This is a genomic window from Dictyobacter formicarum (genome assembly GCF_016587435.1).
Map to the genome: position 1 here is coordinate 288357 of NZ_BNJJ01000007.1, position 57671 is coordinate 346027.

Annotated in this window: 45 protein-coding genes (2 of these 45 cut by a window edge); 25 read left to right on the top strand and 20 right to left on the bottom strand. The window is 53.8% G+C overall.

Going from position 1 to position 57671, the window contains the following annotated elements; genetic code table 11:
• Positions 1-692, top strand: partial view of an MFS transporter gene (locus JMI88_RS14415; RefSeq protein WP_201362562.1) — the 3' portion only. It extends 529 nt beyond the left edge of the window; the window shows 692 of its 1221 coding nt (coding positions 530-1221); its start codon lies off the left edge, out of view; the stop codon is at positions 690-692.
• Between the two features lie 92 nt (positions 693-784).
• Positions 785-1312 (top strand): GNAT family N-acetyltransferase, encoded by a 528-nt coding sequence (locus tag JMI88_RS14420; RefSeq protein WP_201362563.1) that lies wholly within the window; start codon positions 785-787, stop codon positions 1310-1312.
• 111 nt (positions 1313-1423) lie between these two features.
• On the opposite strand, the gene JMI88_RS14425 is transcribed toward JMI88_RS14420, so the two are convergent.
• Together JMI88_RS14425 and ahr are read right to left on the bottom strand one after the other, a co-directional pair.
• Positions 1424-1975: a DUF4334 domain-containing protein gene (locus tag JMI88_RS14425; RefSeq protein WP_201362564.1), complete on the bottom strand. Its 552-nt coding sequence runs from the start codon at positions 1973-1975 to the stop codon at positions 1424-1426.
• A gap of 95 nt (positions 1976-2070) precedes the next feature.
• Complete coding sequence (gene ahr / locus JMI88_RS14430; protein WP_201362565.1) at positions 2071-3093, bottom strand: NADPH-dependent aldehyde reductase Ahr; 1023 nt, start codon at positions 3091-3093, stop codon at positions 2071-2073.
• A gap of 415 nt (positions 3094-3508) precedes the next feature.
• On the opposite strand from ahr, the gene JMI88_RS14435 reads away from it, so the two are divergent.
• Both JMI88_RS14435 and JMI88_RS14440 read left to right on the top strand, forming a co-directional pair.
• Positions 3509-4702 (top strand): PLL family lectin, encoded by a 1194-nt coding sequence (locus JMI88_RS14435; protein WP_201362566.1) that lies wholly within the window; start codon positions 3509-3511, stop codon positions 4700-4702.
• 194 nt (positions 4703-4896) lie between these two features.
• Positions 4897-6039: a DUF2264 domain-containing protein gene (locus JMI88_RS14440; protein ID WP_201362567.1), complete on the top strand. Its 1143-nt coding sequence runs from the start codon at positions 4897-4899 to the stop codon at positions 6037-6039.
• A 170-nt stretch (positions 6040-6209) separates the two neighbouring features.
• On the opposite strand, the gene JMI88_RS14445 is transcribed toward JMI88_RS14440, so the two are convergent.
• Positions 6210-7382, bottom strand: a complete 1173-nt coding sequence (locus JMI88_RS14445) for a glycoside hydrolase family 183 protein (protein ID WP_201362568.1) — start codon at positions 7380-7382, stop codon at positions 6210-6212.
• 424 nt (positions 7383-7806) lie between these two features.
• Between JMI88_RS14445 and JMI88_RS14450 the strand changes: the two genes are divergently transcribed.
• Positions 7807-9630: an N-acetylmuramoyl-L-alanine amidase gene (locus JMI88_RS14450; RefSeq protein ID WP_201362569.1), complete on the top strand. Its 1824-nt coding sequence runs from the start codon at positions 7807-7809 to the stop codon at positions 9628-9630.
• Positions 9631-9723: 93 nt separating this feature from the next.
• On the opposite strand, the gene JMI88_RS14455 is transcribed toward JMI88_RS14450, so the two are convergent.
• The 6 genes from JMI88_RS14455 to JMI88_RS14480 form a co-directional block, all read right to left on the bottom strand.
• A complete protein-coding gene (locus JMI88_RS14455; RefSeq protein WP_201362570.1) occupies positions 9724-10050 on the bottom strand; it encodes an EthD family reductase in 327 nt (108 codons plus the stop codon).
• Positions 10051-10389: 339 nt separating this feature from the next.
• A complete protein-coding gene (locus JMI88_RS14460) occupies positions 10390-13956 on the bottom strand; it encodes a protein kinase domain-containing protein (protein WP_201362571.1) in 3567 nt (1188 codons plus the stop codon).
• A gap of 346 nt (positions 13957-14302) precedes the next feature.
• Positions 14303-15118: an ABC transporter permease gene (locus JMI88_RS14465; protein WP_201362572.1), complete on the bottom strand. Its 816-nt coding sequence runs from the start codon at positions 15116-15118 to the stop codon at positions 14303-14305.
• A gap of 1 nt (position 15119) precedes the next feature.
• Positions 15120-15980, bottom strand: coding sequence for an ABC transporter permease (locus JMI88_RS14470; RefSeq protein WP_201362573.1), 861 nt, complete (start codon positions 15978-15980; stop codon positions 15120-15122).
• Positions 15981-15988: 8 nt separating this feature from the next.
• Positions 15989-17089 carry an ABC transporter ATP-binding protein gene (locus tag JMI88_RS14475; RefSeq protein WP_201362574.1) on the bottom strand — a complete coding sequence of 367 codons (1101 nt, stop codon included), beginning with the start codon at positions 17087-17089 and terminating at the stop codon, positions 15989-15991.
• 946 nt (positions 17090-18035) lie between these two features.
• A complete protein-coding gene (locus JMI88_RS14480; RefSeq protein WP_201362575.1) occupies positions 18036-20627 on the bottom strand; it encodes a tetratricopeptide repeat protein in 2592 nt (863 codons plus the stop codon).
• 268 nt (positions 20628-20895) lie between these two features.
• Between JMI88_RS14480 and JMI88_RS14485 the strand changes: the two genes are divergently transcribed.
• The 6 genes from JMI88_RS14485 to JMI88_RS14510 all read left to right on the top strand — a co-directional run bounded on the left by JMI88_RS14485 (position 20896) and on the right by JMI88_RS14510 (position 30042).
• On the top strand, positions 20896-21501 hold the full coding sequence (locus JMI88_RS14485) for a DinB family protein (protein WP_201362576.1): 606 nt from the start codon (positions 20896-20898) through the stop codon (positions 21499-21501).
• Positions 21502-21569: 68 nt separating this feature from the next.
• Entirely contained in the window at positions 21570-22868 is a 1299-nt protein-coding gene (locus JMI88_RS14490; RefSeq protein ID WP_201362577.1) for a WD40 domain-containing protein, read from the top strand.
• A 373-nt stretch (positions 22869-23241) separates the two neighbouring features.
• Positions 23242-23592 carry an NHLP leader peptide family RiPP precursor gene (locus JMI88_RS14495; protein ID WP_201362578.1) on the top strand — a complete coding sequence of 117 codons (351 nt, stop codon included), beginning with the start codon at positions 23242-23244 and terminating at the stop codon, positions 23590-23592.
• Between the two features lie 96 nt (positions 23593-23688).
• Positions 23689-24003: an NHLP leader peptide family RiPP precursor gene (locus JMI88_RS14500; RefSeq protein ID WP_201362579.1), complete on the top strand. Its 315-nt coding sequence runs from the start codon at positions 23689-23691 to the stop codon at positions 24001-24003.
• Between the two features lie 77 nt (positions 24004-24080).
• Positions 24081-27377 (top strand): type 2 lanthipeptide synthetase LanM family protein, encoded by a 3297-nt coding sequence (locus JMI88_RS14505; protein WP_201362580.1) that lies wholly within the window; start codon positions 24081-24083, stop codon positions 27375-27377.
• Positions 27378-28140: 763 nt separating this feature from the next.
• Positions 28141-30042 carry a hypothetical protein gene (locus tag JMI88_RS14510; RefSeq protein ID WP_201362581.1) on the top strand — a complete coding sequence of 634 codons (1902 nt, stop codon included), beginning with the start codon at positions 28141-28143 and terminating at the stop codon, positions 30040-30042.
• Positions 30043-30161: 119 nt separating this feature from the next.
• On the opposite strand, the gene JMI88_RS14515 is transcribed toward JMI88_RS14510, so the two are convergent.
• The 4 genes from JMI88_RS14515 to JMI88_RS14530 all read right to left on the bottom strand — a co-directional run bounded on the left by JMI88_RS14515 (position 30162) and on the right by JMI88_RS14530 (position 32955).
• A complete protein-coding gene (locus JMI88_RS14515; RefSeq protein WP_201362582.1) occupies positions 30162-31157 on the bottom strand; it encodes a GNAT family N-acetyltransferase in 996 nt (331 codons plus the stop codon).
• Positions 31158-31372: 215 nt separating this feature from the next.
• Positions 31373-32302, bottom strand: coding sequence for a helix-turn-helix transcriptional regulator (locus JMI88_RS14520; RefSeq protein WP_201362583.1), 930 nt, complete (start codon positions 32300-32302; stop codon positions 31373-31375).
• A 30-nt stretch (positions 32303-32332) separates the two neighbouring features.
• Positions 32333-32572 (bottom strand): hypothetical protein, encoded by a 240-nt coding sequence (locus JMI88_RS14525; RefSeq protein WP_201362584.1) that lies wholly within the window; start codon positions 32570-32572, stop codon positions 32333-32335.
• A 107-nt stretch (positions 32573-32679) separates the two neighbouring features.
• Entirely contained in the window at positions 32680-32955 is a 276-nt protein-coding gene (locus tag JMI88_RS14530; RefSeq protein WP_201362585.1) for a peptidase associated/transthyretin-like domain-containing protein, read from the bottom strand.
• A gap of 440 nt (positions 32956-33395) precedes the next feature.
• Here JMI88_RS14530 and JMI88_RS14535 point away from each other — a divergent pair, with 440 nt between their 5' ends.
• Positions 33396-34379 (top strand): peptidoglycan-binding protein, encoded by a 984-nt coding sequence (locus JMI88_RS14535; protein ID WP_201362586.1) that lies wholly within the window; start codon positions 33396-33398, stop codon positions 34377-34379.
• Between the two features lie 172 nt (positions 34380-34551).
• Here JMI88_RS14535 and JMI88_RS14540 read toward each other — a convergent pair whose 3' ends face one another.
• Both JMI88_RS14540 and JMI88_RS14545 read right to left on the bottom strand, forming a co-directional pair.
• A complete protein-coding gene (locus JMI88_RS14540; protein WP_201362587.1) occupies positions 34552-35586 on the bottom strand; it encodes a phosphotransferase family protein in 1035 nt (344 codons plus the stop codon).
• 823 nt (positions 35587-36409) lie between these two features.
• Positions 36410-37072 carry an IclR family transcriptional regulator gene (locus tag JMI88_RS14545; protein WP_201362588.1) on the bottom strand — a complete coding sequence of 221 codons (663 nt, stop codon included), beginning with the start codon at positions 37070-37072 and terminating at the stop codon, positions 36410-36412.
• A 414-nt stretch (positions 37073-37486) separates the two neighbouring features.
• On the opposite strand from JMI88_RS14545, the gene JMI88_RS14550 reads away from it, so the two are divergent.
• The 7 genes from JMI88_RS14550 (at position 37487) to JMI88_RS14580 (ending at position 46486) form a co-directional block, all read left to right on the top strand.
• Positions 37487-38782 (top strand): formimidoylglutamate deiminase, encoded by a 1296-nt coding sequence (locus tag JMI88_RS14550; RefSeq protein WP_201362589.1) that lies wholly within the window; start codon positions 37487-37489, stop codon positions 38780-38782.
• A gap of 47 nt (positions 38783-38829) precedes the next feature.
• The gene (gene hutU / locus JMI88_RS14555) at positions 38830-40482 is read left to right on the top strand and encodes a urocanate hydratase (protein ID WP_201362590.1); all 1653 of its coding nucleotides are present in this window, start codon (positions 38830-38832) and stop codon (positions 40480-40482) included.
• 115 nt (positions 40483-40597) lie between these two features.
• On the top strand, positions 40598-42124 hold the full coding sequence (gene hutH, locus JMI88_RS14560) for a histidine ammonia-lyase (protein WP_201362652.1): 1527 nt from the start codon (positions 40598-40600) through the stop codon (positions 42122-42124).
• Positions 42125-42201: 77 nt separating this feature from the next.
• Positions 42202-43461 (top strand): imidazolonepropionase, encoded by a 1260-nt coding sequence (hutI, locus tag JMI88_RS14565; protein WP_201362591.1) that lies wholly within the window; start codon positions 42202-42204, stop codon positions 43459-43461.
• Positions 43462-44013: 552 nt separating this feature from the next.
• The gene (locus JMI88_RS14570) at positions 44014-44472 is read left to right on the top strand and encodes a hypothetical protein (RefSeq protein ID WP_201362592.1); all 459 of its coding nucleotides are present in this window, start codon (positions 44014-44016) and stop codon (positions 44470-44472) included.
• Complete coding sequence (locus tag JMI88_RS14575) at positions 44408-44950, top strand: L,D-transpeptidase (RefSeq protein WP_201362593.1); 543 nt, start codon at positions 44408-44410, stop codon at positions 44948-44950. The genes JMI88_RS14570 and JMI88_RS14575 overlap by 65 nt, the downstream gene beginning before the upstream one ends.
• A gap of 180 nt (positions 44951-45130) precedes the next feature.
• On the top strand, positions 45131-46486 hold the full coding sequence (locus JMI88_RS14580) for an IS4 family transposase (protein ID WP_201362594.1): 1356 nt from the start codon (positions 45131-45133) through the stop codon (positions 46484-46486).
• Positions 46487-46518: 32 nt separating this feature from the next.
• Here JMI88_RS14580 and JMI88_RS14585 read toward each other — a convergent pair whose 3' ends face one another.
• The 3 genes from JMI88_RS14585 to JMI88_RS14595 form a co-directional block, all read right to left on the bottom strand.
• Positions 46519-47133 (bottom strand): Tm-1-like ATP-binding domain-containing protein, encoded by a 615-nt coding sequence (locus JMI88_RS14585; protein WP_201362595.1) that lies wholly within the window; start codon positions 47131-47133, stop codon positions 46519-46521.
• Between the two features lie 586 nt (positions 47134-47719).
• On the bottom strand, positions 47720-48340 hold the full coding sequence (locus JMI88_RS14590; RefSeq protein WP_201362596.1) for an HD domain-containing protein: 621 nt from the start codon (positions 48338-48340) through the stop codon (positions 47720-47722).
• A 72-nt stretch (positions 48341-48412) separates the two neighbouring features.
• A complete protein-coding gene (locus JMI88_RS14595) occupies positions 48413-48904 on the bottom strand; it encodes a phospholipase D-like domain-containing protein (protein WP_201362597.1) in 492 nt (163 codons plus the stop codon).
• Positions 48905-49501: 597 nt separating this feature from the next.
• Between JMI88_RS14595 and JMI88_RS14600 the strand changes: the two genes are divergently transcribed.
• The 6 genes from JMI88_RS14600 (at position 49502) to JMI88_RS14625 (ending at position 56138) form a co-directional block, all read left to right on the top strand.
• Entirely contained in the window at positions 49502-49729 is a 228-nt protein-coding gene (locus JMI88_RS14600; RefSeq protein WP_201362598.1) for a hypothetical protein, read from the top strand.
• A gap of 64 nt (positions 49730-49793) precedes the next feature.
• Complete coding sequence (locus JMI88_RS14605; RefSeq protein WP_201362599.1) at positions 49794-50021, top strand: hypothetical protein; 228 nt, start codon at positions 49794-49796, stop codon at positions 50019-50021.
• Positions 50022-50127: 106 nt separating this feature from the next.
• Positions 50128-50385 (top strand): hypothetical protein, encoded by a 258-nt coding sequence (locus JMI88_RS14610; RefSeq protein ID WP_201362600.1) that lies wholly within the window; start codon positions 50128-50130, stop codon positions 50383-50385.
• A gap of 273 nt (positions 50386-50658) precedes the next feature.
• A complete protein-coding gene (locus JMI88_RS14615) occupies positions 50659-51198 on the top strand; it encodes a hypothetical protein (RefSeq protein ID WP_201362601.1) in 540 nt (179 codons plus the stop codon).
• A gap of 54 nt (positions 51199-51252) precedes the next feature.
• Positions 51253-53673, top strand: coding sequence for a peptidase domain-containing ABC transporter (locus JMI88_RS14620; protein WP_201362602.1), 2421 nt, complete (start codon positions 51253-51255; stop codon positions 53671-53673).
• 377 nt (positions 53674-54050) lie between these two features.
• The gene (locus JMI88_RS14625; RefSeq protein WP_201362603.1) at positions 54051-56138 is read left to right on the top strand and encodes a serine/threonine-protein kinase; all 2088 of its coding nucleotides are present in this window, start codon (positions 54051-54053) and stop codon (positions 56136-56138) included.
• Between the two features lie 290 nt (positions 56139-56428).
• Here the strand turns inward: JMI88_RS14625 and JMI88_RS14630 are convergent, their stop codons facing one another.
• Together JMI88_RS14630 and JMI88_RS14635 are read right to left on the bottom strand one after the other, a co-directional pair.
• Complete coding sequence (locus JMI88_RS14630; RefSeq protein ID WP_201362604.1) at positions 56429-56881, bottom strand: cupredoxin domain-containing protein; 453 nt, start codon at positions 56879-56881, stop codon at positions 56429-56431.
• 132 nt (positions 56882-57013) lie between these two features.
• A protein-coding gene (locus tag JMI88_RS14635) for a hypothetical protein (protein ID WP_201362605.1) crosses the window boundary here: on the bottom strand, positions 57014-57671 show its 3' portion. Its footprint extends 1208 nt past the window's final position; only the last 658 of its 1866 coding nucleotides appear in the window; its start codon lies off the right edge, out of view; it ends in the stop codon at positions 57014-57016.

Consider the following 57671-nt stretch of genomic DNA (forward strand, 5'->3'; position numbering starts at 1 on the left):
CATTCGCCTTGAATGCGATCTCATTTGCTTTTGCGGTATTTGTGACATGGCTCATGACACCACTGGATCGCGTGGAAAAGAGCAGTTCATCATCAGTCTTTCAGGATGCCCTGCAGGGCTTTATCTACCTTGGCAGCACGCCATGGCTGGTCTCACTCCTGCTCATTGATGCCTGTGCAGCCATCGCGGCCATTGGACCAATAGCTATTGGCCTGCCGCTTCTCGCGAAAGACGTCCTGCATGTCGGGGCAACCGGATATAGCTTCCTGATCTGGAGCTTTGCTTGTGGTTCGATCATAGGAATGCTCGTGCCGCTATTTGGTGGCCCGCGCCATCGTCGAGGACGCTTCTTCTGTTTGCTACAGCTCGTAGAAGGGCCGCTCCTGGCTGGAGTGGCCTTTTCCCCTTTGCTTATCGCCATGTTCTGCCTGATGGGAGTTGCTTTTCTGAATGGCATTCTTGTCGTGCTCTTTCTTTCACTCATCCAGGAGCATGTGAGCAGAGGCCTTCTAGGCAGGGTGATGAGCTTTTTCATGTTAGCAAGCATCGGCTTCGTGCCGTTTTCGCAGTCTATCTCAGGTTACATTGCCGCTAGAGCTGGAGTTCAGAACCTGTTTATCACGGCAGGCCTTTTGACAACGCTCAGCGCGTTCTTTGGATTGCTCATCCCATCTCTACGCACTCTGGATTAAAAGCGGAAGAGGGCATTGGTTGGAGGAGCATTGCGTATGCTTCATGCATAAAGAGGAAATTACTATTTTTTGGTGGAAAGGAAATCCGGATCATGTTACACGGAGCAAAAATTTACCTGCGACCACTTCGCCAGGACGATCTGCGCACCATTGCAGGCTGGATAAATAATAGTGCGTTTCTGTCCGAATTTAACTTCTTTGGCCTGCGCCAGGAGGCGCAGATGGAGAAGCGTTTCCTGGAGGATGGGCTCATAGGGGCACAGAATGGGAGACTGCTTGTCGTGGCCAGCGATAGTGACCAGGTCGTGGGTGATATCAATTATCACCAAAGGCGTTATGGTCCCAATGATGGAAGTACCACCTATAATATAGGCATTTCTCTCTCTCCGGAGCATCGCAACAAGGGCTATGGTGTCGAGGCACAGCGACTGCTGGCTGAATATCTCTTTGCGGTCTATCCCATCATGCGTGTTGAAGCCATGACGGATATCACGAATATTCCCGAGCAACGAGCACTGGAGAAGGCCGGTTTTACGCGCGAAGGCGTGCTGCGCAAGGCGCAGTGGCGCAACGGCGACTGGCACGATATCGTCGTTTATAGCAAGCTTCGCGGCGAATAAAGTTATCTTCCAGGAAACTGAAGAAGATATCTCCACAGATACAGCCAATATTGAGGGCCGCCACCAAAAGGATATTTTACCAGCTTTTTTGTTGCCAGGCAGGTAGCAGGTCTACCTGTCACGGTGTAGCTTAAAGAAGAAGGGCTGCTCCATCCCTTTGTAGTCCATTATGCCCAGGAGCGTATCGTGGTCGATGAGGCGAAACGTGTCGCAGATTGGTAGATTGTCGTAGATCATAGTGGCGCTGACTTTCCCACGATACTCTACCATGCGTACGCGCGCTTTCGCCTGGCTGGTCTGCAAGAGGAAACGTGCCATCAACAAGACCTGGCGGCCCAACTTGTTGCGTAGAAAGCGCCATTTGAGCCCGATAGATAGGGGGAGCCGTTGAGGATCAAGCGCAAAGAGCCGCCCCTGGCGATCAGTAAATAGGAGAGGATGCACATGGTCGCTATCGATAAACTCTTTACCATACCAGCCACATGCCTCCAGCAGCCCATCCATCGGATGATGGGTAGAGATCTCGCTTCCATGCCACCTGCCCATCATGGTATTGATGTCAACACACGGAAGCTCATCGCACAGCACCAGAGCCTCTTGCAGGCTCATATGATCCTGGGAAGCGCTCGCTCGCAGTAAATCTGTTTGCCTGGCATCCGACATCGGCGCTCCCCTTTCGCACGATAAGAAAAATCGAGAGCACGGATATCTGGTGCAAAATGTGCGCACTACGCACATTTTGCACCAGATAAAAATCATTACGCAAAATCTGCATCAAGTACAATACGATATCTCGCCTCACCAGCTCTCAGACGATCGAGTGCTTTGTTCACATCCTTCATCTTAAAATGTTCAACCTGGGGTGAAATATTGTGTAAGGCTGAGAAATCTAACATTTCCGCGATAGCAACCGGTGAGCCTGCTGGTGATCCTGAAACACTCTTCTGAGCACCAATCAGATCAAAAACAGTGATCGGCACTGGCTCGGGTACTACCCCTACAAAGTGCAAGCGCCCCTGAGGAGCCAATGCAGCTATCCATATCGGCCAATCAAGCGACACATTTGCAGTTACAATTAGGAGATCAAACGAATTAGCAAGGGCGCGCACTGCTTCTGGATCGCGACTGGAGACAACATGATGTGCTCCAAAAGATTTTGCTTCGTCATATTTTGCCAGGCTCGAAGAAAACGCAGTTACCTCGCACCCCCACGCCGAAGCAAATTTGAGTGCCATATGCCCCAGACCACCAATTCCAACCACGCCCACATGTTGAGTCGGTCGGATACCAAAGATATAGAGTGGAAAGAAAACGGTAATACCACCACATAAGAGTGGACCAGCTGAGCTTGCATCAACACCTTCGGGTATTGGAATTACCCAATCCCACTGTCCGCGTACGCGCTCGGCAAATCCTCCATAATGCCCCACAATCGTTGGTAAAGCTTCAGGACACAAATGCTGGTTGCCCGAAAGACATTGACGACAATGCATACAGCTCGCCGCTGTCCACCCCAACCCAACACGTTGTCCCATACTCAGACCTTTACCTTTAGCATGCTCTCCAAGTGCGACCACTCTGCCAATCACTTCATGCCCCGGCACAAGTGGATAAGATGAAATTCCCCAATCGTTATCCAGAATTGACAGATCGGAATGGCATAGTCCACAATTCTCAACCTGAATCTCAACCTCATCTGGACCGAGTTCACCGGCATCATATTCATAAGGAACGAGTGCTTGCTTTGGCTCTTGAGCGGCCCACGCACGTATCTTTGACATCTCTTTCTCCTCTCACACATCGACATGTAGTGGAAACATCAAAAATCTTCGTCCATTTCTATCCGCAACAGGCCAGGTCCATTGCCTTTCAACTCCGAGGAGAATCTATTCATCTTCATGAAGAATGTAGCACCGCTATAAACCGCCCCTTCAAATCTCCCTCCAAAGTTATCCGGACTACTTCCGTTGAATAACGTTGCCACTCCATTCTGTCATCGTAAAAAGATCCTTGTCAAAAATTGTAGCCTTGCCCAATGCCAGCCAATCCAGCTTCTGTGGGGATTGGCTGGCATTGGATCGCAAAATAGCGCTTCTATATCAACACTATTTTCCTTCACAGGTACACTAAAAATAGTGAATTAACGCTCTATAAAGATAAAAATCTCCGCTGGAGAGGTTAGAAGGGAAGGCATATATGGCTTTATTGGAGGATACTCCTTTGGAGAGACAAGAAGAGGGACGAAGCACGAGCAAGATGGTGCTTTCATCTCGTTCCATTGCTCGCCGGGCTTTTTTCACGAAAAGTTTGACAATCGGGGCGAGCGTGATAGGACTGCACCTGTTAGATGGACACTTACATGACGCTGCGGCTGCTACAGCTACCCGGCAACCATCACGGACTACTAATAAGGATAAAGCTCTGAGAACGACGCGGTTGCAGGCCTGTGGCAGGGCTACCGATGGCAGGCTTTACCACACCATTCGCTTCCCCAGTGGTTCCTGGCAATCTTCCTTTGGCATTATTAATGACCAGGAAAGTAATGGCCGCTTCCTGCGCTTCATCGATGTGGATTGCGCAGGAATTGTTGATAGTCTACATGTCACTGCTCTGGAGAGAAGTGGCATCATCTGGCATACTATCCGTTTCCCCAATGGGACCTGGGAGGGCGCCTTCGGCAATGTCAATGACCAGGAGAGCAATGGGAGTGCCTTGCGTTTTACTAACGTGAGTTGTGCAGGCACGGCAAGCAATACATTGCATGTCACGGCCCTGACCAGATTCGGAGCCATCTGGCACACCATTCGCTTCTCCAATGGCTCCTGGCAATCTTCCTTTGGCAATGTCAATGACCAGGAGAGTAATGGCAACGCACTCTCCTTCACGGATGTCGATTGCGCGACCATTGGTGAAAATCTACATGTGTGCGCTATTGATAGAAATGGCATCCTCTGGCATACCATCCGCTTCGCCAACGGCACCTGGCAATCCTTCTTTGGCAATGTCAATGATCAGGAAAGCAACGGCAAAACTCTGCGCTTCACATCTGTAGGATGTGCTTCTATTGGCGGTGACCTGCATGTGACGGCAACCGATCGGAACGGGGTCCTCTGGCATACCATCCGCTTCTCTAATGGCACCTGGCAATCTTCCTTTGGCAATGTCAATGATCAGGAGAGAAACGGCAGAACCTTACGCTTCACAGATGTTGATTGCGCCAATGTTGCGGACACGCTCCACGTGACGGCTATTGATAAGGGAAATGTTCTCTGGCACACCATCCGCTTCTCCAATGGCACCTGGACACCCTACTTTGGCAACGTTAACGACCAGGAGAACAATGGTAAAACTCTGCGCTTCACGGATGTCGGTGCAGCTGGAGCTGTATAAGCGCCAGATATACGTTCCAAGGGAGATAATTCAATTTAGACCGCAATACCTCTAAATACAGAAAAGGCAGATAAGCACTGAGCCTTTGCTTTTCTGCCTTTTTTTGGTTAGAAGGCACATGATTGGCCTGGAAGCATGCTATGATTAGATAAAGTTGCATTCAAAAATTATAGGTGCCGAAAGGAAAATCGCACATGAATCCGGAATATAGCGATCGCTTCTATTGGATACGTTCTCTCAGCCGGATCGCTGAACCAGTTCTCACGAACATGGCCGCTCGTACATTAAAAGAGCGTATGCCTGTAGAGGCCAGGGATGCGAAACGCGCCAGGTTCAGTCATCTTGAAGCCATCGGCAGGCTACTGGCTGGCATTGCGCCCTGGTTGGAAAAAGTTCATGATAACGAACAGGAAGAACAGTTGCGCCAGCGTTACGCTCACCTGGCTCGGCAGGCACTTGATGCTGCAACCGATCCTTCTTCACCCGATTATTGCAATTTTGACTACTCGATGCAACCCATCGTCGATGCGGCCTTCCTGGCCCAGGCCTTGCTACGTGCTCCCACTGAACTATGGATAAAACTTGAGTCTCCAGTCAAACGCAATATCGTGCAAGCACTAAAATTGACGCGCAGCCGCAAACCATATCCCAATAATTGGTTGTTATTTAGCGCGATAATCGAAACCGCCCTCTATCACGCGGGCGAGAGCGGCTATGATCCCATGCGCATTGATTACGCATTAAAGCAACACGAACAATGGTATCTCGGCGATGGCACCTATGGCGATGGTCCTCCGTTTCATGCCGATTACTATAATAGCTTTGTCATCCATCCTATGCTTATAGATATAATTGAGTATGTTGGATCGCTGCACTCCGATTGGGAAGCTCTACGCAAGCCAATTCTACAACGTGCTCGCCGCTACGCCGTCATTCAAGAGCGCATGATCTCGCCCGAGGGCACCTATCCGGTGATCGGTCGCTCTATCACGTATCGCTTTGGTGCTTTCCACTTGCTGGCACAGATTGCCCTGCGGCAAGAGCTCGACCCAACGCTGCAACCAGCCCAGGTACGCTGCGCGTTGACGGCCGTTATCAAACGCGTTCTGGAGATGCCTGGCACGTTCGATGAGCAAGGCTGGCTCACCATCGGTCTCAGTGGTCATCAGCCAGAACTGGGTGAACCCTATATTTCGACGGGCAGTCTTTATCTATGCGCAACGGTTTTCTTGCCGCTGGGCCTGCCTGCGGATAACACTTTCTGGCAGGGCCAGGCCCTCTGGACAGCCCAAAAAGCCTGGGGCGGCACCAGCACGCCGATTGATCACGCATTATAGCTGCTTACCTATAAAATTCTAACAGCAGTTAGGAAGGCTTTCTCTTCAGGTTGTCAAGCGACGTGGATGCGCACCACAGAACATAGAAGGAGGTCCCTGCAACAAATGTGCCATGAGGACCTCCAGGATAAATGGATTGCTACCCCACCAGCGATGAGTAGCTCTTACTTTCATAGACCTTTTACGGTTGTATGCATCAAATAGACGCTATAGGGACCAAACATCGACATGGTGAAAAAGACATCGGGCCCATTGTTCCAGAGAGGAGTAATGTAAGGAGCATAGAGCTGTGGATATTGCTGGCCAGTAACGACTACCTGCTCCGGGCTCCAGGGTCCAGTCAGACTATCAGCGGTGCGCAAGACGACCCTGTACTGGGGATCGTTTAAATACATCATTATCCACTTTTTGTAGTAGGAATTCCAGCGCACGGAGAGTTCTCCGACAGGAGCAGGAACAATCGTTACCGCCGCCGCAGGATTATTAGCCAGCCAGGAGCTGCCATTCCAATATTGATAAGCCGTCTTATCGAGTATCGCCTGCGGACGCACACGAGCAAGTTGGATACCTCCATATCTCCCACCTGGAATTCCAAAGAAATAGAGATACTCCTCGTGTTCTACAATCGCTACCTGTCCGAAATTACTGTCTCCGGGCCAGGTGACATTCATATCTTTGGTCCAATTCTGGCCCTCATCATCCGAGTAAGCCAGGCCCGAATAGTTCAAAGTCCAATGACCCGGTGCTCCCCACTCACGAACGGACATATAATGTAAAAACATACGATCGACCACCGATACACCGTATGTCGGGATGACCGTATTTTCATCTCCCGGTATTTTTTTTGAAGAAAGCAATTCTTTGGCATGTCCAGGCCTATCAGTGATCATTCCGCTGAAGGACAGCCCGTTCCATGGTGACATCGGCCGGTCTATCCAGGCCATGGTATTACTTCGCCAGTCGCCATGGGGTTGGGAGAAAAAGGGATCTGCGGCAGGCCCGCCGAAGCCATCTCCAAATACCATGTACATCTTATCGTGATGCATAAACATATGGCCTAAGTCCGCACCATAGAGCCCCCATAGAGTATCTGTATGATTGATTGATCCTGGACCGTTCTCTCTCGCAATCTGATAGGTAGCGTCACTACTTTTAGCGAGTGGCTGAGTCGTTGAAGTGACGTTGGCCTGGAATTGGGTGCTTGCTAAGGCAGGCTTTGTAAGCATCATCAGTCCCGATCCTGCCACAACCGCAGCCGTTCCTTTCACCAATAGCTGCCGTCTCGTTACTTCATTCTTTCCGTTTGGAGCAACCTGCTGACCAGCATTCTTCTTTTCTGCCATTTAAGTAGATTCCTTTCCACAGATACGGTTTGTTTGAAAATGTTTTTTTAATACAAAGCTGTAGGCGTTTTTTTACGCTGCGAATCCGTGTAAACGTTTTCACAAACTGGCGATGGAGACTAAAAATAAGTATAGACGGATATTGATGCATATGTCAAGGAAAGTGAGATGTATTGGTCACAAAAGCCGATTTTTCTCTCGACAACGATAACGTTGCTAAGTGTAGTATAAACAGATTTGGCTCTTTTATTGACAGATCACTAATACGTTTTTATACTATGAAATAGGAACCGGGCATTTTGCTTGTTATTAGTATGATCATATTTTTATGTGAAAGATTCATGATCATAGTATTGTTATTGTTCTTTGTTCATCCATACATAAAAAAGTATGTTTGAACCTATATGTTGGAGGTTTTGCACGGATGCAAAAATGTCCACAATCTTCGTATTTCAAGTATTTCGTATTGCTTCCATTACTTCTTTGTTTGTTATTTACTACCGCTATGGGTGTGGCCAGTCCCAGCGCTCATGCGGCTACGGCAGCCACCACGGCAAGCAGCACCGTCAATGACGCTGTTGCGCAGGCATCTCAGGAGTTTGGTGTACCGGCTGAGTTGCTGAAAGCGCTCTGCTACATGGAGGGTCGTCTCAGCAACCACAATGGAAAGCCGAGCCTGGATAATGGCTTTGGCTGTATGCACCTGATCCAGAATAAGCGCGCCGATACGCTGACCTTAGCCGCTCAGAAGCTGGGTGTGTCGACCAATCAGTTGAAAAACGACATCGCCTTGAATATTCGCGGTGGCGCCGCGGTTCTGAAGGATGAGTCGATTCAGCTTTCCCCCACTCATACCGCTCCAACGAAGCTGGCTGATTGGTATGGAGAGGTCGCGCAGTATAGCCATTCTATGGTGCGCTCAACGGCCATTATGTATGCAGATGCTTTATACAAGTTGCTCAATAGTGGTTTTAGCGCGCAGACGGACACAGGAGAGACTGTGACGGTTGCTCCACAAAATGTGCAGCCCAATACTGCAACGGCGGGTCCGGTAAAGACTCCTTCACCTGCCGCTGGCTGCACAAATGATGGAAATGTAGACTATCCCGGAGCGATTGATTGTATTGTCGATCCAAATACCTTCGACTGCAATATCGTGGCTGCCGTTGATCCTTGCACCTATGAAAGTGCTGATCGACCGAATGACCTGACAGTGAATTACGTGGTCATCCATGACACCGAGGAATCACTGGAAGGTACCATGAATGTGTTCCAGAACCCCAATAGCGGCGTCAGCATTCATTATGTGGTGGATACCGATGGCACGGTCTATCAATTTTTGCACGATAAAGATGTTGGTTATCAGGTTGGCAACTATTGGTACAATCAGCATTCTATCGGCATTGAGCATATCGGCTGGGATGCAACCGGCTTCCAGTGGTACAATGCGGCTCAATACCTGGGTTCAGCGAAGCTCACGGCATACCTGTTGAATAAATTCAACATTCCCCTGGATCATGAACATGTGGTTTCGCATGGTACGGTTCCTTCGCCTTTTGTGGGCACCAACCACGTTGATCCAGGTCCCTACTGGCTCTGGACCTACTATCTGAATCTCATTCACAAGCAGGGCGTCCCCTTTGCTGATGGACCAACCGATAAGCATATCATCACACTGAACCCGAGTACGTCTGTTCACCCGCTTGGCAACAAAGGAACTGAGACCCCGGCCAATTTCAATTTCTTCTACCTGTACCAGGGTCCCAGTACTCAATCTGGCCTGATTCCACAACTAGGGAGTCCAAGCGATATAACCGATGAAACGAACAACGTCGAAACCAACATGAACTACTATTACCTTGCCAAAGTGAAAGATCCAGCCGGCACTGGCAATATGATGTACGAAATCTGGTATGGTGAGTCGGACCAGGCGCATAGCAAACCATCCAGCCTCGTGCAGCATGCTCACCTGGCCTGGCTGGCGGTCCCGCCCGACGCAGTGGTACCAGGACAGGGTACAGCAGTGACCCTGACGTCAACTAACGGTAAGGATATTCCGATCTATGGAAAGCCAGCTACTGGCGCAACCGCGATCGGATATGCACCGAACAATTCCATCTTTGTGTCTGTCATCACAACGAATGAGGACGGCACCAGCAACCTCTGGTATGAGATCAACTATAATCATCGCGAAGCCTGGGTACCTGCCAGCTCTGTAACGACTGTCCAGGGAACGGGCGGGCAATAAATAATGCTTTTCCGGTGTTTTACAATACATACGCAATAGCGTATGTATTGTAAAACACCGGAAATTCTTTAAATTACGGCCTCCTGAGAAGCGTTAGCTCATTGCTACTGGATCGTACACCTCTACCTCGCCTACTACAAGAACGGCACCGCCAGTGGCGAAATTTGATAAATCACTCGCCGCGGCCCGGCCTTCTGGTGATTGCAATGCAAATTGCAGCGCTTCCATATTTTCAAAATACAGGTTGGCAATCAGGTAATAGCGTGGTTGTTCCTGCGGAGAGAGCGCTGTCGACCTGGCACTCGTATAGCCTTTGAGCGCTGGAATCTTTTTTGCCAGCGAAACATGCGTCCCCTGATAATGGCGATCAAAGGCTTCTGGATTCTGCGGGTGGTCGTAAAGTACAGTCAATTGAATCACAGAGTTTCCTCCTTGAAGAAAGATCGTTTCCTCACCCGAATATGTTAATAGAGCAGGCATAAGAAAAAAAGAAGTGTGTCTTTTTTCTTATGCTCTACTAAAGTGGGCACGCAGTTTCCAAGTTTCCCCCCTGGATGTGCTCACAACACCAGTCTAGCTTATTATGGCTGTGATAACATCGTTAGAACTGAGTAATTATTATTCATGTGTGATGAGAAACCACCCAGGAGTAATAGTTATTTCTAACTATATGATGATGAGGAAGAGTGGGGATGCCGTAAACAATGAGTAGCAAGCAGGTTAAGTTGGCCATATATCTGAAGGCGATTCGGCCTCGCCTCACAGCAGTTGATGTTCTATGGCGTACCTGGTCGCTGCGCTACGCGTGGTGACCCCTAGCTTGCTGTAGATCGAGCGCACATGCGAATTGACTGTGACCAGGCTAATCACAAGCTGCTCGCCAATTTGAGCGCTGGTCAGGCCCTGAGCCAGCAGGCGCAGCACGTCCAGCTCGCGTGGGGTGAGCCTGTCGGAAGATGCAGGAGAAGACTTGACCGCCTTCACAGGAGGCTTGATTGCGGCGTGCGCAGGAGGGGGCGATAACACGGGTTCCTGATCGGCAAGAACTTGTTCCAGCGGCAGGGTTCGTCCTGTCGCCCAGAGGGCGGAGAACATCTGCTCAGAGAGCGCAGCGCGGACATTGGCAATCGAGCGCTCATAATCGGGACGCCAGGCAGCTGGTAGGGGCGTTCCTCTGGTTTCGCGGAGAGATTCCGCCACCCCCCAGAGTCGGACCGCCCATGCAGGATTGCCCTGGGACACCACAACCTCGGCGAGTCCTTCCAGACTGAAGGCGAGAATCTGTGGAGTTGCCATATGTCTCGCAGCCTCCAGGCTCTCCTCATGGAGCGCTCGTGCTCGAGCGATGTTTCCCTGGCGCGCGACTACTCTTCCACAAAGGGAGAGTGACTCGGCCAGATTATCCTGTGATGGCATCCAGTTCGATGCTATCTCTTTCAAAATGGCAATGCTCTCTGCGAGCAGGTCGTGCGCTCTATCCAAATCTCCTTGCAGCAACGCCAGTTGTCCCTGGAGCGAGAGCGTAATACCAATAATGCGCTTGACACCATTCTCGCGGTCAAGTGTAAGTTTCTCTGCCAGGAAGTCCCAGGCGCGGGTATACTCTCCCAGATTAAGGGCCGCCGTTGCCAGAATTTCCAGAATGGGGGAAATCCGGATGCTATCTCCTGTCGCTCTGAAGAACGACAGGCTCTCCTCGGCAAGCATACTGGCGCGTGCATACTCCCCCTGAAGATTAGCGATCGAGGCGAGACGATGGAGGGTGAACGCAACGCCACCTGACACGGGCAAAGAGCCTATTTGCGAGGGACCTCTTTCTCCCCGATCTTCCAGCTCCCGAAAAAGGGCCAGGCTCTCCTCTAAGATCTGCTGCGCCCTGGCATACTCACCCTGGTACATGGTCGCAATGCCAATATTGCTGAGCGCCCAGGCACTGCCCAGTACGCCGCCCATCTCCTGGAATAGCGCCAGGCTGCTTTGCCAGAGTTCCACCGCATGGGAAAAGTTGCCCTGGTTGCTGACCAATATGCCCAGCGTTTGCAATGCCCAGCCCCGAGTATCGCACAGCACGTCCCCAAGAGCAGCGAGTCCCCGCTCCAGAAACATGCGCCCTTCACGCGGATGGTCGCGCGTCCACCAGAACCAGAACAGATCATTGCACAGGCGCAGGGCTTGCTCCGCCTCGCCTTGCGCGAGCAACCAGTTCAGGACGGCACGCAGGTTATCCTGTTCTTGCTCCAATTGATCGAGCCATTTTCCCTTTTCAGGGCTACTGATATCTGCCCCGGCTTCGCGTGCCAGCTCCTGGTAGTAAAAAGCATGACTCTGACGGATAATCTCTAACTGCCCACTTGCTTTCAAGCATTCCAGGCCATATTCACGAATCGTCTCAAGCAAAGCGAGACGCGATTCATCCGTTGGCCGTTCCACCCGATACAGCAGGCTCTTCTCCAGGAGCGAATCCACGCCATCCAGGATCGATCCTACCGCATCCTGGTCATCCCGCTGTAGCGCGCCGCACACTTGCTCTGCGGCCTCCAGTGTAAAACCACCCACAAAGATGGAGAGGTATCTGAAGAGGCACTGCTCATGGCTAGCCAACAGATCATAGCTCCACTGCAAAGTGCTGCGCAACGTCTGCTGCCTCGCCGGCAGCGTCACGGCTCCCCTGGTGAGCAGCACCAGACGTTGTGAGAGCCGCGCCAGCAGTGCCTGTGGCGGCAGCACTCTGCTGCGCGCGGCCGCCAGCTCAATCGCCAGCGGCAAGCCATCCAGGCGCACACAAATTTCCGCGATGACAGGTGCGTTGGTGGCGGTCAGCCGGAAATCGGGTTGCAGCGCCTGTGCCCGTTGCAGAAACAGCGCGACCGCGGCCTGTTGAGCGAGCACATCCTGCGCAGGAAGCTGCTGAAGATCAGGGAGGGCCAGCGGCTGGACCGAAAATACACGCTCGCCATCCAGGTGCAGGAGGGCGCGGCTGGTGGTCAGGATTTTGAGGCGCGGGCAGGCAGCCAGAAGTTCCGCCAGCCGCGGTCCTGCCGCCACGACCTGCTCCAGATTATCCAGCAACAGCAGCAGGTGCCGGTCCCGCAGCGCGGCGATGAGGAGATCAAGGATGGATTGCTCTCCTGCCTCTTTCACTTCAAGCTGTCGCGCTATAGTGGACAGGACCAGCTGGGCATCGCTGATGGGGGCCAGCGAGACAAAACAGACACCATCTTCAAAGGAAGCACACAGGCGGCTGGCGATCTCGAGGCCAAGGCGAGTTTTCCCAACGCCACCCGGCCCCGCCAATGTCAGGATACGTATATCTGGCCGCTGGATTAAGGTACACACATGTTCCACATCTTGCTCGCGCCCCAGCAGCGGCGTGAGAAAGGCCGGTGCGTTCCCGCGCATTACTGGTGTGGGCAAAGGATATTCTGTCTTCCCACTACTCCCCAGAGAAGGAATTTCCTCAGTGATGGGAAGAGGAAAGAGAGACGCGGGCGTGGTGTGGAGCGTGCCCTGAACAGCCTGCTCTAAGGCCATCGCCAGGTCTTGTACGCTGGCGAAGCGCTGCCCTGGCTCCTTGGCCAGCGCTCGCAACACCACCTCCTCGACGGCGGGGGAAAGATCGGGCAACAACGTGCGCAAGGAAGGAGGAGGCGTCAACGAATGCTGCATAGCGATCTCGATAGGCAAGCCCTGAAATGGCAGCGTGCCAGTGAGCCATTCGTAGAGGACGACACCCAGTGCATACTGGTCACTGGCTGGCTGCGGCAAACCTTGTAATTGTTCGGGCGCCAGGTAGGATAAGGTACCTGCTCCAGAGGCAACACTGGCCTGTGTACTATAGAGATGTATGGGTGGCGCAAAGACCGCCAGGCCAAAATCGCTGAGCAGGACCTCTCCCTGTGGACCCAATAAGAGGTTCTCAGGCTTGACATCGCGGTGGACGAGGCCCTCGTTGTGGATATACTGCAAGGCCGAGGCCACCTGCCTGACAACGCGCAAAATCGTATCGAGAGGAAGCCGGGCCCCTCTTGGACATATGGTGCGTAATGTACCACCTTGAGCGTATTCAAGCACCAGATACGCAATGCCAGCCTCAACAGCAAAATCGAGGACGCGTACGATATGCGGATGTTTGAGATGCGCCAGGATACGTGCTTCTTGCAAAAAAGCGGCGCTTTGCTCCTCAGTAAAAGACGTACGCACCACCTTGATTGCGGCATCTTTTTTAAGGTGGATCTGTTCCCCCAGATAAACGTCTGCAAATCCACCACCACCCAACCGGCGAAGCACACGATAATTGCCCAATTGGTGACCTACCAGATCGATCATGCCACCCCCTATGGTTATACGCGATCGGTCATCTATCTGACACTAGAAATTTCACATCATTAGACAAACGACAAAATTCACAACTTTTACGCCATCGAGTATTGATGGGCAAAGGAGCAAAGAAGCAAACGCAACAAGAAAAGCGGACCTTCGCTTTTGGGCACCATATCACACCACGAGCGGCCGAACGACGAGGGCACAGGGCCGCCACGCTGCGGCGGGCGGCAAGCGGCCATTGAAGGCCGCACCTACGGGAATTCCGCTTTTCTTGTTGCGTTTGGTTCTTCGATGTTCTCATAAATGAAATGTATTACCCGCAAGGGCGAACATAGGGGTTTTTCCGTCGTTAGATTTGCGCGCCCATGAGGTTGCCGCTTTCGTAGCGGCGGAGGCCAGCGCTGAAGAGGGCGATGGCGCCCAGCGTGAAGGCTGAGACCGCTCCCAACAGTATACCCAGTAGCGGCCATGAGAAATGGCGCAGTAGCTGCAGCGGCACAAACGAGATGAAGCCCGCTGGCAACACAGTAAAAAGTAGCACACGTACCACGTTGTTGAAGATGTCCATCGGATACGTGCTGAACGAGATCAGGGCGCCAAATAGCTGCTGAGACATACCTTCGGTGTTGCCAAGGAAGAAGGCCAGCGATCCAAGCAGCACCTGGAATGAGGTATAGATGAGTGCGGCAAGCGGCACCAGTATGATGAAGAGAGCAATATGGCCCGGATCCGGGTGCACCAGGAGCAGGTAGGCGCCAACGGCAAAGATGATGTCACCCCAGGCCGCTGGATCGGTCGCCGCGATACACACGTGCAGCAGGGCGTAGCGAGGCATTCCCAGGTAGGCATCCAGGCCACCGTTCATAATCAGTGTGGGAATCTGGCGCGCATTGCCGAAGATGGCCACACTCACACCGAAACCACAGGCTGAGACCGCCCATAAGATGACGATATCGGTGCTCTTCCAGCCGTTGACCAGCGGGAATTGTTGGAAGTAGTTCCACCAGAAAAAGAGCCAGAGCGAGTCGTTGGCGGCCATGGAAATGACCTGCACGATAAAGGCGGAACGATATTCGAGCGCGGACTGCGTGTTCGCGACTACGTAGGCCAGAATGAGCCGGATTTCTGATGTGAGGAGCTTGAGCCAGGTCATAATGCGTTCCATCCTACCCTCCATTGATATTGACGCGACGTACGGCGGCATAGTAGATGGTCAGCATAATCATGGTGCCAACCAGCAGTGTCAGACCTTGTTGTATGAGCAATGTGCCCAGGCGCGCAGCCTCGAAATGGACCAGCGTGCGCGAGGGTCCATAGAGGATGGCACTGAACGGCAAGGCTTGCGCGATGCTGCGCAGTGGCTGCGGAAAGATTTCAAGCGGGGCCAGCACGCCTCCCAGCACCAGCGTGAGCCGACTGAAAATTAGTGAGAACGATTGGGTCTCCTCGCTCCAGAACGCCAGCAAGCCGATGCTAAAATGCATCACGAAATCGATGCTGAGGGCGATCAAGGCGACCAGCGGCCAGACCAGCAGTCCCTGCCAGGTAAAATGTGGTACGCCAGCCATGATGAGCGCAAGCAGCGCGCCGATCAGTGCATTCATCAACAGGCGCACCAGGCGCTCGCCCAGGTAGTGTGCATAGTTGTAGAGCACATAACTGGCCGGGCGTCCCAGCAGATAGGCCAGCTGCCCGGAACGGACCTCCTGATCGATGCGCCTGGTAAGCGCCGGGAGGCTCAGAGCGATGGCCTCGGCGGCCACGAGGTACCAGATCATGTCGGCGATGCTAAAGCCACTGAGGACATGCGTCCTGCGCAGGGTAAAGGTTGTTTTCCACAATTGGGTCAGCACGAAGACCAATACGACCAGCAGTAATGCGCGGAAGAACACCTCTATGATGTAGGCCAGGTTGTTCAGGATACTCACACGCAAAATGGCCAGGTATTTTAACGTAGAGAGGCGAGCGCGCCTCGCCAGGCGTGCTACGATTCTCGCGCCGGGTGCCATTCCTATCTCTGTCTGCATAGACCTGTTCATCCTTTCATCAGCTTGTCTACCTGTTCAGCCAGCGAGCCGACATTTTCGACTGCGGCCAGCGACTGGCTATTATTGCCCTGGCTGCCATAGATGGAGGCGATAATGGTCTCCATCGGAGGGTCCGAGATCGTCATATCCAGAATATGCTGCCGCTGCATAATGGACGCGACCACCGGCTCCAGGGGACAGCGTAGCGTATCGACGGCCAGCCGCAAGCTGTGTCCCTGCGCCTGGAGCACCCGTATGCCTTCCCGCTTCAGATCAGGGTCGGACAACTGCTGCTCCCCTGCCTCATTTGTGAGCAGCGCCTCGACCGTACCGGCCAGTTGTAGATCGATCGTCTTCTCCTTGAGGTAGTCGCGTTTCAGGGTCGCCACCGACTCATCGAGAATGACCTCGCCGTGATTGATAACGATCACCCGGCGGCAGACCTGCTCGACATCGCCAGCATCATGGGATGTCAGCAGAACGGTGACTCCCTCTTCGACATTCAACTGCGCGATGAGATCACGGATGCGCTGTTTGGCGATCACATCCAGGCCAATCGTCGGCTCATCCAGAAAGACGATGCGCGGCTTATGCAGAAAGGTAGCAGCCAGTTCGCAGCGCATGCGCTCCCCCAGACTCAATTTACGGGCTGGCGTGCGGATGTAGTCCGCGATATCGAAGACCTCGATGAGGAAGTCACGCCGCTTGCGATACTCTCTCATATCCAGCTCATAGATGCGCGCCAGCAGATTGAAGGTATCCTGTGGCGGGAGGTGATACCAGAGCTGTGATTTCTGTCCAAACACGCTGGCGATATGGTAGGCCAGCTGGCGCCGCTGTTGCCAGGGTGTAAAGCCGAGCACGCGCACGCTACCAGCCGTGGGATAGAGGATGCCAGTCAGCATCTTAATGGTCGTACTCTTTCCAGCTCCGTTTGGTCCGATAAAGGCCAGCACCTCACCAGCATCGAGAGTGAAGCTCATGTTTTTTACGGCCTCGCGCGTGCGGTACCGTGGTAGCACAAACGAGCGCATACTCTCAGCGATGCCAGAGGAACGCTCCCGGCTCCGAAAGGTCTTGGCTAAATATTCCACCTCAACGATTGACATACGCATACCACTCCTTTGTCTGGAAAACCTGTCCCGCACCGTTTAGCAAAACAAGGCAAGCTGGAGAAGCAAAAAAGGGAGAGGCTCGGGTGTGTCACCCGAGCCTCTCCCTTTATCTCAACCTGTCTGCTGACAGATGCTGTGTCATGATAAGTTTATGTTTGTGTAGAAGGAATGAGAGGACAGCGACACCCGACCTGTGGATATTCCATACGAGGAATATAACAGGGAATGGAGGCAAACATGGTAGTGGTAAGAAACCAGACTGCTTTTGCCTGTACGGTGCTCATCGCGTTCCTTCCATCCTAAAATGATATTTCCAGTATAAACCCTTGGATAGCAGAAGCATATCTACCTAAAAGCAGATACCGTATGTACACATTGTAGCGGTAAAGGTTGTGCTTTGTCAAGTAGGAAAAGCCACCCCATAATAGGTTCGGAGCTTGCCTCCGATTGGAGCCCTCCGCAGGAGCGGCGACCCCGGTATCCGGCCAGTTCGGTCCCTCACCGTCATCCCCTCGACCAGAGAGGGTGCCCTCGCGATTCCCTTGACCAACGTGCCTGGAGTAACGTCGCTGCTCCTTGATCACGGGGGTACCCATGCCCGGGCAACGGTATGCAATAGCCAGCGATGTCGCGAGGACACCGGGGTCGCCTGTCGGCTCCAATCGGAGGCAAGCTCCGAACCTATGAGGGCGTTTTCGTGGGTGGGGGACATGGTCGATGGGATGGCACGATGGGCGTTTTCGTGGTAAGGGAGCGGTATCGACGCTGCTCTTGTCCTCTTCGCACAGCACCTTGCCGCTTCCGGTTGATTTTTGCCGCAAGTGTAACGTATTACCTCTTGCAGGTATCTGCTTGTTTGTCGCTCGAATATGATTTTGTGGGATGGCGGCGCTCCGTAACATTCTCCAATTTAGCGCTCCAGGTATTTCGCGTCAAGTAATCAGAGTGTCGTCAGCCAGTGCTGGACTTCGCTGGTTCGGTAGTGCTCCTCCATAGCGTGCAGCAAGGCGAGGCTCTCTGCTCCATAGCGGCGGGCCAGTTCCAGATCGTTGAGAGCGGCGGCGACGCGGGACTGCCCATAGCGGGCCAGCGCTGCGTACTCCTGCGAATCTGGTGTGCTCAATAGATACATCTCGTCAAACGCGGCCTGGGCCTCCGCCAGGCGCTGCTGCTGCAGGTAGAACTCGCCCCATTCATAGAGAGTGCCGGCCTGTAGCCAGGGGGATGCGATGGCACGCGCTTTCGTCAGCGCTTCCTGGAGATACATTTCTGCCTTTGCCACATCACCACCCTGCTTACACATCAGCCGTCCCAGGTTGCTTAGTATGCCGATCAGATATTCGGGGTGCCCAAGCTGGCGAGCCAGCGTCAGTCCCTGGAGCAGGGCTTCCTGTGCCTGAGCGTATTTTTCCTGCTCCAGGGCGGCCACTCCCAGGTGCGAATAGAGAAGACATTGCGCGGGCAGGTAGTTGATCTGCACAGCCAGCGCCAGGGCTTCCTGTCCCAGCACATCGGCCTCGGCAAAGCGACCACGCATCAAAGCGATCTGGCTGAGGTTTACCAGTAGCGGGCAGATCTGTTCAGGCTTGCCTATCTGGCGCGCCAGCGTTAATCCTTCCTGCAGAAAGAGCTCCGCCTGGGCGATTTTTCCCTGATCACCAGCAACGGCACCGGAGCTGCGCAGGACGAGGGACTGCAGTTCCTCATATCCAGGCTGACGGGCCAGGGCCAGTGCTTGCCGCAGGTGCTCCTCTGCTTCGCGATATGCCCCTTGATAACTCTCGACACAGCCCAGCATACGCAGCAATTGGCTCATGAGCGCCGGGGTATCCTGAGTGCTGATCAGCGTCAACCCTTCCTGGAGATAGTCATAGGCCTGGCGATACTCGCCCTGGTTCATCTTGATCTCGCCAAGGTGATATAGTGCGAAGCCCAATCCCTGCTGATCCTGCAGTGTCGTGGCCGCCTGGCGCACACGTTCCAGCAAGTTGATTGCTTCTTCATAGGCGCCGCGCACAGAGAGAAAGGTGGCGAAGATATTGCCGGTAGCCACCAGGTCGGACGGCTGCCCATGTTCTGCAGCCAGGCGCAGAGCAGTCAGCACGTTGCTGTTTTCCAGTTCCAGGCGTGGATAGTCTTGCTCATTGGCATGCACGTAGTCGGTCATATAGTGTATCAGCCGCTCAATGGGGGCAGGATCGCTACGCTGGAAACTGGCGTAGTCGGCAATGGTCTGGTGCAGCGCATAGCGATCTGGAGCGTAGCTTTCGAGCAATCCCACATCGCTCAGGGTATCCAGTACATCGCCGGAGCAGAGACACACGGCCAGGGCCGCCTCTTCGCTGAAAGTGTTCGGCTTGGCAGGAAAGACGGAGAGCGCATACAGGGCACGCCGGGCCGTCTCGTCTAGCTGCTGGTCGCTGACGGCGATCAGGGTGTGCAGAGAAATGGCGGGGACATCGGCCAGGCTCGGGGAGCGCTGAGAAATAGGCTGGGCTTCCTGCAAGTGCAGGCGCATCTCCGCTGTGCGCAAACGCTCGATGGCCTGGCGAATGCGGCGCGGCTGCCTGTTATATGTTTGAACGCGCAAAAAATTACCCGTCAGCAGCAGGGCCAGTGGTAAACCACCAACCAGGTGGGTGATCTCTCTGGCAGTCGCCTGCTCGTTTTGTACCACCAGCGGGACCAGTCGTTCCAGCAGAAGCATGCTATCGGCACTGGATAACTCGGGTACCGCCAGGGCTCCATCAGCCGCTGCGTGGGAGGCCAGTTGCGGGAAGCGCGTGGTGGCCAGGTAAGCACAGCTATTGCCCCCGACCTTGAAGGCGACCACATCTTCCAGCTTCCAGACATCATCGATAATGATCAACATTCGTCGCGCGCCGATGGCTGTACGTATGGCCTGGGTCCAGGCGCTGATCGTGGTCAGGCGCGCAGCCTCTATGGAGGAAATACCGAGCAGCGTACCCCAGCGGCTCAGAATGCCTGGCACATCCGATTTTTTGCCCACGGCAGCCCAGAGGATACCGTCGTGAAAGAAGTTCCGCATCTCTTCATCGTGCGCTAGAGCGGTGGCCACGGCCGTTTTGCCTACGCCGGGCAGGCCGCTCAAGGCCATGATGGTTGAAGGAGCGCCGGAGCTTAAGCCGGACTTGAGGCTGTCAAGCAGTTCCTGACGGCCGACCAGGTCATGAACGGGGCCCGGTAGCGGTGGAATCGTCGGATCTTCGATGGCTTTGCCAGCGTTAGCCGGAAGGACGCTCGGTGCGCCGAGCTGAACTTCCTGTATCTCCTCACGCGCCTGCTCGGGAGACTCAGTCTGGGACAAGAACCCTAGCTCTCTGGCGTTTTTGCCAAACAGCGCGCACAGCTTCTCACGATAGTAGGGACTAGGAAGCATTTTGCCATGTTCCCAGCGACTGAGGTAGTAGCGATCCGCACCGATCTGCTCCGCCACATACTGCTGCGACCAGCCGCGCAGCTCACGCTCCGCTTTTAAACGAGATGACGGCCCTTTCAACTGTGAACTCATAGCGCTTCCTTCCACTAACAAGAGCTCTGGCGGGGCTTTTTTCTCAATACGCCAACTATGACACGCTTTTGCTACCAGTTTGATACATTGATGCTATTTTAACACATTCCTTGTTTCAGGCATACTAGGAACATCGAAATGAAAACAGGAAGTTAGTGAGAATAACAATCGCCTGGCCTGATATAGCGGGGACCTGGTAGATCATATGAAAAACAAAGATTTTATATGGGAAACGTGTCGTTACGCAGAAGGAGGGGGGAGAAAGCCAATGGATGCGCAAACGTTCTTTTTGCTGCAGTATGACGTTGTGCGTATGCTGGCTGATGAACTACTGCTGGTTGGTATCGACGATGACCAGCTCCGGTATGCTCCTGGCGCGAACCACCATTCGCTAATCTGGCTGCTGTGGCATATTACGCGTTGGGAAGACGTGGCCATAACAATGCTAGGGCACGGTCTTCCCCAGGTGCTGCTGGACAAGAACTGGGTGGAGCGTCTGGGATGCGAGCGGCGCGACATGGGAGGCTTGATGACGGTAGAGGAATGTCAGGCCTTCAATGCCACGATAGATCCTGTAGAGGTACGCGCCTACAGACAGGATGTAGAGCTGCGTACCCGCCTGGTCGTCGAGTCGCTGCGCAGCGAGGAGCTCGACGACATGGTGCCGGAAAACCACTTCCAGCAGGTGCTGGCCACCGGTGTGCTGGGAGGCCACAATGCTATCTGGTTGGAGCGCTTCCTGCAGCATAGATCCAGGGGCTGGTGGCTTTCATCCATCATCTGGCATCAGAGTGCTTATTTACTGGGAGAGGCGGCCTTCGTACGGCACCAGACCGGGCTACCATCCCATCCATTTCCTTTCAATATGGGTTGACCGAAAACAAGCAAAACATATTCTATGGCCTTCTCAATAAATCAAATCAGACAGGAAAGGACGATCCTATGCAACAGGTATCCAACCGTATCTGTCCCGCTTGCGGGACGAATCTCGCACCTAATCAAGCATTTTGTAGTAATTGTGGCAGGCGCTACGATGCTCCACCACAGGCCGCCGAAGGAGCGCAGGGCCAGTATGGAGGCAATGCCAACACTCCTCCACCCCCCTATGCTGCTCCCCAGGTACCTTATAATAACGCGCCACCCTTCCCCACTCCGGGCAACATGGGAGGCATCCCCAATCGGCCACCGCGCGGTAAAGGTAGTCCTGTTATCGGGATCGTCAGTGTGCTGGTCGTGCTGGCTGTGGTCGCTGGTGGCGTATTCTTCTTCGTTCTCCCACGTTTGAATGGAAAGAACAACAGCACCTCTTCAAGCCCGACGACGTCATCACACCCCACACCGACTGTGCCAACGCTGAACATTCAGCCATACACGTACAAGGGTCATTCCTCGGTAGTGTGGCAGGTAAAATGGTCCCCGGATGGCAAGCAGCTGGCCTCTTCTGGCGGACTCGGTGACGACTCGGCACAGGTATGGGATGCGATAACCGGCAAAAACGTGATGACCTTTACCAGCTACACGGTAATGAATGCGGTGGCCTGGTCTCCCGATAGCAAATACATTGCCTGTGGTGGTAACAGCGATGATATTGATGTGATTAAAGTTGATGGAAAGCAACGCATCTCGATCTATAAAGGGCATAAAGATGCGATCCTTTCGATCGCCTGGTCACCGGATGGCAAATACATTGCCTCGGCCAGCTATGACAAAACCGTACAGGTGTGGGATGCCATGACTGGCGAGCATGTACTCACCTATTCAGGCCATAGCAATACAGTAACGAGCGTGGCATGGTCACCGGATGGCAAGAAACTGGCTTCGAGCAGCTTTGATGGAACCGTACAGGTGTGGGATGCGACCACCGGTAAACAACTGACAACCTTTAAAGGACACAGCTATCGTGTGTACACCCTGGCCTGGTCGCCCGATGGGACTAAGATTGTCTCCGGCGGCGATGATCAGATGGCATTTGTCTGGAATGCCAGCACCGGGAAGAAATTGCTGATGACCGGTGGGGAAAACGGCAGCATATCTGGTGTGGCGTGGTCGCCCGATGGTAAGCACATCGCCACAGCCAGCGATGATAAAACTGCACAGGTGTGGGATGCAACAACAGGTGCCCATGTCTTTACCTACAGCAAGCACCACGATTATGTCTACTCCGTCACCTGGTCTCCAGACAGCCAGTATATTGCCTCGGCCAGCGCCGATCATACCGTACAAGTCTGGCAACCCCGTTAAGCGTAGGTGCGTCCCTTGCGGACGCTTCAAATCTCGCCACACGTCAATGTTCGTTTGTAGGTGCGCCCCTTGCGGGCGCTTCCAACCTCGCTCCACGTCAACGTTCGTTCGTAGGTGGGTAAACAATTTTTTAGCAGCAGGCGCGTTTATACATTGCCGGCTTTGCAACATACAAATTTCCATCGCCCCATTACTGCGTCTTGAAATGATTTTCCAGGCGCTTCTATATAAAGCAATGAATGTGAAGTATAGCATTATATGGATACATATATCCAGCATAAGGCTATGCAGCATGTCAGGAATGAAGGGCAAGGATAACCCTGCCCCGGCCCTTTGTCGAGAGGGTTTATTCCAAGTAAAGGTATGAGGAAAAATGTCTCAACACAATCAAGTGGACAAGCAGATCATTGACAAAGCAATGCGCGATGCGTCCTTCCGCCAGCGTCTGCTCAACGATCCAAAGCGGGCATTGAAAGAAGCCTTTGGCATTGATGTCCCGGCTGGCACAAATATTCATGTCCATGAGGAATCAGCTCATGATATTCACCTCACCATACCAGCGGCTCAGCCGAAAGGCGGGCGCGAACTGTCCGAAGCCGAGCTCACATCAGCAGTCGGTGGCATGTACAAATCTGATCCAGATGGTATCAGCAAATGTTGCACCTGTGGGGCAAGCACGGCTCAGACGTTCAAATCATTTCAAAAAGGTTGTGGCTGTATATAATGCGATCAAATGGGCTCATACATTAGAGCCTCGGGAGGTTATTGTGTTTTGTTGGATTTGCAAGATACGACCTCTGGTATTGAAAGATGTGAGACTATGACGAACAAGCATTCTCTGGAAGCCCGTATTACTGCCCGCGCAGTGAACGACGCTACGTTCCGCCGCAATCTTCTGCATGATCCGAAAGCCACCATTGAGCGTGAATTTGCGGTCACCTTCCCGGCTAACGCCGTTGTGCGGGTCGAGCAGGGCAGCAATAATACCGTACGTGTCATACTTCCCGCCAGTGGACCCACCGAGGTTGAGTTGGACGAGGCACAGCTATCAAACATCAACGGTGGTAGCGGCAATGCCGGCCAGATCGGCGGCGGCGACGTTTTTGGTCCGCGCCCTGGCTATAGAGATCTGTAGTTGTTTGTAGTTCTCATACACGAGAGAGTTAGAAGTCGTGGGGCTAATGCCCCACGGCGTATCACGAGGGAAAGCCCATGCAAACACTGTCCCCGACGCAATTTGTGCTTCGCACGATCGTTGCAGCCGCCAGCTCGCTTGAAGAGCGGCTGCACGGCAATTTTATCCCTGAAGACCGTGTGGAGAACGTTGAAGTGATAGATGAGCGCCTCAATCGGTGGTGCCAGGTCATAGCCGGAGGGAACTGGGAGAAGTTCAAGCAGCGCCTGGAGTGGGATAATCTTGATATCGCACGGGTCCAACAGATACTTGGCAGTGTCCAGTTCCCCGAAAATGCAGAGCTTCCTGCGTGGGCGCATACTCTGGAGGACGTCTTACAGTTTGCCTCTACAAATTCGCCAGCAAGCTACCAGCAGCTGCGCCTGGCCGCCAAACGCTGTCTGGTAGCTGACGTTCCCATCGCCTTTGAAGAACTGCTGCTGCCGTTTATTCTCAATGCCCGCCAGCGCCTGCAAGCGCAGGCAGGTGACGCCTACAGCCTGCTTAACGACACAGCACATGGAGCACTGGAACGGGGCCTGCTACAAGACCTCTCATTCTGCTCAATTCGGACCTTCCATCTCGAATTTTCGATTCAGCGCGCCCAGCGATCCTCTCCACTGAGCCGTTTCCTACTGGATCTGCAGGAAGACGACTCGCAGGAGCTCTACCATGAATTTATCGAACAGATGCTGTCCGAGCGCCTGCTTCCCTTCTTTCAAAACTACCCTGTTCTGGGCCGCATTCTGGCTGTGATCACAGATTTCTGGGTCGAAGCCAATACAGAGTTTCTGCAGCGGCTAGCGACTGACTGGAAACTCATTGAGCAAACGTTTGCCAGCAGCCCGCTACAGCAGATCATAGGCATCAAGGCTGGCCTCTCCGATCCTCACAAGGGGCGACGCAGCGTGCTGGCCCTGACATTCGATCACGGATTGAAGCTTGTTTATAAACCGAAGCACCTGGGGATAGAAGCAGCCTTCAACCAGTTGTTGCAATGGTGTAACGCCAAAGATCTCCCACTCGCATTCAAAGTGCTGACCGTAGTGGATCGGGGCGATTATGGCTGGACAGAGTATGTTGAAAAGCTGCGCTGCAAGAATGAGGAAGCATGCCAGCACTACTTTCAGCGCGCCGGTATGCTGCTGTGCCTGGTCTATACACTGGTCGGCACCGACTGCCATCATGAAAATATGATTGTACACGGTGAATATCCTGTATTGATTGACGCTGAAGCGCTGATGCAGCATCAGGCCCGGGTCGAGAACGCGGACGATGGAGCACAGGCGCAATTGCTGGCGCACGAAATGATGATCGAGTCAGTCCTGCATACAGGTATGTTGCCCAGCTGGCAGATCGACGGTGACGACAAACAGGTGTACGACATCAGCGGTCTACGCGGCCCTGATGAGTTGCTCTATGAAACCAATGATCTACGCTGGGAATATGTCAATACTGACCGTATGACACTGAAAGCTCAAACCGTCACCGCCGGTCCATCGGCTGAGTATCTCGCGCAAGAAGGTGTCAGCCTGCAGGTGGGAGAGCACATTACGGATGTGCTCAAAGGTTTTGAGCAATGCTATCATTTTCTGCTCCAGCAACGCGAGGCGCTTCTCACTCCGGGTAGTCCATTGTATGATCTCAAGGGGCAGCGCCTGCGCCTGATCTATCGCAACACGCAGGTTTACGGGACCCTGACGCACCAGTTGCTGGAGCCACAGTATCTACATAATGGGGCCGACCGCAGCATCCAGATGGATTCACTAGCGCTTGCCGTCCTTCCGGCCGCGGATGCGCCCCAGGAGGAACACAAGCGCTCACGCTGGTGGCCCGTTCTGGCCAGCGAGAAGCAACAGCTGCAGCAGATAGATATTCCCTTCTTCGCTACCTCGGCTGACGGCACCGACCTGTTGCTGCCCGATGGAGAACACATAGAAGCCTGCTTCCGCGAACCATCCTTTGAGCTGGTCGTTGCCAGGCTACAAGCGCTCGATGAGGACGATCTTGAGCGTCAGATTGGTTTTATCGCGGGCTCGCTCTATGCCCTGGTGGCCCGCGATCCGCTTCCTACCGCCAGCGATATCGATATCACCAGCCAGGCAATGATTGAGGTGGATGGCGATGCGAAAAAAGAGCATTTTATTGCACAGGCCCTGTATCTGGCCAGGGAGATCGAGCACCACGCCATCCGGGCGAGTGATGGCAGCGTCTCCTGGATTGTGCCTCAGTATATGTTCAGCTTCCAACGTTACCAGTTACAGATGATCGCGAGTGACCTCTATTCGGGGTCCTGTGGCGTCGCCCTTTTCCTGGCGGCGGTAGAAAAAGTGACTGGTGGTGCCGGTTATCGTGACCTGGCTATGGGTGCCCTGAAACTTATCCGCAAGACGCTGCGTACGCATGGTGAAGGATTGCTGAGGAATCTGGGCATCGGGGCAGCCTCTGGCCTGAGCTCGATTATCTATAGCTTGATGCACATCAGCCAATGGCTGGATGAACCAGCGTTGCTGCAAGAGGCCAGGCAAGCAGTGGACCTGATCACCTTCGAACGCATCGCGATAGACGACGCGCTGGATACCTTTGCCGGCGCAGCCGGAGCGCTCCTGGTACTGCTGGACCTCTACCAGCTCGCACCTGATCCAGAACTGCTGCAAAAGGCCATCGCCTGCGGACAGCGGCTACTGGCAACACGCACGATCAGTCCGGGGGGATACAAAGCCTGGACCGGATTCAATGGGAAGCACCTGACCGGCTTCTCCCATGGTACTGCTGGCATTACCTATGCGCTACTGCGCCTGTACAGCATCACAGGGGACAGCGACTACCGGGCAGCAGCCAGCGAGGGCATTGCCTATGAAGATAGCGTCTTCATACCACAGATCAATAACTGGCCCGATCTGCGTTCAGATGAGCCACTGGAGTACCGCGTTGCCTGGTGTCATGGCGCTCCCGGCATTGGCCTGGCCCGCATCGGAGGACTGGCCGCGCTCGATAACGAACAGGTACGCAACGACATCGAGATCGCCTTGCGCAGGACGCTGGACGAAGGTGTACAGAACCTCGATCACCTCTGTTGTGGCAACCTGGGGCGCATCGATATTCTCTCAACAGCAGCTCACAGGTTGCACAGACCCGATCTAGCTCTGGCCGCCGAACAGGCTATGTGGCAGATTGTAATGAGAGCGGAAGGCATCGGCCGCTTCTCCCTTGATCCATTACTGCCTCGGCAGGTAAACAACTTCGGTTTTTTTCAAGGGACCGCTGGGCTGGGCTATTCTCTCCTCCGCATGGCAGCTCCCACACAACTCCCCTGTGTGTTGCTATGGGAATAGCTTGAGCGACGAAAAAACGGAGTCGTTTTTTCGTCGCTCACCAACCTGGGGGCGCTGACGCCCCCATTCTCTTTTTATGGTTTGTTGCAGAACGTGCGCAGATGCGCACGTTCTGCAACAAACCATAAAACATTTTGAGCGCCGCAGGCGCGAAATCTCATGACGAGAGCTAGCGAAGGCCATGGAAAGTGTAGCGCTTCCTTAAATGATACCAGAGGAAATTTTAAGCCATGTCTTATGTAATTTTTTCAGGATTGCAAAAATTCATTCAACTTCTGATGGTATTAACCAGGACATTTTCATATAAAATCAAAAGATATAGTATGAAAAGCAAAAGGAACATCTAGGAGTATCCACTTCATAAAAGTGTTTATTTCCTAAATATCTATTCATATTGTATTAAGAAATATCAAGTTGTCTCGCGGATCTTACAAACATAGAAGTTTTATTCTACTAAAAATGGTTATAAGGAAATACATAAGACAAAAAATTTCCTTATAGTCTTGCGAAGTTCTAATTTTAAACCCTTCCCTGACCCTTTCTCGTAGTAAGAAGTCTTATACTATTTGTTACCAACTGGCTGTTATTTTTACTTTTTTTGCCAGAATATTATGTAATTTAAGGTGAAGCGATTGCTAAGCCGTTAATTATATACTTAAGGTTAAAGATGGCAGTAATGGAGTGCCAACCATCTTATTTACAATTTTTAATTATGTCCGCCATTAGAGAAACGTTTCTTTCGCCTTAAAAAAGGAGTTTATTTGTGCAGAAACGAATAATGCGGTTTTTCTCTCTGACGGTATTTGTGCTGTTGTTGTCAGCGTTGTCGCAAGCAAGCGCTTTTGCGGCTACCGCACAGGGAACCAGTTCAACTGGCATTAACCCTTATTCTCCAGCTTATCAACACAGCTATCGTCACGGCGTTGTTCCTACTATTTCTCAGAACAACAAAATGAAGTCCTACAGCCAGATGCACCCAGCCGTCACTGGTAACACTCTTGGCTATGGTGGCGGCATCGATGGCATCGGTGTCACTAGTGGTCATGAAAAAGTCTATCTGATTTTCTATGGTACTCAGTGGGGTACACAGAGCACTGATAGCAATGGTAACCTGACCTTCTCCAATGATCCTAAAAGTGGCGCACCTTTGCTACAACAGATGTTCAAAGGCCTGGGCACAGGTAACGAGCTGTGGTCCGGTGTCATGACCCAGTATTGTGATGGTTCTGGTGTCGCAACTGGCGCAAGCAGCTGCCCCTCAGGCGCCGCACACGTTGGTTATCCCACAAATGGCGCACTCTCTGGTGTCTGGTATGACAATTCCGCTGCTTCTCCAAGTGCTGCCAGTGGTCACCAGCTTGCTGTCGAAGCCATTAACGCAGCTGCACACTTCAACAACACAACAGCAGCTTCTAACCGCTATGCCCAGTATGTCGTCCTGTCTCCTACAGGTGCCAATCCAGATAACTACAAAACTGGTGGCTTCTGTGCATGGCATGACTATAATGGTGACACCACATTGAGCGGTGGCGCTGCAAGCTCCCCATATGGGGATATCGCCTTCACCAATATGCCATATGTGATGGACCAGGGGACCAGTTGCGGCCAGAACTTCGTGAACCCCAATGGTACCGATGATGGCTATACCATGGTTGAAGGCCACGAGTATGCTGAAACCATCACCGACCAGAATCCTGCCGGTGGTTGGACCGCCTCCAGTGGTCAGGAAAATGCCGACGAGTGCGCATGGATCAGCACTGGCCAGGGTGCTTCCGCCAACGTCACCATGGGCAATGGTACCTACGCCATGCAGTCCACATGGTCCAACGACACCAATCGCTGTGATATCTCGCACTCAATCATTGGTGGTGGCTCTGGCGGTAACGACTTCTCCATCAGCGCCAATCCTAGCAGCCTGTCAATCGCACCAGGCAGCAATGGCACATCAACCATCAGCACAGCAGTTACCAGTGGTTCAGCTGGTACCGTTAGCCTGACAGCATCCGTTTCACCTTCCGGCCCAACAGCTTCTCTGTCCCCAACCTCCGTTACAGCTGGTAACTCTTCGACCCTGACCGTTTCGGTCGGCTCAACAGTTGCTTCTGGTACATACACCGTAACCGTCAGTGGTACTGAAGGCAGTGCTAACCACAGCACATCGGTAACCGTAACTGTTGGTTCAGGCGGCGGCGGTAGCAACATTATCACCAATGGTGGATTTGAGAGCGGATCTAGCTCCTGGACGCAAAGCTCCACAGGCGGCTACCAGATTGTTGATCCCAGCAACCCACATACCGGCAGCTATAGCGCCTACCTCTGCGGATACAATTATTGTACCGACACAATCTATCAAACCGTTACTATTCCATCTACAGCAACCAAGGTGGTACTGAGCTATTGGACGTACATCAGCACCAGTGAAAGTGGTAGCACGTGTTACGACTACTTCTACGCACGTCTGCGCACAAGCACTGGCTCGGTCATCTCAACGCCACAACAGCAGTGTAACGCGAATACCCATGGTTGGACAAAATACAGCTTTGATGTAACATCAGCCCTGTCAAGCTACAAAGGCCAGCAGGTTCAGGTGTACTTCGCTGGTACCACCGATTCTTCGCTCGTCACGAACTTCTATGTGGATGATGTCGCATTGACTGTCAGCTAGTATTCACAGGAAAACAATTTCAGGCACTCACTGATCGGGATGGCACAAATGCCATCCCGGTTTGTTTTTTTTCTCTAGTAGCTTTACCTGGCGAGCAGTACCTGGCAGATGCGCAGGTATTATTGCGCGGGCGTAGCTGTGAAATCGAGGTCCCAGATTTCGATGGTGCGAATCGCCTCAAATCCGACAGAGCGGTAGAGGGATACGGGCGCGACGGAGCCACCATCCACACCGAGGGTAACGGAGCCCGCTCCCTGGGCAGTGAGGTAGTTCAAAGCTATCGTCAGCAACATGCGTCCCAGGCCCCGGCTACGCTGGGAGGGATCGACGGTAAGATTGGAGATCCAGGCAGAGGGGTGACCATCAGGATTACGCGCCTCGCGGTCAAATAGCGCATGAACCGTTCCCAGGATACGGGTGTCGTCGGCTTGATCAACAGCCACAAAGAAGTTATCCAGCTTACCATTGAGATCGGAGAGCAGCGCCTCCATGGTAATGGGATGATAGTTCCAGGTGTTGGCCCAGGCACGATTGAGAGCCGCCAGCGCTGACGACTCCTCACCCGCGCGCAAGGAACGAACCCGAATGCCTTCGATGTCTTGAACAGAGAGAGGAGGAGACGAAGCGGGGCGTAGCATCATATATATCGGTCGCAATAGCGAGAAACCTCGTTGCTGCACAGCTGTTCCAGCCCAGCTAGTGTTGCCGGAAGTCACGATGCGCAGCCGTGTCTTCTGTTTTGACTCCACGATTAAGAGGACATGATCCACCATCAACAGCGCCAGAACAGGCTGCCGAAATGCGGGCAGCAGAGCCAGCCGGGCCTGCGCCACTTCTTCATCCTGAGTGCTATGGATAGCGACTACGCCCACGGGCTCTTCATCCTGCAGCAAGAGCCAGCTTTCGGTGGCCCAGTCGCTAAGCGACCACCAGCCATCATCTGGTTTAAAAGCTGCCTCGTCGGCATCTTGAGATGCGGCCCAGATGCGCTCGAGGGTTGCAATATCGCTCTCCGTCGCCACATGCACTATTTGCACGCCAGCATACTCAAGTTTTGTTGCTGACGATGTCGACAGCTTTACGTTATCCTCGATATCCTTCGATGCGCCATCCATTTTATGTATTGCTCCTGTATAGTAATTTCCACAATAGCTTTTTTTGCACAATATCACCATTGGAAATGATAGGATATTTGAATCTTATATATGCAGTTTTCTGTATCTTTTAACACGTATCCTGCGGGGCCGGGTATAGGAATCTTATCACAGGTATAAAGGAAATACAAAATCACGCACCATGCCACATCGAAAATAAAACACGATCGTGCGCATCATAATTGGGAGCAATGATCGGCAATGTCCTGGGCTGCTCTTTGAAGCCGGACGCGCAACTCATCCGGTGCCAGAACTTTCGCATCGGTGCCCAGGCCCAATAACACACCTACCAGCCAATCGTAATCGGCTGGCCGCAGATGCAGGCTGAGCAAGCCTTCGCCACCTGCTTCTGGTTGGAGGCAGGACGCCAGGTGCTGGACGCGTTCCAGCTTCATGACGCCGCGCGCCGTCAGGTGGATGCGTATCTCTGGAAAGGAAGGGTGGGTATGGCGAATCGGCGCGGGCGGACGCTCCACCTGTGGTGGCGACGCGGCCGCGCGCACATCCAGAAAGCGATCAACACGATACACGCGAGTCTCGGCGCGCTCAAGCGAATACGCCTCACAATACCATAGACCGGCTGAGGTGCGCAGGTGCAGCGGCAACAGCGTCTGTTGCGACGTCCCTTTCTCAGAGCGATAATCCACCACCACCCAGCGCTCCTGATTGGCACATTCCAGCAAGTACTCAAGAAACGGCGTCTGGTAAGACCGAGACGGCACATCGAGCGACAGGGTCTGCGTAAATAGGTCAAGATGCGCACGCTCACGCCGGGGCAAGAGGGTCTGCACCTTGGCCAGCAAAGTCTCACGCTCCCGATTGAAGGGAGTCTCGCCCAATTGAGAGAGACTGCTCAGAGCCATGCGCAGCAGGAGCGCTTCGTGCAAAGTCAGGGCCAGCGGCTGCAACGAATAATCCGGCGGCAAGTTGTAGCCACCAGTGACTCCCAGATCGGCCGCAATCGGAATGCCCATCTCGCACAGAGCATCGATATCACGCTGAATCGTGCGCCGGGACACCTCAAAATGCTGAGCAATCTCGCCAGCGCTACGCTTCCCTCCCTGCAACAACAAAAGAATAGCCATCAAACGGTCAATACGATTCATCGCGTCTCTAACTTTCTATCCGCTAACAGCTCACCCAAATAAAGATGGGTCGATCTTATTATTGCATTCGTTGATTGGGTGAGCAATGGTTAGCTCACCCGCATGAGTTGCAAGTTGAAATTTACCATCAGCAAAACAAAGAGGAGCGCCAGCACAAAAAGGAGCGCCTGGACCACCAGCCATGGGATACTTATTTTTACGGACGCCCGTAAAGGATCGAAATGTATGCTTTGATTGGTTACTATTATATTCATACTTACCAGTTTCCACCTTTCTTACCTTACGATTCCCTTCGCCGGTTGGCGAAGAAAGACAGACATAAATGCGATGATCGACTAGCAGTAGCCAAGAGCCTTCCAGAAACGCATGACTTTTCGCTAGCCAACGGCGCTTGTAGTCACCGGACAGAGTGGTCCAACGGTTATGGTTTCAAATGGACTCTTGTCCGAACTGAAAACGGCATATTCGAGGCGTTCGGTCACGCCATCATTGGCGTACCAGAGCAGATCATATGTTCCCTGGCTGACGTTATTAAAGGTAAAATTGCCATTTCTGCAGCACATACAATTTTTCAGGTAGAGATACATGTTCGACAATATAGCAATCATAGAGTTGAGATGAAGATTGCTGTCGAAGAATGCGATAGTTGCCAATAGAATCGCCACTGTTTTTCATTGAAAGTTTCCTCTTTTTCTCTGCCAGGCAATCTCCCAAATGATGACAAAGCACCGGCTCGATGCGCCCTAACAATAGCAGAAGCTGGTATCCAGAGGAATGACAAATCGTTGCGTTTCTGATGACAAATCGTTGATAAATACATGACAATGCACAAAAACACATGCCAGACACGCCCGAGAGGTCAAAAAATCGCATTGGCACATACATGAAAAACATCAATATACGCATAAAGTCCTATTCATGGGAAGAAAACGATCTTATCTGGAAGCCGAAAACTTTACAAAAACAGAGGAGGTGAAGTATATTAATAATGAAAAATGCGACATGTGTATCATTATGTCGTTCTTCAAAGCTATATCAACAAGGATGTTTATACAGGAAAAATACGACAACTACGTACAAAGGAGAACTGCTGATGACGGAAAACAAACAGGAGGACTCATTAACCACAAGTGAGATGCCGAATAGTCAGCAGAAAAACGGCATGAAGCCGGCCACACCATCCACACGCTCAAATCAGTTGCTGCGCCAGGCTCGCAGGACGCGTACCTGGTCTCAGGGGGATCTCGCAGAACGCATCGGCGTCGCCAAAGAGACGATCAGTCGCTGGGAAAACGGGGTGTCTCGTCCACAGCCTCAGCAGTTAAGCCGGCTCTGCGAAACCTTTCAAATGACGCCCGACAAGCTGGGGTATGCGCTCGATCAGGTTGAGGAAAACGCTTCCCCCACCGAAGAGGCATCACATCCCCTACCCGCCGCCATAGCAGAAGATACTACTCGACAACCAGAGGTCGCTACTGGCGAGCGGCGTACACTGCCGAGCAGGCGCGTACTTGTGATTGGAGGCATCGCCCTGGGCGCGCTCGCGCTCACTGGTGGCACACTCGCCTGGTTCACGCAAAGCAATCAACTGGCTACCTCGCCGCGCCACACACAGGGTAATCAATCGGCTCCCTCGCCGCGCCACTGGCCTACCGCAAAGTACGATCTCCATCACCGCTCACAACTGGTTCGCGTGGCGCAATATATGCTCCAGGCACGTCAATACGACCTCGGCCCGGCTGGCGTGGATGGCGCCTTTGGTCCGGTGACTCAGTTCGCGGTTAAAGCCTTTCAGAAAGATCAGCACCTGCCAGAAAGCGGTGTCGTCGATGGCAATACCTGGGACCGGCTGATCATACCTGCGGATACAACGAGCCGTGGCAGCCAGGTTACGGCCCTGCAAGAATGCCTGCAACCGCTCAACCTGGTACCAAAAAAATTATCCGTCGACGGAGATGTTGGTCCACAAACTATCGGGGCCATCCGCCGCTTTCGGCAAAAACAACATCTCCCCATGAAAGATGTTGCCGATCTGAATCTCTGGTGCCTGCTCGTTGGCGGCACAATATCAAAATAGATAAGCGGAGCGAACCCCGTAGGTACGGCATTCGCGGCCCGTTTGCCGCCCGCCACAAACGGTGGGGCAAATCGGGCGCAAGGCCCGAACCTATGGGGTTTTCCGCTTTTCTTGTTGTGTTTGGTTCTTCGATGTTCTCATAAATGAAATGTATTGCCTACCAGGGGCTCACCTACCTTTGCAGGAAGTCGAGGATTTCCTGCATGCGCTGGTAGGTCTGGCTTACCCTTGCATGGTTGTGCTGACGATAGAGTTCGAGGCGGGCTCCACCGAAGTTCATGCCATAGTAGACGTGGAGACGGAATTGCGCGCTCGGATCAGAAGGCTCCGCTCCGGTGGCGTATGTTTGCCAGAATGCCTGGGTGCCTGCCACAACTTTGGGGTCGGGGCTTTCAGTAGCTTTTATATGCAGGAGGAACATCGTCCAATCGGCCAGGGGATCGCCCCACCAGCAGCGGTCAGAGTCGAGCACGGCGCAGATAGCTGGCACCTGATGTTCTCCGCCGCGCTTGACCAGCAGGTTGAAGGTCCAGAGGTCACCGTGCAGCAGGCGGGGCTGGCGGACTTCGTCGAGCAGGTCTTGATGAGCCAGCACCAGATCGAGCAAGGCACACATATCGGCGGCATCCAGCTGGACAGCCTCGATATCTCTGATAGAGTTTTCAAGGCTATGAATCACCTGCGCGCTCCACGTGTCAAACGTCCGACCTATCAGGGGCTGGCCAAACGTTTCACCTTCAATGCCATGAATAATGCTAGCGATCTCGGCCATCTGACGATAGAGGGCCAGATCTTCCTCCAGTGTCAATTCGTTTTCGATATCTGACCAAAGCTCGCCCTCCATACAGGTTTGAAACATATAATCGCGCTTGATCAGCTGCTGCGTAAAATCGATCATCAGCGTTTTGGGCATCAGCGGCGCGATCGGGGCCAGAAATGGCTGCACATATTGCTCGTTGCGCATCAAGTTGATCTCATGCTGCGCCAGGTGTGGACCATGCGCCGGAGAGACGCGCAGGATCACCGGCGCCATATCCGCGAGCACAACCCGATAGGTATTGTTGTGTCCACCCCCACCCAGTTCCTTGACAGAGATAAGCGCCCGATCCTCCCCAAACGCTCGCTGGCACATCGCCTGGATATGCTCTAAAGAAACCGGCTGCTGAAACGCGTCGAGGGCACGCTCAATCATCGTATATTCGACCACAGGAAAACTCCTTTTCTGCGATTGTCCATATCAAAACAGTAGTGATCCTCACGAAAGGAAAAGCGAAGCAAGGGCCTGTGGACGTCGTTGAATGCAGTTAACAGGAAGATGATGAGCGGTAGTGCCCACAAAACAGAGCCACAGGCCTGCATCACACCTGCGGTCTATGAATATAAGAAGGATTCAACTTGAGGCATCGGCCTGATGGCCAGTAGAGGCACTATCCGACAGAAGAGCTTAAATCCTGGTAGATGCTAGCAGCCCACCCATGCACTCATAAGCGGGAGGTGTGATGTTATATTGTTACGTACTGCGTGTATATTTCCCATAAAGCACCTCCTATGAGCGCAGAGCCGCCCGGCCATTCAAGCATCTTAACGCATTAAATCTCCCCTATTATAACAGAGCCGATGAAAAAAAGACAATGCCTCATAATCGCTCCATCGCCAGGCCAGGCTCCTCACCTACAAAGATGGTATAATGGGTTGAGTTAATAGCGCAGAAAAAAAGGTATCCACCACCTCCAGAGATGAGCCTGCCTGATCCAGTTTTGTTTGAAGGATCATGGACGAATATACAACCATCCTATATCCGGCAGGATCGTCCAAGCCGCATGCGCGGCAAAATGATTGAAACGTCCGGCAAACTCAAACGTCTTCGCAAAAGACGTGAGGCACGCAGGTACAGAGCTTATCAAAGAGAAAATAAACAATAATGGCTTGGAGAGCGCCTGGTTTGATTTCAAGTCAGGCGCTCAACACATGTCCAAAAAATGAGATCTGTTAGATCAGGAGCGCTCTTACAGCCGCTCGAGAGATAGATGTCATACATATGAAGGGGCTCCAAGAGCAAGCGAGATCTGGCGGGCGTGCTCGGAAACGAGGGTCCCGATGTGGGCAAGCTGTTCGTCTGAGATGCGGTAAGTGGGGCCGATGACGTTGATGGCTCCAACGATGGTGCTGGACTGGTCATAAATGGGAGCGGCGGCCGACGAGACGTCGGGCTCGACGGCGTCGCGGCGGGCAACATAGCCGTTGCGGTCAACGCGGCCCTGGATGGCAGTTCCGATAGCGGTGTTGCTGACCGGCACAGTTCTACCTAACCACATACCGGCCTGGACCGCCTGGCGGCTGGACACCTGGTCGACATAGAGCACGCTGCTCTCGCCCAACAGCACACCCAGGTGGGCGCTCTCGCCAGTCTCTTCGGCCAGCTGGCGCAGGTGCGGGCGGGCAATCTCGTACAGAGACATATCCTGCAGCGCGGCCAGGCCAAGCTGCATAACCTGCGGTCCCAGGCGATAGAGGCGGTCGGGTCCACGGCGAATAAACTCGTAGCGCTCCAGAACCCTGAGCAGTCGCGTTGCGGTGGCCGGCGACAGATTCGTCATCTTCGCCAGTTCGGTCAGGGATAAACCATCACCGTGCGTTTGAAAACAGATGAGGAGATGAAGAACTCTTTCGACCGGACCTACGGCCTGGGTCATGTCCAGGGCTTCTTTCAATGTGCACTCCTTGTTGGTTTGTTGGTTGGCATGCCGGGGACGCCTACAGAAGATTACACCATTGATGTCGATAGTGTAATACTATTTAACGGCACAATTTGATAGCACAATTTAATTTAGCACGATTTTCACTGAGTGAAAAAGAAGATCTCAGCCCCGGCAATATAGCATATATAATCAACCAGCGTCAAGGAAGCGCCCCCGTAGGTTCGGAGCATTTACGTGCGTCGAGAGAGAAATCGGAGGCAAGCTCCGAACCTATGGGAGCGCGATGTCTACGATCTTGACAGGGGATTTCTCTTCGTGTTACATTTTCATTATATGATAAGTACTTTCACTCAATGAAAATCATTCGTTCAGACAGGCAGCTACAATATTCTTGCGTGGAGTTGTTCTATGAAGGGTCTTGCCCCTGATTATGTCTATACGCCTCAAGGTTTGATGCCCAATCAGGTTGTGCAGATCTCCGATGAGGGTATGATTCTGGCGATCGCCGATCGAGAGAGCGACGTGGAGGTGACGGAGTCGCTGCCAGGCATGGCTCTGCTGCCAGGTTTTGTCAATACGCATAGCCATGCCTTTCAGCGGGCGTTACGTGGGCATACGCAGCGCCGACTTTCGGCCCATGATACGTTCTGGACCTGGCGCAATGCGATGTATGCGCAGGCACAGCGTCTGACCCCCGAGTTGATCTACGAGCAGAGCCGGCAGGTTTACCGCGAGATGCTGGCGGCCGGCTATACGAGCGTCGGCGAATTCCACTATATCCATCATCAGCCCGATGGCCAACCTTATGCGCAGCCCAATGTGCTATCGGAGGCGGTAGTACAAGCCGGACGCGACGCGGGCATCCGCGTGGTATTGTTGTTGACGGCCTATGCGCAGGGCAATTTTAAGCAACCGCCCTCCGCCGAGCAGCGCCGCTTCTGTGATAGCTCGCTCTCCGCGTATCTTGAGCGGGCCGAGGCACTGCGCGCTACTGGCATTCCCTTCGGGGTCGCTCCTCACTCGGTGCGCGCCGTTCCTGCCGATTGGCTCGAGGCCATCGCTGCCTATAGTCGGCAACACCACATTCCGTTTCATATCCATGCCGATGAGCAGCAGGCCGAGATCGAGCAGTGCCTGGAGGCCGAGGGCTGTACGCCGATCGAGTTGCTACAGCACAGCGGGGCCCTGGGTCCTCTGACGACGGTCGTGCATGCCACGCATGCCAATGCCCACGAGATCACTCTGCTGGCCCGCGCAGGCACCACCGTCTGTGTCTGTCCTACCACCGAGGGCGATCTGGGCGATGGCATCGCTCCCTATGCCGAGCTGGTCCAGGCCGACATTCCTCTCGCCATCGGCTCGGATAGCAATACTCGCCTCGATCCCTTTGAAGAGCTGCGCTGGGCCGAATATTCGGCTCGCATGCGCTATCAACGCCGGCGTGTGCTGATCCCAGATGAGATGGGCGCGCCCGGTCCCCTGCTGTTTTCGTATGGCACCCAGGTCGGTGCGCAGGCGCTGGGATTGCAGACCGGCCTGATCGCTCCCGGGCTGGCGGCCGATTTTATTGCGATCGATCTCAAGGTGCCCGCGCTGGCTGGCTGGACGCCCGAGGATCTATTGGACGTTCTCTGCTTCGGGACCTCCGCAAGCCAGGTCATCAAGCAAACATGGGTACAGGGCCAGAAGGTCTGGTCGGCCTGAACATAGAGAGTTTGAGCTTTATTTCACCAGTGAAAGGAAACTGGAACATGGTACAGAAAACGCAAATTCGCGCGCCGCGCGGGACGACCATTAGCTGTAAGGGCTGGCAGCAAGAGGCGGCCATGCGCATGTTGATGAATAACCTGGACCCCGATGTGGCGGAGCGGCCAGAGGATCTGGTGGTCTATGGTGGTTCGGGCCGGGCCGCTCGTTCGTGGGAGGCCTATGAGGCGATTGTGCGCTCGTTGCGACAGTTGGAGGACGATGAGACGCTACTGGTGCAGTCGGGCAAGCCGGTCGGAATTATGCGTACACATGCGAATGCGCCGCGCGTCCTGATCGCGAACTCGAATCTGGTACCGCACTGGGCCAACTGGGATGAGTTCCGGCGCCTGGAAGCGATGGGCCTGACGATGTATGGGCAGATGACGGCTGGCTCCTGGATCTATATTGGTTCACAGGGTATTGTGCAGGGTACCTTCGAGACGTTTGCGGAGGCGGCCCGCCAGCATTTCGGCTCGACTCTGAAGGGGAAGTTTGTGCTGACCGCCGGCCTGGGAGGCATGGGTGGCGCCCAGCCGCTGGCCGTGACCATGAATGAGGGCGTCTGCCTGGCCGTTGAGGTTGATGAGTCGCATATCCAGCGCCGCGTGGCGACCGGTTATTGTGATACGATCGCCCGCACACTGGACGAGGCGCTGGCGCAGGTACGGGAAGCCTGCGCAGATGGTCGGCCGCTCTCCATTGGCCTGATTGGCAATGCCGCTGAGATCTATCCCGAGCTGGTCCGGCGCAATATTATTCCGGACATGGTGACCGATCAGACCTCGGCCCACGATGCCCTCAATGGCTATATTCCTGCCGGACTCACACTGGAAGCAGCAGAACATCTGCGCAAACACGATCCAGAAGCTTATATCCAGCGCGCCAAAGCCTCGATGGTGATCCATGTACGAGCAATGCTGGACATGCAGAAACGTGGCGCCGTTGTGTTTGACTATGGCAATAACCTGCGCGGCCAGGCACTGGAGGCAGGTGAAACGCATGCCCTGGACTTCCCGGGCTTTGTACCGGCCTATATCCGCTCGCTCTTCTGTCGCGGCAAGGGTCCGTTCCGCTGGGTGGCGCTCTCGGGCGATCCGGAAGATATCTATCGCACCGATGAAGCACTGCTAGAGATGTTCCCTGAAGACGAGCACCTGAAGCGCTGGCTGACCCTGGCGCGACAGAAGATCCAGTTCCAGGGATTGCCTGCCCGCATCTGCTGGCTGGGATATGGCGAGCGAGACAAGGCGGGACTGGCCTTCAATGAGCTGGTGGCGAAAGGGATCGTCAAAGCCCCGATTGTGATTGGACGCGATCACCTGGATAGTGGCTCGGTGGCCTCACCGTACCGCGAGACCGAGGGCATGAAGGATGGGAGCGATGCCATCGCTGACTGGCCGCTGCTCAATGCCCTGGTCAATACCGCGTCGGGCGCCACCTGGGTCTCGCTACACCATGGCGGCGGCGTCGGCATCGGCTATTCGATGCACGCCGGACAGGTCACAGTGGCGGATGGCACGCCAGAGGCGGCGGCACGGCTCGCCCGCGTCCTCAGCAATGATCCTGGCATGGGCGTCATTCGACACGTCGATGCGGGTTATGAAGAAGCCTTGACATACGCGCAACAATATAATGTGAAAATTCCGATGCTCTGAAAAATCGGGGGCAAGCCCCGAACCTATAAGGCGAATACACCTTCCCGAAAGTGATGGGGGAGTCTGACACATTGTCAGAAAGGACGTTTCATTGAGCGTAGATTATCTTTCAGAAATGCCCACGCGGGTAATTATTAGTGGACAAGCATTGAGTTTTGCCGATATCGTGGCGGTCGCCAGGCAGCATGCGCCGGTCACTATCAGTGATGAGGCGCTGGAGAAAATCAGGGCCGCCCGCATGGTCATCGATCGGCTGGCCGTGGATGACAGCAAGAAGGTCTACGGCATCACTACGGGCTTTGGACACCTGAGCAAGATGCGTATCTCCTCCGATCAACAGGTCGAGCTACAATACAATCTGATTCGCAGCCATGCGGCAGGCGTCGGCGAACCACTCTCAGAAGAGGTGACGCGCGCTATGATGGTGTTGCTGGCCGCCAGCCTGGCCCGGGGCCACTCCGGCGTGCATGCCGAAATTGTGCTGACGCTGGCGGACATGCTCAACGCGGGTATCTGTCCGCTGATTCCCTCGCGCGGCTCGGTGGGTGCCAGTGGCGACCTGGCTCCATTGTCCCATCTCGCCTTGACCCTGATCGGCGAGGGCGAAGCTATCTATCAAGGCCAAAAGTTGAGCGGAGCCCAGGCACTGGAGCAGGCGGGGCTCAAACCGATCAGCCTGCATACAAAAGAGGGGCTGGCGCTGATCAATGGCACGCATCTGATGGAGGCCATCGCGGTCCTGGCTATCGTCGATGCCCAGGTAGCGGTGCGCAGCGCCGAGGTAGCCTGCGCCATGAGCCTGGAAGGTCTGCTGGGAAGCCATGTGCCGCTGGACCCACGCATCCATCAGCGCCGGGGACAGGCGGGACAGATCGTGAGCGCGACCCGGCTCAGGCAGCTGGTGCGCGATAGCGCGCTGAATGCTAGCCACCAGAACTGCGCGCGCGTGCAGGATCCTTATACGCTGCGCTGCGCCCCACAGGTCATCGGAGCTGTGCGCGACGCCATCGAATATTGCGCCACCATCTTTGAGCGCGAATTGCACGCTGTGACCGATAATCCACTTATTTTCCCTGATGAAGGCGATGTACTCAGCGGCGGCAACTTCCATGGGCAACCACTGGCCCTGGCTCTGGACATGCTGGCCATTGCCCTGGCCCAGCTGGCCAGCTTCTCCGAGCGCCGCGTCTACAACGTCATTGGCCCGCACGACTGGGAAGAAAAGGGGGCTGAGACCACTCTCTTCCTCACGCCGCATCCCGGCCTGCACTCGGGTCTGATGATCGCCCAGTATGTGGCCGCCTCGCTGGTCAACGAGATCAAGGTCCTGGCCCATCCGGCCAGCATCGATTCGATTCCAACTTCGGCCGGCATGGAAGACTTTGTCAGCATGGGCGTCACCAGCGCCCACAAGCTGCGCCGCGTCATCGAGCAGACCCAGCAGGTGCTGGCGATTGAGCTGCTTTGCGCGGCCCAGTTGCTCGATTTCCGCCTGCCTCTCCTGCCTGGCTCTGGGGTGCAGCAGGCCAGGGAGCTGGTGCGCGCCCATGTCGCGACCCTGAAAGAGGATCGCGTGCTCTCCCAAGATATCGAGGCGCTCGTCCAGCTCACTCAATCCGGCCAGGTGGCCGAAATCGAATAGAAGAGACCATGTGGAGGTGCCTGCCCGTCAAAGCCAGGCACCTCGCATCTGCCAGTTTATCAAAGGGGATACGCAAAGTGGAACAACAGCAGCGACAGGTCAGAGCCATAGTGCGCAATATTGGGCAACTGGTCAGCGTGGCACAAGCTCCCATTGCCGGCGCCAGTGGGCCGTTACAGGTATTGACGAACACAGCCATCATCGTCGATGACGAGGGCAATATCAGCTGGATCGGACCCGATCAGGATGTCGATGAACAGCTTGCCAGCTCTGAGCCGCAGCAAGTCAATATTGTGGATGCTTATGGCTGTGTGATCACGCCTGGCTTTGTGGACTCGCATACACACCTGGTATTTGCTGGCGACCGGGCCGAAGAGTTTCATCTGCGCCGCCAGGGCATCAGCTACGGTGAGCTGCTGAGGCAGGGGCGCGGCATTTTGACGACCATGAACGCGACGCGCAATGCCAGCTCAGAGGTGCTGCTGGACCTGGCGGTCGAGCGCCTGGCTGCGGTGCGCGCCCACGGCACAACGACCGTCGAGATCAAAACCGGCTATGGCCTGAACGTGGAGGCAGAAGAGCGTTGCCTGCGTATCATCAACGATCTGAACAGTAGCCCTTCCCTCCCTCATGAGCACATCCGAGTGGTGCCGACCTTTCTGGGCGCCCATAGCGTGCCCCCCGAGTACCGCACACAGCGCGCGGCCTATGTCGACCTGGTGGTCGAAGAGATGTTGCCGACCTTTGCCGAAATGGCCCGCTTCTGCGATGTCTACTGCGAGCGCGAAGCCTTCTCTGTGGCTGAGTGCCGGCGTATCCTGACGCGTGCCAAAGAGCTAGGCTACCAGCTCAAGGTCCATGCCGACCAGCTCAGTCCCTCGGGCGGCAGCCAACTGGCCGCCGAACTGGGAGCCGTCTCGGCCGATCACCTGGATTATGCCAGCGACGCCGACCTGGATGCTATGCGCGCGGCCGGGGTGATCGCCACCTTGCTACCCGGCTGCTCTTATACCCTGCGCAGCCCCTATCCTTCCGCCCGCCGCCTGCGCGACCATGGACTCACGGTCGCCCTGGCCACCGATTATAATCCCGGCACCTCATACAGCGAAAACATGCAGATGATGCTTGGCCTGGCCATGTCCGCCATGGGGATGAGCCTGGAAGAGGCGTTGAGCGCCGCCACCATCAACGGCGCTCGCGCCCTGGCGCTTCAGGACCAGATTGGCAGCCTGGAAATCGGCAAGCGCTGCGAGCTAGCGCTGTGGTCGATTCACGACTATCACGAGATCGGCTACCACTTTGGCACCAATCTCGTTCAATCCATCCTGGTCCTCTAGTCCTCGACCAGGATGGATCCAGAATACATCTTTATTGGTCCATGAAGGTGGTGTAGACCTGCTCAAGGATACCCGGGCTCAACTTTGAGCGTACTATGCGGACGAAGAATTGCTCGAAGGTCTCCCCATGGGCATTGTACTGCTCCTGCTACATGGCCACATAGATGCAGGCGGCGAAAACATGCAGCCCCTCATCCTCCATAAGCCAGCGTTCACGCGCCTTGCACAGAAGCTAAATTGTTCATCCGAAAGCATATGGTCCCCCTTTGCCGCTCATTATATACATGTTGCACGAGAGAGCCAGAATACGACACTTTTCTTGCGGCAATTCTATTTTTTTAATCCATTGTATAAATATGTTTCTCACAAAGATACTTGCTAATGACATTTTTGATAGACTATGTCATCTTATCCCAACCGTATCTCGAATAGATATAATTATAGCTAATCTTTACCTTTTACCCCTATTTTCCTTGATTTATACATATGAATTAACTTATATTATGATAAGCACAACAATAAATTGCTTGTAAAGGATATACACCAAAACATATGAAACGTCCTTCTTTTTTTACTCTGGTCGCTATCTTATCTCTTCTTTCACTACTTATAGTTGCTTGTGGAAATCCAATCGCAGAAACTCAGGCCTCAACTACACCGGCCTCGACGAAAACTACGTTCGCAAACCGCATGGACCAAAGCATAACAAATGTTGATCGCGTACCGTCTCCAACGGCGACCGCGGCAGCCCAGAACGTTCCCGATCCAACACCAACCGTGGATCCAATGAAAACCCTGACTATATCCTGGAATGCAATGCCTTCAACTATCTATACAGTTGGTGTTGCCAACGTGCGCAGCATCCCCTTTACCGGCGGCTATATTATTAAAACTGTAGCGGCTGCGCAGGCCTTGACGGTTTATGGAACGGTCAATGGGGAGAATTTTGAGCAATGGACCTCTCTGGTATCGCGTCTCAGATCAAACCAGTACGCCCCAATATATCTATAGTGAACTGGTCAGCACCACTAAACCTGTACCAGTAGTAACAACAGGACCCACCACTACCCCGGGAAAAGTTATTAAGGTTAATCTAACCGCGCAAAATATCTCGGCCTATGAAAATGGTACGCTGGTACATCAAAATCTGATCACCAGCGGGCAACCGGGTCTGCTAACGCCAACTGGTACATTCCAGATTATCAGTAAATTGCATCCAGCCACCTTCTACTCTCCCTGGCCCAAAGGCTCGCCCTACTATTATGATCCACTGCACATCAACTACGCCTTAGGTTTCCAGGGCACACTACTCTTCCTGCACGACGCCACCTGGCGCGGAAGCGACTTTGGACCCGGCACCAATGTGCCGCATACCGTCAATGGTACCCAGATGACCGGCTCCCATGGCTGCGTCGAAATGTCCGTCGACAATGCCCTCTGGTTCTACAACTGGGCCCCCATCGGAACACCTCTGGTTATCTCCTATTGATATACGAGGCATACCCCTTGCGGGCGTTTCAATCTTTGCCGTGCGTTGCCGAACGGGAAGCAAGGAAGCGCCCGCAAGGGCATTGACTCCAACTAATTCAGGGGTGACTTGAAAATGACAAAAAAAACGAGGATAATACTTGTAAAACACTTTCTCTCCACAGAAAGGATCATCCTCGTTATGTCCCATGATACATCATTGCAGCACCTCTTGCCACCCCCTGATCAGACCAAGGAACTGCTCGGCCAGTTCCTGCACGATGCCGCCTGTGATCTAGCTGCGTCCTCGACGGCCTTGAAGAAACGGGGACGCCCTTTCCAGGTGTCCTGGCTGTTGTTGAGTCTGGGGTGTTTGTGGTGTTTGCTGCGGGGCTGGACTTCCCAATTGGACCTCTGGCGTCTGATCAGCGGGTTCGGTCTGGGCCCTTTCGCTCCGGTAGCGGTCGTGGATCAAGCCATCTACAATCGCTTGCAGGAGAAAGGCTCCTGGATGATGCAGCAGTTGTGTGCTCAGATGACCCAGTGGTTGGGGACACGCATGATCCCCTACGAGGACCGCTCGCTCGCTTCCTTTGCCTCTGAGGTGCTGGCCTTGGATGAGTCGACCCTGGATGCCTTGAAGCGTTGGGTCCCTGATCTGCAAGGGCTTCCCGCCGGCCATTCGCAGTTGCTGGCCGGACGCTTGAGTTGTTTGTTTGACATCCGGCGTCAACAATGGAAACGCATTGATCTGCTGCCCAACGCGGTGGCCAATTGTCAGGCCCATGCCAAAGAGATGGTCAAAAGTGTGCGCAAGGGAGCCTTGCTGCTCTTTGATCTGGGATACTACAACTATGCCTGGTTTGATAGCTTGACCAACGCGGGCATCTGGTGGGTCAGTCGGGTGCGCAGCAATGGCAGTTGGAGCATGGAACATATCCTGGTGCAGCGCGATGGCTATTTCGAAGCGCTGGTGTTCATGGGCAAATATCGCTCCGATCGCTGTCAACATCTGGTGCGCCTGGTGCGCTATCGCTATCGGGGCATCTGGTACACCTACATCTGTAATATCTGGGATCCTCGGATGCTCAGTGGCGCCGATATTGTCCGCTTGTACGCGCGGAGATGGGACATAGAGCTGGGCTTCCGGGTGTTGAAAGACTATTTGCAGATGCGCTTCATGATCAGCTCGAAGCCGGAGGTGCTGGGAGCCCAAATCTGGGGCAGTGTGCTGCTGGCGCAACTGCTGCATGCCTTGCATGTGCGTGTCGCGGCTGAGGCCGGGGTCGATCTCTTTGACGTGTCTCTGGAGCTCTTGATCCGCTATCTGCCCACCTGCCTGGCGCACGGCATCGATATCGGGCAGGTGATCCAAGAGAAGGGACGAGCGCTGGGGTTCGTCCGTCCCAGCACCCGAACCCGACACGAGTTGCCGCACATCAGCTGGCACGAGGTGACCTGGCCGCCAGTGGATCTGCAATGGATGCAGAAGCCACGCTATGCCGTTGATGCCGACCCCAATCGTCGGGGGTCCTCCTCCAAAAAGAAGAAGGAATGAATTAGTTGGAGTCAATGCCGCAAGGGGCGCACCTACGACGGCGACGAGGCCGGGACCCTGTCTATGGGAGGATGCGTGAGGTAGGGATGCAGGCGGGCGCGCGCTGAGAGCTCAAAGTTATCATAAGCCAGGGCCATCGAGGCAATGGCAGCCGCCGCATTGGTCAGGATACGCTCCGTCACAACGTTGATACTGGTAATTTCAACCACCGAATACATAATAGAGATATCCATCGCTCCCACAAATGGTCGCACATCGCCCGAAGCCAGCGAGGAAACCAGCAACTTTGGCACTCCCAGAGGCAAGGCCTTCATGGCGCTGGTCGCCAGCCTGGATCCTCCACCGCCACCAATGGCCATGATGCCGTGCAGGCGTCCACGAGCAAATAGCTCGACGGCCATAGCAGTCGCGCCTTTCGCCATCATTTTGATGGCTGTGGTCTGATCGGCATGTTCGAGTTGAGCAATATCGATATGAGCAGCTCGCGCAACCGCCTCCCTGGAAATATCGGGCTGGATCTGTGGCACTCCTTTGCTGCCAGCATCCATCAAAACAACTTTACATTGAGCAGCCTGGATACAATCGCGTACATAGGCATACTCCAGTCCCCTGGTATCCAATGTTCCAAGCAGTACAACTGTCGTCATCTGCACACTTCCTTATAAAGAATAAGGATCAACATGGCCGCGAGCTCCTGATCACCGCCAGTTCCATAACTGGCCCGGGTACCACGTTATAAGCTCGCAGGCCCAGTGATCATGACATGACAATGACAATAATGCGTTAAACTAGCAACAGCTCTACTCAGTAATCGCCCAGGAACAACCTGTCTGAAAAACGCTGTGGCAGCCTATCTCTTCGTTTCCAACGAGAATACGCGCAGGATGCGACAGCCCTTAAAAAATATCCAACATAGTAAGTATATACCATATATACAAGGCGTATGACCAGTGACTTTCGCGAGCATGAAAGTAAAAATCGGGTTTTTTATCAAGCTTTTTTTAGAGAGTATCTGAAAGCCATGCGGTTCGCGCCTGCGGCCCCTGACGATTCGCACCTTCGGTGCTCAAAACAGTTGTAATTGGTGGTGCATAGTGTGCGCGTTGCGCACACTATGCACCACCAATTACAAAGGATATGGCCCTCGCGGGCGCTGACGCGCGAAGGCCACACCTACGAGTGTTCTCTTTTCTGACTGCTTTTTCGAGCTGGAAGGACGCTGGGCACGCGCTATCAGGGTTGCGTATCCAGGTCGCGCAGGACGGTTTGGAGGTCGTTGAGGAGATATGAGATAGCCTGGATCAGGGGTTCCTGGGGTTGTTGGGATTGCAGCGTGGCCAGGCGCTGGCGGGCGGCCTGCACAAAGGCGTTATAAAACCAGAGTTTTTCGGTTTTGCCGGTGCTAAAGGCTGCGTAGGCCTGCGCACCATCGAGCTGCACCTGCTTGCGCAGGTCACGCGCGTTGTGGAGCTTGTCCGCGCACTTGATCAAGAGGGCATAGAGAGAGGCCGAATGTACCTGCTGTAAATAACCTTCCTTGCGCTCACGCCAGGGTGCCTTGATAGGGCCGCCCGTGCCGGGCTCGGTGCATTCCTCGACCAGAAGCAGCACCTCATCCCCCAGTTGCTCCTGGATCAACGCACGCGTCCCGGCACCTTGATCTTCAATAGCATCGTGCAACAAGGCTGCCGCGACAGCAGCATCAGGAGCACCATTGGACATCACCATGCCCGCTACTTCCATGAGGTGTCCCAAATAAGGAGTATTAGGGACCAGCGAGGCTTTACGCGTCTGCGTTGCGTGCAACTCTGCGGCCAGTAAAAAGGCGCGCGTCACCAGTGTATCCATCGGCATCGATTCCCTTCTGATCGCTATGCATACTATATACACACATCATTGCATATATCATCGCAGCCAGCCAGCCGATTAGAAAAAGGGGCGAAATGTATAGAGCATATATTCGCCAATTTTCCAGTAGAATGGGCGCCTGGCCCATTGTTTTAGTGTGAGCTCGCGGGCACGCGAGGTGTCGTATTCAAAGATCTTCTCCATCTCTCTGGCCACATCTTCGTCATAAAATTCTATGTTGACCTCGAAGTTGCCCATCATACTCAGGCGATCCACGTTGGCGGCGCCGACCGTGGACCACTCGCCGTCAGCGGTGGCTGTCTTTGCATGTATCATAGCATCCGAGTACAGCAATAAGCGAATACCGTGCTTCAGGCACTGGGTATAAAAGCCATGTGAAAGCCAGTCGGCAACGATATGGTTGGAGACCGCCGGAATCAGAATGCGCACATCGATCCCACGCTGGACCGCTTTGATCAGGGCATGCAAAATAGTATCTTCGCTCCTGGCATAGAGTTCAGGGCACACAACTCCCACTATTAATAAGAAGTATCGACGCGGCGCATACATTTGTCACACTTCCACAGATGAATTTGCCATCCGGCTTCTTTCGGCTTCTTTAAAAAATGATTTTTCCCAACCAACAACGATGGTAAAAAGCGCCCCTGCTTTATCCACATTTCAGATTGCTTTTTTATCGACATACATAAATAGATGATCTTCTTCGCGGCATATATTTATTTTAAACCGATCAGTTTACTGATAGTGGATAGCTTCACAGTGTAATTGTGAAGCGCTAGATTGTTAGTCTACTTGCTTTCGGCTAAACTACTCACATAAGATACTTCTCCATTGAGAATATCGCCTTCAGTACATGAACAACTTAATAGCATAGCGCATCACTTCAAGATTAGTTTTCAATCTGATGGCAAGATCTCCATCGGGCTCTCCTCTTATGATAAAGGAAAGCATTTACACTTATAGTGTCAGATACAGCGCTATCAAAACACAACATTAAACATATTGTGTAGAACATCACACTGTAACTGTGAGCCGTCAGATTGCAGCAAGCGACCATTGAATGTAGACTACCTGCATATGCTACTTCCCACTTCGGAAGTACGCAATACGCAACAGCAACAATGCTTAAACAGAAAGGTATAGCCCATGATGAACAAGAAAAATATGCCATTAACACCAGAAGCCATCGCCACTGAGCAACAGAGTATGGTTGAATTGAACGAGCAGGATCTTGAGAATGTCAGCGGGGGATGGGGAGACTTCGATGAAGGCTTCGGTTTTGGCCAGAGCCAATCGTTTGAAAAGACCGTTATTATCAAGCGCCGTGCGTCTGCGTCTCGCTACGGTTATTCCGACTTTGATGGCGGTTGGTAGTCGTCTGATATCGGAAGTACGCAATACGCAACAGCAACAATGCTTAAACAGAAAGGTATAGCCCATGATGAACAAGAAAAATATGCCATTAACACCAGAAGCCATCGCCACTGAGCAACAGAGTATGATTGAATTGAACGAGCAGGATCTTGAGAATGTCAGCGGGGGATGGGGAGGCTTCGATGAAGGCTTCGGTTTTGGCCAAAGCCAATCGTTTGAAAAGACCGTTATTATCAAGCGCCGTGTGTCTGCGTCTCGCTACGGTTATGGCGACTTTGATGGCGGTTGGTAGTTGTCTGATACACGAAGTCCGTCTTTGCCACAAACATAGACACTTTTCAGCTCCAGGTGAGCAAGTTCAATACATGTGAAACAGTTCAGATGAAAGGAACACAACGATGACTCTCAGCAAAATTCTCTCTTCACTAGGTGTACGCAGCGAGCAGCCCCTTAACCCTGTAGCGCCAACCCAAACTGCGATCGAGCTCAACGAAACGGATCTGGGTTCAATCATTGGTGGTTACCGCAAACGCCACGGCCATCACCATGGCAAACGCCATCACCATCGCCGCCACCATGGCCATCACCATCATGACTATGACGACTGTGACGACTGCGACTATGGCGACGATGACGACTGCGATGACTGCTACTAAAGGCTAAATGCAGATCGGAAACGACTTCAACGAAGCGACAATACTGATAGTGTTACCATCCAATAATGCGTTCCATGTAACTTCGTAACGATCAGGTGTATGGAGATTTCTTTGACAGGGAAGTCTCCATACACCTTTCATTATTTATACGCATAAAAAATTTCTACAGCAGGTGCCGGAGAACGCAAACCAGGTATCTGAATAGTTGCTGATAATCACAATAAAAATTCAGGCCTATATATACCTTCTATATATAAAGAAAGGAATGTTGCGATGTCGCCTCAACGTCGCCCTATCTTCCGACAAAGGGCCCTACAGCACTACATCCAAAAGAGAGAGAAAGATATCCTACCGCGTTTTGCGTCGCCACTTTTATTGCTCTGGCTCTGGCTCTTTTTACTCCAGCTCACCCTGATCGGCCTGCTAATCTTCACTGTTCCATTACCAGCCTATACAACCATTCCTGGTATTATCCTACCGGCCACGGCGAACAGCCAGCGCCAGGCAACGATTGCGCTCTTTCTACCGCAACAGGTCAAGCAAACGCTGCGGGTGGGCGAGACGCTACAGGTCAAACTCAACGCCAAAGAGGCCCCTCTGCCCGCCAGAATAACCACGATCGCGCCCGCGAACAGTCAACCAGCGGATCTGAAAAAGCAGTTTGCGTTAACGGATGATGCCATTGCTGCACTGGGCACGCCGGTCAGAGTCATCCAGGCCACCATAACGACGTCCCCGGCAACGCCCGCGCAGGAGAACAGTGCGATCACAGCCCGTATACAGGTTGCCCCCCAACCGCTCCTCTCGTTTTAGCACACTCTGTCTGGAGGTAACTATATAATGAACAACACACAGGAGAAAACAGCCATGGCATCAGTTTCTATGCCGCTAGAGGAGCGTCGAAGGTTAGCCCAACTGGCCGAGCTTGGCCGTATCAGTCGCCATTCGTCGGCCCTGGTGAAAGATACAGTGGAGCAGCGTGAACAGACCATTGCGAGAAACAGTCGCGAGCTAGCGGCCCAGCCTATGCCGCCTGTACAGCCACCCACCAGTGCGCGGCAGCCTGCGCCTATCGTGGGATTGCTGCAGGCGCTCTGGCTGGCAATCTTTGAGATGTACCATACATTGTTTCGGCGTCGGGTCCCGGTGCTGCTACAGATGAGCGTCGTCGAGTGCGGAGCAGCCTGCCTGGCCATGATCCTGTGCTATCATGGTCGTAAAACCACCATTTCGGAGATCAGCAATCAGGCTGGCGTTGGTCGCGATGGCCTCTCGGCGCTGGAAATCGTGAAAACCGCGCGCAAATATGGTTTGCGCGTCAGGCCCATCTCGCTCCAGGACAACGATTTTCGCGCGGTCTCCCTACCAGCCATTATTCACTGGCAATTCAACCACTTCGTGATCGTCGAACGCTGGGGTCCGCGAAAAGTCGATATCGTCGATCCAGCCTCGGGGCGTAAGCGCATCCCCATCGAAGAATTTGAGGATAATTTTACTGGCGTGGTAATTATGCTGGAACCGGGCACACAATTTGTGCGCCACACCACCGCCTCACGGATCAGCCTATACAACTACGCTAAACTATATGTGAAGCGCGCCCCCATTATCCTGCTACAAATCTGTGCCGCAACCATCCTCTTGCAGAGCTTTGGCCTGGCATTGCCGGTGGCCACCAGCTTTGTTATCGACTCAGTAATCCCACACGAACAGAGCAACCTGCTGCCCCTGTTAGGCGCAGCAGCCGTCATCGTACTGGCCGCCGAGTTCGTCACATCGCTCCTGCGCAATATCCTGCTGACCTACCTGCAAGCTCGTATCGATCTCACGATGCTGCCCAATTTCTTTGAGCACATGCTATCGCTTCCCCATAGCTTCTTCCAAAAGCGTACCAGCGGCGATATCCTGGCCCGCATCAATAGCAACGCCACGATCCGCGATATTATCAGCAATCAATTGATCTCGACTTTTCTGGATAGCTGCACCATCATCATCTCACTGGTCATATTATTCTGGTACTCATCCACATTTGGATTCTGCGTACTGGCAATCGGGCTGCTCCAGGTAATGCTGTTGCTCTGTACCAAACATAAGGTACGCGCACTCTCCCGGCAGGATCTGGAGAACGCGGGCAAATTGCAAGGTTATGTGGGCGAGATGCTCACCGGCATCGGCACCTTAAAGGCCGCGGGGGCGGAACATCGCGCCTTCGAGCAGTGGTCGAATCTCTTCGTCAATCAGCTCAACATCTCTATCCGCCGCAACTACTTCACCTCGACCGTCTCGACCTGCCTGGTTAGTTTACAGGCCCTGGCCCCGCTGGCGCTGCTCTGGCTGGGTGCCCAGCTGGTAATGAGCCACCATTTGCAGGTTGGCGCGATGGTCGGACTAAGCACGCTGGGTGCCTACGTGCTGTCGCCACTCTCGTCGCTGGTGCGCAGCGCCCAGCAGGTCCAGCTGGTCCATTCGCACCTCGAACGTATCGCCGACGTACTCGATGCCCAGCCAGAACAAAACATCCAGACGGTACAGCAGCCGCCACGCTTAAGCGGCCGCGTTAGCCTCGATCATGTAAACTTTCAATACGACTCGAACTCGCCACACATACTCAAAGACATTTCACTGCACATCCAACCCCGCCAGAAAATCGCCATCGTGGGTCGCACCGGCTCTGGAAAGAGTACCCTGGGCAAGCTCTTGCTGGGACTCCTCATCCCGAGCCAGGGAGAAATCAACTACGATGGTATCCCGCTGCGCTTCCTGAATTATCAGGCCGTGCGAGCACAGTTTGGCGTGGTAATGCAGGATGCCAGCGTGTTCAGCGGGACGATCCGCCAGAATATTGCCTTTAACGCTCCCGATATCAGTATTGAAGCGGTGATCCAGGCTGCCCGGCTAGCTGACCTGCACGAAGATATCATGAAGATGCCCATGGGCTATGAGACGTTTGTATCCGAGGGGGGCAGCGCCTTATCGGGTGGACAACGCCAGCGCCTGGCGATCGCCCGGGCCCTGGCCAGTCAGCCATCAATCCTGCTGCTTGATGAGGCCACCAGCGCGCTCGACGTGGTCACCGAGCAGCATGTCGAGCAAAACCTGCGCGCCCTGCCCTGCACCCAGATCATCATTGCCCACCGCCTGAGCACCATTCGCAACGCCGACTGCATCCTGGTCCTCGACGACGGCGTCCTGATCGAGCAGGGCACCCACCAGCAACTCTTACAGAGAAACAGCTACTACGCACACCTGATCCAAAACCAGCTTGCCAGCGGCGAGGTCAAAGCCAGCTAACGGCAATTATACGTTATAGACACATTATCGCGCATAAATACAAAAATTGCACACAAGGAACAAGAAACAAGAAATCGTAGGTTCGGGCGCAAGGCCTGGACCTACGGGCAGGGCGGCAAGCGGCCGGTGAAGGCCGCACCTACGAATTCTTGTTTCTTCTCGCTTAAATAAAATGTATTGGCCCTTGTGGGCCATTTTTTTCACGCATGATAACATTGCTAATCATACGTGATTTTCGAGATCAAAAACAACAACGTGCATATAATAAGAAAGCCCTACCTATGAGGTAAAAACTTGACGTTCTTGCGCCATTTCTTTACAATTGAGCCAGCAAATTAGAGCATGCGAGCTGACAAGCGCGAAAAAAAGGAGCAAGGATGGCCGATCGCATCGGGCAGCGACTAGGGAACTATACGATAGTACAACTCCTGGGCCAGGGCGGCTTTGCCGAGGTTTATCTCGGAGAGCATCTCTACCTGAAGTCACAGGCTGCCATTAAGATCCTACAGGCACGACTTTCTGGTTCGGATGATACAGATAGTTTCTTAAAAGAAGCACAGACGATTGCACGTTTATCGCACCCCAATATTGTGCGTGTGCTGGATTTCGGTATTGATGGTGAGACCCCCTACCTGGTCATGGATTATGCTCCCAATGGGACGCTGCGCCAGCGGCATGCGCGGGGTGTTGCGCTGCCTCTCACGACCATCATTCCTTACGTTACCCAGGTAGCGGATGCACTGCAATACGCCCATGATGAGCATATTATTCACCGGGACGTCAAGCCAGAAAATATGCTGCTAGGAAGGCGCAATGAGGTCCTGCTGAGCGATTTCGGCATCGCACTGGTGGCTCAGAGTTCGCGCTACCAGGGAACACAGGATGTCATCGGCACGGTCGCGTATATGTCGCCCGAGCAGATTCAGGGCAAGCCCCGACCGGCCAGCGACCAGTATTCGCTGGCCGTTGTTGCCTATGAATGGCTCACCGGTGATCGCCCATTCCGTGGCTCGTTCACTGAAATGTGTACCCAGCATATGTTCGCGGCACCACCACCCCTCAGAGAAAAGTTGGGGCAGGTCTCCCCTGAAGTTGAACGCGTGGTGATGCAGGCCCTGGATAAGGATCCCAAAAAACGCTTTGAGAATATCAAAGCCTTTGCCAGCGCGCTGTCGCAGGCAGGACAATCCTATCAGACAGAGTTGATGTCAGGCTCCGGAACGTCAAGTCCGTACAGCACGGTCGCGATGCAGTCGGATACAAATGTACCACCACAGACGCCGAACATTAGTGGAGTTTCGCCAGCACCCTTTACGGCCATGGCATCGCAGCCCTTCAATCCATCGAGCGGCAGCCAGCCCAACCTTACCCATGGCGCACAACAAATGGGCACGCAGCAGAACAACCGACCAGCACCGACCGGACAAGAGAGCACCAGCAACCAATCGGGGAATCAGGGGCAAGCGCCCACGATGCATTCATCTCTGACAGAGGCCCAGACCAACAGGCAGGCGCAACATAATCCCAATAGCGCCTATCCACAGCAGCAACAGCAGCCTGGTCAGCAGAAAATGGTTCTGCCAGCAACCAATACGCCTCAGGGTGGGCCGAATAATGGACCGCGCCCGCCATTTCAGAGCAATCCACAGCAATACCAGCAGCAGCGGCCACCGCAGCAGCCGTATCCACCAATGCAGCGTCCGCAGCAGCAGCAACCATATCATCCTGGCTATAACAATGGACAGCAGCAGGGATATCAACAGCACAACGGCCCGCAGCCATACCGACCGGAACCACCCGCACAGCAGCAACAACACCGTCCCCAGTCATCCTATAGCGGCGCCTCCCATCATGATTATGATGAGCCCGACGAGCGTTCACATGCAGACATGCCCAGGGAGTCGTTGGAAGATTGGCTGGGGCCGCTGAATGCCTGGAAATGGCCGCTACTGGCCACCGTCGTCGGCATTATCCTGTTCTGTTTCCTGCATAGCTTCAAGCCAATAATCTACGGCAGAAGCATCCCGATCCTGCTCGTCTTGCCGCTGTTCTTTGGAGCCGCCTTTGGTCCTATTGTGGGGATACTGGTAGGCGCCGGCGGAGCCATGATTGCCGACTTCATGTATCGGGGCAACGACACGCTGACGGCCACCTTATTTCACAACGCCAACTTTGGACCACAATATCACGCCTGGTGGTTCCCGGTGGCCTTCTACGGCATAACCGGCCTGCTAACCGGGCTCACCATGCTGCGCCGCAGGAAGTTCCCCAGCATAGGCTCATCGATACGGGCCAGCCTGCTGGCAGTCATTGGCCTGGCCGCTGTCATCAGCTTCATCCTATACAATGCCAAAGAATGGCGCCTCTTCCCAGAGATCGGCCTGATCGTCCTGATCAACATCGCCATCAGCCTGATCATCCTGGTAGTCTACAGCATCATGGGTCGCCTGATCGACCCCGCCTGATATGTGCGCCCGTCGCGGGCGCTTGATGCTGTAACAATAAACGCGACAACCATCGTAGGTGCGGCCCTCTGTGGCCGCTTGTTGCCCCGTTTGAGCGACCTCGTTGTGAGCATGCCGGGGGCATGCTCATCCTCGCCGCTCAGCAGAAGCGACCGCAAGGGTCGCACCTTACGCATATCGCCGACCAGATCAAAAACCTCAAAGCACGGTTCCCTTACGTAAGTTTGGAAGTTCAAGGGAACTGGCTCACATTTGGTGATCCAGAGGGTGCAGAATCTCAACATTTCCATCTAGGATGTGACGGTAATCGTCGCTTTCATGTAGGAATGAATACTACAGTGATAAGCATAGGTCCCTGCTGTATTGAAGGTCATCATGAAGGTCTGGTTCTGCGTCAAATTAGATGAGGCAGTGAAGGCATTTTTGTCACTGGTCACGGTGTGCGGCGCGTCTGAAGTATTGGTCCAGACCACCTGTGCCCCCTTAGGAATGGTGATCGAGGCAGGGTCGAACGAATATTTGTCATCCTTCTCGACGATCTTCACCTGCACAACTTTCGCCGGCGTCTTAGAAGCTGCCATCGTGGACGTCGGGGTGGCCGTTGGCTGTGTACTACTGCCCCCACTGCCACTACTACTACTCCCACTTCTGTCACAGGCAGTCATCAGAAGCACTGTTGCGACAACAAGGATTCCAATGAGCGCACGAAAGGAACAGAGGTGTCGTTGAAAAAAAAGCACCATGGTTCTCCTCTTTTCATTTCTTGTTTCCATCATCTTCTTCTTTTGATCGAAGAAAGGCAACTAAAGATAACTACGGGCAATGGTTACAGGAGCCTGTGGCACTCAGAAACCACGCGGTGCCCAAAGGCGCACCTACAACCATGCCCATCCCAACGCGTATTGATAGGTGCCGCTATCCTGTGGAACCGCCGTGAGCGTTCCGCCCGCTTTTGGCTCTCCATAGACAATCTCAGGGGTGGTTCCTGTTGCTGATGGCCAGTTAGAAACGGCAAACATGCTACCATCAGCAGAAGTAGTAACAGACCCGTTGCCAATGTGGTTCGGATATGCTTTCCAGTCGGCCTGCGCGCTGGCAAGCTGTGTCGCGCCACTGCCGTCGGCTTTCACCAGCCACAATTCAAGAGTGCTCGCCGAAGGATTACTGGCCACTACCAGCAGATTTGCTTTGTCTACCTGACTGAAGTTACCTAAAAGCAGTTGCGACTGGTGAAAGATCGTTTGCGGCGCTTTCCAGTCGGCCGAAAGACGTTCGATCGCCGTCATCCCGGCCAGGCCGCTACTACATGTGGTTGCTCCTGCCGAACAGGCTGGCGCCAGCAGATAGACGTTTGATCCATCAGCAAGACCCAGTACATACGGCTGTGTGCTGACCAGCGGCAACGCGCTGAGTGCCTGGTGCGCGCCATTGTTGACATCAAGCAGGTAGGTATGGAAGGGGTTTGAACCAAACACATCCGACAGGTATAGTTGTGTTGGTGAAGCCCAGAACGCAGGACGTGGATTGTATCCA

What these genes read in the sequence shown, in the direction of transcription:
- JMI88_RS14475 (WP_201362574.1), bottom strand. Translation starts at nt 17,089, where the DNA reads ATGTCAATCGTTGAGGTGGAATATTTAGCCAAGACCTTTCGGAGCCGG.
- JMI88_RS14495 (WP_201362578.1), top strand. Translation starts at nt 23,242, where the DNA reads ATGTCTCAACACAATCAAGTGGACAAGCAGATCATTGACAAAGCAATG.
- JMI88_RS14450 (WP_201362569.1), top strand. Translation starts at nt 7,807, where the DNA reads ATGCAAAAATGTCCACAATCTTCGTATTTCAAGTATTTCGTATTGCTT.
- JMI88_RS14505 (WP_201362580.1), top strand. Translation starts at nt 24,081, where the DNA reads ATGCAAACACTGTCCCCGACGCAATTTGTGCTTCGCACGATCGTTGCA.
- JMI88_RS14620 (WP_201362602.1), top strand. Translation starts at nt 51,253, where the DNA reads ATGGCATCAGTTTCTATGCCGCTAGAGGAGCGTCGAAGGTTAGCCCAA.
- JMI88_RS14500 (WP_201362579.1), top strand. Translation starts at nt 23,689, where the DNA reads ATGACGAACAAGCATTCTCTGGAAGCCCGTATTACTGCCCGCGCAGTG.
- JMI88_RS14615 (WP_201362601.1), top strand. Translation starts at nt 50,659, where the DNA reads ATGTCGCCTCAACGTCGCCCTATCTTCCGACAAAGGGCCCTACAGCAC.
- JMI88_RS14545 (WP_201362588.1), bottom strand. Translation starts at nt 37,072, where the DNA reads ATGACCCAGGCCGTAGGTCCGGTCGAAAGAGTTCTTCATCTCCTCATC.
- JMI88_RS14610 (WP_201362600.1), top strand. Translation starts at nt 50,128, where the DNA reads ATGACTCTCAGCAAAATTCTCTCTTCACTAGGTGTACGCAGCGAGCAG.
- JMI88_RS14595 (WP_201362597.1), bottom strand. Translation starts at nt 48,904, where the DNA reads ATGTATGCGCCGCGTCGATACTTCTTATTAATAGTGGGAGTTGTGTGC.
- JMI88_RS14570 (WP_201362592.1), top strand. Translation starts at nt 44,014, where the DNA reads ATGAAACGTCCTTCTTTTTTTACTCTGGTCGCTATCTTATCTCTTCTT.
- ahr (WP_201362565.1), bottom strand. Translation starts at nt 3,093, where the DNA reads ATGTCAAAGATACGTGCGTGGGCCGCTCAAGAGCCAAAGCAAGCACTC.
- JMI88_RS14600 (WP_201362598.1), top strand. Translation starts at nt 49,502, where the DNA reads ATGATGAACAAGAAAAATATGCCATTAACACCAGAAGCCATCGCCACT.
- JMI88_RS14585 (WP_201362595.1), bottom strand. Translation starts at nt 47,133, where the DNA reads ATGACGACAGTTGTACTGCTTGGAACATTGGATACCAGGGGACTGGAG.
- JMI88_RS14470 (WP_201362573.1), bottom strand. Translation starts at nt 15,980, where the DNA reads ATGCAGACAGAGATAGGAATGGCACCCGGCGCGAGAATCGTAGCACGC.
- JMI88_RS14440 (WP_201362567.1), top strand. Translation starts at nt 4,897, where the DNA reads ATGAATCCGGAATATAGCGATCGCTTCTATTGGATACGTTCTCTCAGC.
- JMI88_RS14435 (WP_201362566.1), top strand. Translation starts at nt 3,509, where the DNA reads ATGGCTTTATTGGAGGATACTCCTTTGGAGAGACAAGAAGAGGGACGA.
- JMI88_RS14580 (WP_201362594.1), top strand. Translation starts at nt 45,131, where the DNA reads ATGTCCCATGATACATCATTGCAGCACCTCTTGCCACCCCCTGATCAG.
- JMI88_RS14535 (WP_201362586.1), top strand. Translation starts at nt 33,396, where the DNA reads ATGACGGAAAACAAACAGGAGGACTCATTAACCACAAGTGAGATGCCG.
- JMI88_RS14425 (WP_201362564.1), bottom strand. Translation starts at nt 1,975, where the DNA reads ATGTCGGATGCCAGGCAAACAGATTTACTGCGAGCGAGCGCTTCCCAG.
- hutH (WP_201362652.1), top strand. Translation starts at nt 40,598, where the DNA reads ATGCCCACGCGGGTAATTATTAGTGGACAAGCATTGAGTTTTGCCGAT.
- JMI88_RS14625 (WP_201362603.1), top strand. Translation starts at nt 54,051, where the DNA reads ATGGCCGATCGCATCGGGCAGCGACTAGGGAACTATACGATAGTACAA.
- JMI88_RS14465 (WP_201362572.1), bottom strand. Translation starts at nt 15,118, where the DNA reads ATGGAACGCATTATGACCTGGCTCAAGCTCCTCACATCAGAAATCCGG.
- JMI88_RS14550 (WP_201362589.1), top strand. Translation starts at nt 37,487, where the DNA reads ATGAAGGGTCTTGCCCCTGATTATGTCTATACGCCTCAAGGTTTGATG.
- JMI88_RS14460 (WP_201362571.1), bottom strand. Translation starts at nt 13,956, where the DNA reads ATGATCGATCTGGTAGGTCACCAATTGGGCAATTATCGTGTGCTTCGC.
- JMI88_RS14485 (WP_201362576.1), top strand. Translation starts at nt 20,896, where the DNA reads ATGGATGCGCAAACGTTCTTTTTGCTGCAGTATGACGTTGTGCGTATG.
- JMI88_RS14590 (WP_201362596.1), bottom strand. Translation starts at nt 48,340, where the DNA reads ATGCCGATGGATACACTGGTGACGCGCGCCTTTTTACTGGCCGCAGAG.
- JMI88_RS14520 (WP_201362583.1), bottom strand. Translation starts at nt 32,302, where the DNA reads ATGAATCGTATTGACCGTTTGATGGCTATTCTTTTGTTGTTGCAGGGA.
- JMI88_RS14420 (WP_201362563.1), top strand. Translation starts at nt 785, where the DNA reads ATGTTACACGGAGCAAAAATTTACCTGCGACCACTTCGCCAGGACGAT.
- JMI88_RS14630 (WP_201362604.1), bottom strand. Translation starts at nt 56,881, where the DNA reads ATGGTGCTTTTTTTTCAACGACACCTCTGTTCCTTTCGTGCGCTCATT.
- JMI88_RS14480 (WP_201362575.1), bottom strand. Translation starts at nt 20,627, where the DNA reads ATGAGTTCACAGTTGAAAGGGCCGTCATCTCGTTTAAAAGCGGAGCGT.
- JMI88_RS14515 (WP_201362582.1), bottom strand. Translation starts at nt 31,157, where the DNA reads ATGGATGGCGCATCGAAGGATATCGAGGATAACGTAAAGCTGTCGACA.
- JMI88_RS14605 (WP_201362599.1), top strand. Translation starts at nt 49,794, where the DNA reads ATGATGAACAAGAAAAATATGCCATTAACACCAGAAGCCATCGCCACT.
- JMI88_RS14445 (WP_201362568.1), bottom strand. Translation starts at nt 7,382, where the DNA reads ATGGCAGAAAAGAAGAATGCTGGTCAGCAGGTTGCTCCAAACGGAAAG.
- hutU (WP_201362590.1), top strand. Translation starts at nt 38,830, where the DNA reads ATGGTACAGAAAACGCAAATTCGCGCGCCGCGCGGGACGACCATTAGC.
- JMI88_RS14490 (WP_201362577.1), top strand. Translation starts at nt 21,570, where the DNA reads ATGCAACAGGTATCCAACCGTATCTGTCCCGCTTGCGGGACGAATCTC.